This is a genomic window from Paraburkholderia nodosa DSM 21604 (assembly GCF_000519185.1).
Taxonomy (GTDB): Bacteria; Pseudomonadota; Gammaproteobacteria; order Burkholderiales; family Burkholderiaceae; genus Paraburkholderia; species Paraburkholderia nodosa.
In genome coordinates this window covers 1-54,826 of record NZ_JAFA01000022.1, presented here as the reverse complement: position 1 = coordinate 54,826, position 54,826 = coordinate 1, and the positions used below count along the sequence as shown (strand labels likewise).

59 protein-coding genes, 5 pseudogenes and 2 riboswitches (1 of these 66 cut by a window edge) are annotated in these 54,826 nt (G+C 60.9%); of the genes and pseudogenes, 40 read left to right on the top strand and 24 right to left on the bottom strand.

Going from position 1 to position 54,826, the window contains the following annotated elements; genetic code table 11:
• The 6 genes and pseudogenes from A3CW_RS0127630 to A3CW_RS52550 all read left to right on the top strand — a co-directional run.
• Positions 1–345: the 3' portion of an Lrp/AsnC family transcriptional regulator gene (locus tag A3CW_RS0127630; RefSeq protein WP_028206447.1), read on the top strand. Its footprint begins 153 nt before the window's first position; 345 of the gene's 498 nt are visible here — the last part of the coding sequence; its start codon lies off the left edge, out of view; the stop codon is at positions 343–345.
• Between the two features lie 176 nt (positions 346–521).
• A pseudogene (locus A3CW_RS47835) lies at positions 522–1,601 on the top strand (tartrate dehydrogenase).
• A gap of 56 nt (positions 1,602–1,657) precedes the next feature.
• The gene (locus tag A3CW_RS0127620) at positions 1,658–3,130 is read left to right on the top strand and encodes an NAD-dependent succinate-semialdehyde dehydrogenase (RefSeq protein WP_028206446.1); all 1,473 of its coding nucleotides are present in this window, start codon (positions 1,658–1,660) and stop codon (positions 3,128–3,130) included.
• Positions 3,127–4,101: pseudogene (locus A3CW_RS47830) on the top strand (M14 family metallopeptidase). The gene A3CW_RS0127620 and the pseudogene A3CW_RS47830 overlap by 4 nt, the downstream one beginning before the upstream one ends.
• A gap of 36 nt (positions 4,102–4,137) precedes the next feature.
• The gene (locus A3CW_RS0127610; protein WP_028206445.1) at positions 4,138–4,482 is read left to right on the top strand and encodes a cupin domain-containing protein; all 345 of its coding nucleotides are present in this window, start codon (positions 4,138–4,140) and stop codon (positions 4,480–4,482) included.
• A gap of 133 nt (positions 4,483–4,615) precedes the next feature.
• Positions 4,616–5,071 carry a hypothetical protein gene (locus A3CW_RS52550; protein ID WP_154678052.1) on the top strand — a complete coding sequence of 152 codons (456 nt, stop codon included), beginning with the start codon at positions 4,616–4,618 and terminating at the stop codon, positions 5,069–5,071.
• A 512-nt stretch (positions 5,072–5,583) separates the two neighbouring features.
• On the opposite strand, the gene A3CW_RS0127600 is transcribed toward A3CW_RS52550, so the two are convergent.
• The 5 genes from A3CW_RS0127600 to bufA1 form a co-directional block, all read right to left on the bottom strand.
• On the bottom strand, positions 5,584–6,318 hold the full coding sequence (locus tag A3CW_RS0127600; RefSeq protein ID WP_028206443.1) for an IS6 family transposase: 735 nt from the start codon (positions 6,316–6,318) through the stop codon (positions 5,584–5,586).
• A 109-nt stretch (positions 6,319–6,427) separates the two neighbouring features.
• On the bottom strand, positions 6,428–6,922 hold the full coding sequence (locus tag A3CW_RS0127595) for a DoxX family protein (RefSeq protein ID WP_028206442.1): 495 nt from the start codon (positions 6,920–6,922) through the stop codon (positions 6,428–6,430).
• Complete coding sequence (locus A3CW_RS0127590) at positions 6,919–7,743, bottom strand: HvfC/BufC family peptide modification chaperone (protein WP_028206441.1); 825 nt, start codon at positions 7,741–7,743, stop codon at positions 6,919–6,921. Before A3CW_RS0127590 ends, A3CW_RS0127595 begins: the two co-directional genes overlap by 4 nt.
• Positions 7,715–8,605 (bottom strand): MNIO family bufferin maturase, encoded by an 891-nt coding sequence (bufB, locus tag A3CW_RS0127585; RefSeq protein WP_028206440.1) that lies wholly within the window; start codon positions 8,603–8,605, stop codon positions 7,715–7,717. Before bufB ends, A3CW_RS0127590 begins: the two co-directional genes overlap by 29 nt.
• Positions 8,606–8,619: 14 nt before the next feature.
• Positions 8,620–8,931, bottom strand: coding sequence for a BufA1 family periplasmic bufferin-type metallophore (bufA1, locus tag A3CW_RS0127580; protein WP_028206439.1), 312 nt, complete (start codon positions 8,929–8,931; stop codon positions 8,620–8,622).
• A gap of 163 nt (positions 8,932–9,094) precedes the next feature.
• Between bufA1 and A3CW_RS47825 the strand changes: the two genes are divergently transcribed.
• Both A3CW_RS47825 and A3CW_RS0127570 read left to right on the top strand, forming a co-directional pair.
• Positions 9,095–9,718, top strand: a complete 624-nt coding sequence (locus tag A3CW_RS47825; RefSeq protein WP_051481761.1) for a sigma-70 family RNA polymerase sigma factor — start codon at positions 9,095–9,097, stop codon at positions 9,716–9,718.
• A complete protein-coding gene (locus A3CW_RS0127570) occupies positions 9,715–10,374 on the top strand; it encodes an NrsF family protein (protein ID WP_028206437.1) in 660 nt (219 codons plus the stop codon). The genes A3CW_RS47825 and A3CW_RS0127570 overlap by 4 nt, the downstream gene beginning before the upstream one ends.
• Before the next feature lie 192 nt (positions 10,375–10,566).
• Here the strand turns inward: A3CW_RS0127570 and A3CW_RS47820 are convergent, their stop codons facing one another.
• A complete protein-coding gene (locus A3CW_RS47820) occupies positions 10,567–11,154 on the bottom strand; it encodes a TMEM165/GDT1 family protein (protein WP_035514139.1) in 588 nt (195 codons plus the stop codon).
• A gap of 10 nt (positions 11,155–11,164) precedes the next feature.
• Positions 11,165–11,348: riboswitch (yybP-ykoY riboswitch) on the bottom strand.
• Positions 11,349–11,442: 94 nt separating this feature from the next.
• Here A3CW_RS47820 and A3CW_RS0127560 point away from each other — a divergent pair.
• Genes A3CW_RS0127560 through A3CW_RS51275 form a run of 3 tightly spaced genes read left to right on the top strand, consistent with a single transcriptional unit; the run spans position 11,443 to position 13,216 of the window.
• The gene (locus A3CW_RS0127560) at positions 11,443–11,715 is read left to right on the top strand and encodes a metal/formaldehyde-sensitive transcriptional repressor (RefSeq protein WP_028206436.1); all 273 of its coding nucleotides are present in this window, start codon (positions 11,443–11,445) and stop codon (positions 11,713–11,715) included.
• 7 nt (positions 11,716–11,722) lie between these two features.
• Positions 11,723–13,012: a CDF family Co(II)/Ni(II) efflux transporter DmeF gene (dmeF, locus tag A3CW_RS0127555; protein WP_028206435.1), complete on the top strand. Its 1,290-nt coding sequence runs from the start codon at positions 11,723–11,725 to the stop codon at positions 13,010–13,012.
• A gap of 3 nt (positions 13,013–13,015) precedes the next feature.
• Complete coding sequence (locus A3CW_RS51275; protein ID WP_081771839.1) at positions 13,016–13,216, top strand: DUF1289 domain-containing protein; 201 nt, start codon at positions 13,016–13,018, stop codon at positions 13,214–13,216.
• Between the two features lie 233 nt (positions 13,217–13,449).
• On the opposite strand, the gene merR is transcribed toward A3CW_RS51275, so the two are convergent.
• Complete coding sequence (merR, locus tag A3CW_RS0127550; protein ID WP_028206434.1) at positions 13,450–13,848, bottom strand: Hg(II)-responsive transcriptional regulator; 399 nt, start codon at positions 13,846–13,848, stop codon at positions 13,450–13,452.
• A gap of 75 nt (positions 13,849–13,923) precedes the next feature.
• On the opposite strand from merR, the gene A3CW_RS0127545 reads away from it, so the two are divergent.
• The 6 genes from A3CW_RS0127545 (at position 13,924) to A3CW_RS47815 (ending at position 17,994) form a co-directional block, all read left to right on the top strand.
• The gene (locus A3CW_RS0127545; RefSeq protein ID WP_035514137.1) at positions 13,924–14,271 is read left to right on the top strand and encodes a mercuric transporter MerT family protein; all 348 of its coding nucleotides are present in this window, start codon (positions 13,924–13,926) and stop codon (positions 14,269–14,271) included.
• A gap of 12 nt (positions 14,272–14,283) precedes the next feature.
• Entirely contained in the window at positions 14,284–14,559 is a 276-nt protein-coding gene (gene merP, locus A3CW_RS0127540) for a mercury resistance system periplasmic binding protein MerP (protein WP_028206432.1), read from the top strand.
• A gap of 7 nt (positions 14,560–14,566) precedes the next feature.
• Positions 14,567–14,788 carry a GDCCVxC domain-containing (seleno)protein gene (locus tag A3CW_RS53970; protein ID WP_081771838.1) on the top strand — a complete coding sequence of 74 codons (222 nt, stop codon included), beginning with the start codon at positions 14,567–14,569 and terminating at the stop codon, positions 14,786–14,788.
• 278 nt (positions 14,789–15,066) lie between these two features.
• Positions 15,067–15,837 (top strand): hypothetical protein, encoded by a 771-nt coding sequence (locus tag A3CW_RS52545; protein WP_154678051.1) that lies wholly within the window; start codon positions 15,067–15,069, stop codon positions 15,835–15,837.
• Between the two features lie 695 nt (positions 15,838–16,532).
• Positions 16,533–17,330: an anti-sigma factor family protein gene (locus tag A3CW_RS0127530; protein WP_028206431.1), complete on the top strand. Its 798-nt coding sequence runs from the start codon at positions 16,533–16,535 to the stop codon at positions 17,328–17,330.
• 43 nt (positions 17,331–17,373) lie between these two features.
• Positions 17,374–17,994, top strand: a complete 621-nt coding sequence (locus A3CW_RS47815) for a YceI family protein (RefSeq protein ID WP_035514135.1) — start codon at positions 17,374–17,376, stop codon at positions 17,992–17,994.
• Positions 17,995–18,120: 126 nt separating this feature from the next.
• Here the strand turns inward: A3CW_RS47815 and A3CW_RS0127520 are convergent, their stop codons facing one another.
• The gene (locus A3CW_RS0127520; protein ID WP_028206430.1) at positions 18,121–18,681 is read right to left on the bottom strand and encodes a cytochrome b; all 561 of its coding nucleotides are present in this window, start codon (positions 18,679–18,681) and stop codon (positions 18,121–18,123) included.
• Positions 18,682–19,306: 625 nt separating this feature from the next.
• Here A3CW_RS0127520 and A3CW_RS0127515 point away from each other — a divergent pair.
• Positions 19,307–19,723 carry a plastocyanin/azurin family copper-binding protein gene (locus A3CW_RS0127515; protein WP_028206429.1) on the top strand — a complete coding sequence of 139 codons (417 nt, stop codon included), beginning with the start codon at positions 19,307–19,309 and terminating at the stop codon, positions 19,721–19,723.
• Between the two features lie 772 nt (positions 19,724–20,495).
• Here the strand turns inward: A3CW_RS0127515 and A3CW_RS47810 are convergent.
• Both A3CW_RS47810 and A3CW_RS0127500 read right to left on the bottom strand, forming a co-directional pair.
• Positions 20,496–21,995: a sensor histidine kinase gene (locus A3CW_RS47810; RefSeq protein ID WP_035514133.1), complete on the bottom strand. Its 1,500-nt coding sequence runs from the start codon at positions 21,993–21,995 to the stop codon at positions 20,496–20,498.
• Entirely contained in the window at positions 21,992–22,753 is a 762-nt protein-coding gene (locus tag A3CW_RS0127500) for a response regulator transcription factor (RefSeq protein WP_028206428.1), read from the bottom strand. Before A3CW_RS0127500 ends, A3CW_RS47810 begins: the two co-directional genes overlap by 4 nt.
• Positions 22,754–22,959: 206 nt before the next feature.
• Between A3CW_RS0127500 and msrB the strand changes: the two genes are divergently transcribed.
• From msrB to msrA, 3 genes are read left to right on the top strand one after another with little or no spacing between them, the layout of a single operon-like run.
• The gene (gene msrB / locus A3CW_RS0127495; RefSeq protein WP_028206427.1) at positions 22,960–23,496 is read left to right on the top strand and encodes a peptide-methionine (R)-S-oxide reductase MsrB; all 537 of its coding nucleotides are present in this window, start codon (positions 22,960–22,962) and stop codon (positions 23,494–23,496) included.
• A 37-nt stretch (positions 23,497–23,533) separates the two neighbouring features.
• Positions 23,534–25,387, top strand: a complete 1,854-nt coding sequence (locus tag A3CW_RS0127490) for a cytochrome c biogenesis protein DipZ (RefSeq protein WP_028206426.1) — start codon at positions 23,534–23,536, stop codon at positions 25,385–25,387.
• A 56-nt stretch (positions 25,388–25,443) separates the two neighbouring features.
• Positions 25,444–26,193 (top strand): peptide-methionine (S)-S-oxide reductase MsrA, encoded by a 750-nt coding sequence (gene msrA, locus A3CW_RS0127485; protein ID WP_035514173.1) that lies wholly within the window; start codon positions 25,444–25,446, stop codon positions 26,191–26,193.
• Positions 26,194–26,693: 500 nt separating this feature from the next.
• Here the strand turns inward: msrA and A3CW_RS0127480 are convergent, their stop codons facing one another.
• Positions 26,694–27,680 carry a zinc-dependent alcohol dehydrogenase family protein gene (locus tag A3CW_RS0127480; RefSeq protein WP_028206424.1) on the bottom strand — a complete coding sequence of 329 codons (987 nt, stop codon included), beginning with the start codon at positions 27,678–27,680 and terminating at the stop codon, positions 26,694–26,696.
• A gap of 100 nt (positions 27,681–27,780) precedes the next feature.
• Here A3CW_RS0127480 and A3CW_RS0127475 point away from each other — a divergent pair, with 100 nt between their 5' ends.
• Both A3CW_RS0127475 and A3CW_RS51265 read left to right on the top strand, forming a co-directional pair.
• A complete protein-coding gene (locus A3CW_RS0127475) occupies positions 27,781–28,650 on the top strand; it encodes a LysR family transcriptional regulator (protein WP_028206423.1) in 870 nt (289 codons plus the stop codon).
• A gap of 160 nt (positions 28,651–28,810) precedes the next feature.
• On the top strand, positions 28,811–28,954 hold the full coding sequence (locus tag A3CW_RS51265; protein ID WP_245623757.1) for a hypothetical protein: 144 nt from the start codon (positions 28,811–28,813) through the stop codon (positions 28,952–28,954).
• Between the two features lie 343 nt (positions 28,955–29,297).
• Here the strand turns inward: A3CW_RS51265 and A3CW_RS0127465 are convergent, their stop codons facing one another.
• Entirely contained in the window at positions 29,298–30,704 is a 1,407-nt protein-coding gene (locus A3CW_RS0127465; protein WP_028206422.1) for an IS1182 family transposase, read from the bottom strand.
• A 162-nt stretch (positions 30,705–30,866) separates the two neighbouring features.
• On the opposite strand from A3CW_RS0127465, the gene A3CW_RS0127460 reads away from it, so the two are divergent.
• From A3CW_RS0127460 to A3CW_RS0127420, 10 genes are all read left to right on the top strand, one after another.
• Positions 30,867–31,241 carry a hypothetical protein gene (locus tag A3CW_RS0127460; protein ID WP_028206421.1) on the top strand — a complete coding sequence of 125 codons (375 nt, stop codon included), beginning with the start codon at positions 30,867–30,869 and terminating at the stop codon, positions 31,239–31,241.
• A gap of 278 nt (positions 31,242–31,519) precedes the next feature.
• Positions 31,520–31,777 carry a hypothetical protein gene (locus tag A3CW_RS0127455; protein ID WP_154678050.1) on the top strand — a complete coding sequence of 86 codons (258 nt, stop codon included), beginning with the start codon at positions 31,520–31,522 and terminating at the stop codon, positions 31,775–31,777.
• Between the two features lie 187 nt (positions 31,778–31,964).
• Entirely contained in the window at positions 31,965–32,261 is a 297-nt protein-coding gene (locus tag A3CW_RS47805; protein WP_051481753.1) for a YrhB domain-containing protein, read from the top strand.
• A gap of 384 nt (positions 32,262–32,645) precedes the next feature.
• Positions 32,646–33,209, top strand: a complete 564-nt coding sequence (locus tag A3CW_RS0127445) for a DUF6630 family protein (RefSeq protein WP_051481752.1) — start codon at positions 32,646–32,648, stop codon at positions 33,207–33,209.
• Between the two features lie 208 nt (positions 33,210–33,417).
• Entirely contained in the window at positions 33,418–33,957 is a 540-nt protein-coding gene (locus A3CW_RS0127440; RefSeq protein ID WP_035514131.1) for a hypothetical protein, read from the top strand.
• Between the two features lie 213 nt (positions 33,958–34,170).
• Positions 34,171–34,545 carry a hypothetical protein gene (locus A3CW_RS0127435; RefSeq protein ID WP_028206417.1) on the top strand — a complete coding sequence of 125 codons (375 nt, stop codon included), beginning with the start codon at positions 34,171–34,173 and terminating at the stop codon, positions 34,543–34,545.
• Positions 34,546–34,765: 220 nt separating this feature from the next.
• Positions 34,766–35,383, top strand: coding sequence for a HEAT repeat domain-containing protein (locus A3CW_RS0127430; protein ID WP_028206416.1), 618 nt, complete (start codon positions 34,766–34,768; stop codon positions 35,381–35,383).
• Between the two features lie 1,273 nt (positions 35,384–36,656).
• Positions 36,657–37,340 (top strand): TauD/TfdA dioxygenase family protein, encoded by a 684-nt coding sequence (locus A3CW_RS54585; protein WP_407669772.1) that lies wholly within the window; start codon positions 36,657–36,659, stop codon positions 37,338–37,340.
• On the top strand, positions 37,333–38,277 hold the full coding sequence (locus tag A3CW_RS0127425; protein WP_028206415.1) for a hypothetical protein: 945 nt from the start codon (positions 37,333–37,335) through the stop codon (positions 38,275–38,277). Before A3CW_RS54585 ends, A3CW_RS0127425 begins: the two co-directional genes overlap by 8 nt.
• A 321-nt stretch (positions 38,278–38,598) precedes the next feature.
• The gene (locus tag A3CW_RS0127420) at positions 38,599–39,225 is read left to right on the top strand and encodes a tyrosine-type recombinase/integrase (protein ID WP_028206414.1); all 627 of its coding nucleotides are present in this window, start codon (positions 38,599–38,601) and stop codon (positions 39,223–39,225) included.
• A 159-nt stretch (positions 39,226–39,384) separates the two neighbouring features.
• On the opposite strand, the gene A3CW_RS0127415 is transcribed toward A3CW_RS0127420, so the two are convergent.
• From A3CW_RS0127415 to A3CW_RS0127405, 3 genes are all read right to left on the bottom strand, one after another.
• On the bottom strand, positions 39,385–40,248 hold the full coding sequence (locus A3CW_RS0127415) for a class I SAM-dependent methyltransferase (protein ID WP_028206413.1): 864 nt from the start codon (positions 40,246–40,248) through the stop codon (positions 39,385–39,387).
• A gap of 138 nt (positions 40,249–40,386) precedes the next feature.
• Complete coding sequence (locus A3CW_RS0127410; protein ID WP_211254089.1) at positions 40,387–41,172, bottom strand: SDR family NAD(P)-dependent oxidoreductase; 786 nt, start codon at positions 41,170–41,172, stop codon at positions 40,387–40,389.
• A 174-nt stretch (positions 41,173–41,346) separates the two neighbouring features.
• Positions 41,347–42,240, bottom strand: coding sequence for an NAD(P)/FAD-dependent oxidoreductase (locus A3CW_RS0127405; protein ID WP_028206411.1), 894 nt, complete (start codon positions 42,238–42,240; stop codon positions 41,347–41,349).
• A gap of 180 nt (positions 42,241–42,420) precedes the next feature.
• Between A3CW_RS0127405 and A3CW_RS0127400 the strand changes: the two genes are divergently transcribed.
• Complete coding sequence (locus A3CW_RS0127400; RefSeq protein WP_028206410.1) at positions 42,421–43,053, top strand: TetR/AcrR family transcriptional regulator; 633 nt, start codon at positions 42,421–42,423, stop codon at positions 43,051–43,053.
• Positions 43,041–43,162 (top strand): annotated as a pseudogene (locus tag A3CW_RS52540) (IS5/IS1182 family transposase); the annotation flags it as partial. The gene A3CW_RS0127400 and the pseudogene A3CW_RS52540, both read left to right, overlap by 13 nt.
• Positions 43,163–43,563: 401 nt before the next feature.
• On the opposite strand, the gene A3CW_RS47800 reads toward A3CW_RS52540, so the two are convergent.
• A complete protein-coding gene (locus tag A3CW_RS47800; protein WP_035514127.1) occupies positions 43,564–44,151 on the bottom strand; it encodes a TMEM165/GDT1 family protein in 588 nt (195 codons plus the stop codon).
• Positions 44,152–44,169: 18 nt separating this feature from the next.
• Positions 44,170–44,345: riboswitch (yybP-ykoY riboswitch) on the bottom strand.
• A gap of 101 nt (positions 44,346–44,446) precedes the next feature.
• Between A3CW_RS47800 and A3CW_RS0127390 the strand changes: the two genes are divergently transcribed.
• From A3CW_RS0127390 to A3CW_RS51260, 3 genes are read left to right on the top strand one after another with little or no spacing between them, the layout of a single operon-like run.
• Positions 44,447–44,722 (top strand): metal/formaldehyde-sensitive transcriptional repressor, encoded by a 276-nt coding sequence (locus A3CW_RS0127390; RefSeq protein WP_028206409.1) that lies wholly within the window; start codon positions 44,447–44,449, stop codon positions 44,720–44,722.
• A gap of 7 nt (positions 44,723–44,729) precedes the next feature.
• A complete protein-coding gene (gene dmeF / locus A3CW_RS0127385; RefSeq protein ID WP_028206408.1) occupies positions 44,730–46,025 on the top strand; it encodes a CDF family Co(II)/Ni(II) efflux transporter DmeF in 1,296 nt (431 codons plus the stop codon).
• Positions 46,026–46,028: 3 nt separating this feature from the next.
• Positions 46,029–46,229 carry a DUF1289 domain-containing protein gene (locus tag A3CW_RS51260; protein WP_081771837.1) on the top strand — a complete coding sequence of 67 codons (201 nt, stop codon included), beginning with the start codon at positions 46,029–46,031 and terminating at the stop codon, positions 46,227–46,229.
• A gap of 12 nt (positions 46,230–46,241) precedes the next feature.
• Here the strand turns inward: A3CW_RS51260 and A3CW_RS0127380 are convergent, their stop codons facing one another.
• From A3CW_RS0127380 to A3CW_RS0127360, 6 genes and pseudogenes are all read right to left on the bottom strand, one after another.
• Positions 46,242–47,285 carry a YncE family protein gene (locus A3CW_RS0127380; protein ID WP_028206407.1) on the bottom strand — a complete coding sequence of 348 codons (1,044 nt, stop codon included), beginning with the start codon at positions 47,283–47,285 and terminating at the stop codon, positions 46,242–46,244.
• Positions 47,282–48,523, bottom strand: a complete 1,242-nt coding sequence (locus A3CW_RS0127375; protein WP_028206406.1) for an MFS transporter — start codon at positions 48,521–48,523, stop codon at positions 47,282–47,284. Before A3CW_RS0127375 ends, A3CW_RS0127380 begins: the two co-directional genes overlap by 4 nt.
• A 60-nt stretch (positions 48,524–48,583) precedes the next feature.
• Complete coding sequence (locus A3CW_RS53965) at positions 48,584–48,787, bottom strand: Fe-Mn family superoxide dismutase (RefSeq protein WP_245623756.1); 204 nt, start codon at positions 48,785–48,787, stop codon at positions 48,584–48,586.
• A 211-nt stretch (positions 48,788–48,998) separates the two neighbouring features.
• Positions 48,999–49,238 (bottom strand): annotated as a pseudogene (locus A3CW_RS53960) (superoxide dismutase); the annotation flags it as partial.
• 103 nt (positions 49,239–49,341) lie between these two features.
• Positions 49,342–50,526 (bottom strand): chromate transporter, encoded by a 1,185-nt coding sequence (locus A3CW_RS0127365; protein ID WP_028206405.1) that lies wholly within the window; start codon positions 50,524–50,526, stop codon positions 49,342–49,344.
• A complete protein-coding gene (locus tag A3CW_RS0127360; protein WP_028206404.1) occupies positions 50,523–51,503 on the bottom strand; it encodes a chromate resistance protein ChrB domain-containing protein in 981 nt (326 codons plus the stop codon). The genes A3CW_RS0127365 and A3CW_RS0127360 overlap by 4 nt, the downstream gene beginning before the upstream one ends.
• A 250-nt stretch (positions 51,504–51,753) precedes the next feature.
• On the opposite strand from A3CW_RS0127360, the gene A3CW_RS53955 reads away from it, so the two are divergent.
• The gene (locus tag A3CW_RS53955) at positions 51,754–52,080 is read left to right on the top strand and encodes a COG4315 family predicted lipoprotein (RefSeq protein ID WP_245623755.1); all 327 of its coding nucleotides are present in this window, start codon (positions 51,754–51,756) and stop codon (positions 52,078–52,080) included.
• On the opposite strand, the gene A3CW_RS0127355 is transcribed toward A3CW_RS53955, so the two are convergent.
• Positions 52,066–53,220 (bottom strand): NHL repeat-containing protein, encoded by a 1,155-nt coding sequence (locus A3CW_RS0127355; RefSeq protein ID WP_028206403.1) that lies wholly within the window; start codon positions 53,218–53,220, stop codon positions 52,066–52,068. The two genes, A3CW_RS53955 and A3CW_RS0127355, sit on opposite strands and share 15 nt — an antisense overlap.
• Positions 53,221–53,477: 257 nt before the next feature.
• Positions 53,478–54,221, bottom strand: a complete 744-nt coding sequence (locus tag A3CW_RS47790) for a c-type cytochrome (protein WP_081771848.1) — start codon at positions 54,219–54,221, stop codon at positions 53,478–53,480.
• Positions 54,222–54,672: 451 nt separating this feature from the next.
• Here A3CW_RS47790 and A3CW_RS52530 point away from each other — a divergent pair.
• Positions 54,673–54,826 (top strand): annotated as a pseudogene (locus tag A3CW_RS52530) (IS5/IS1182 family transposase); the annotation flags it as partial.

Here is a 54,826-nt window from a genome sequence, read left to right as displayed (position 1 = left end):
TATATCGTCGGATATGGCGCGCAGATTCAACTGGAGAAGCTCGGCGATCTCCAGATCGTGTTCACCGAAGTCACACTCGCCGACCATCGCCGGGAGGATTTCACCAGGTTCGTCAACGCAGTCAAGGATGTCGACGAGATCATCGAATGTCACCTGGCGAGCGGCGGTTATGATTATCTGCTGAAGTTCGTCACGCGCAGCGTTAGCCACTATCAAAGCATCATTGAGGGACTTCTCGAGCGCGATTTGGGTATCGAGAAATACTTCAGCTACCTCATTATCAAGACGCCGTTCGTGAAGACGCACTACCCGCTCGAAACGCTCTTCTCGCAGAACCATCGTTAGAACACGCCGGTCGTCAACAGGTCGTTGGCGACCGTCTTGTTCCGGTTCGGCTACCGTCCGCCCTCAATCTGCTGATGCTTCGCCCGTCGGGAAGCGGGGCCTTTCAACCGCGCGCCGCAACCAACTCCATTACAAAAACCCATTCATCCCCGAACATTCTGCACGAAGAGATGCATATGACCCGCACCCATCGCATCGCAGTGATTCCTGGCGACGGCATCGGCAAGGAAGTGATGCCCGAGGCGCTGCGTGTGCTCGACGCCGTCAGCAGGCGCTTTGGCATTGGCTTCGACTATCAGCACATCGAGTGGGCGAGCTGCGACTACTACGCGCAGCACGGCCAGATGATGCCCGACGACTGGAAGGCGCAGCTTTCCGGCGTCGATGCCATCCTATTCGGCGCTGTTGGCTGGCCGGCCACCGTGCCCGATCACATTTCGCTGTGGGACTCGCTGCTCAAGTTTCGCCGCGAGTTCGACCAGCACATCAACCTGCGTCCCGCGCGACTCTTCGAAGGCGTGGCGTCGCCACTCGCGGGCCGCAAGGGGGGCGACATTGACTTCATGATCGTGCGTGAAAACACCGAGGGTGAATATTCGTCGGTGGGCGGCATGATGTTTGAAGGCACCGAACGCGAAGGCGTGGTGCAGCAGTCGATCTTCACGCGCAAGGGCGCAGAGCGGGTGCTGAAGTTTGCCTTCGATCTCGCGCAGCGCCGCGAGAGGAAAGTCACCGTGGCGACGAAAAGCAACGGCATCTCGATCAGCATGCCGTGGTGGGACGCGCGCGCTGCCGAAATGGCCGCGCGCTATCCCGACGTGACGTGGGACAAGCAGCACATCGACATCCTGTGCGCCCGTTTCGTACTCAATCCAGAGCGCTTCGACGTGGTGGTCGGGAGCAACCTGTTCGGCGACATCCTCTCCGATCTTGGCCCGGCCTGCACGGGCACGATCGGCATTGCGCCGTCAGCCAACCTGAACCCGGATTGCACGTTCCCGTCGCTCTTCGAACCGGTGCATGGATCCGCGCCGGACATCGCGGGCAACGGCATCGCCAATCCGATTTGAGCGATCTGGTCGGCGGCAATGATGCTCGATTTCCTCGGCAACGGTCAGGGTAAGGAACGCGAAGCGCACGATGCGATGCTTTCGGCGATCGAAGCCGTGCTCAAGGAAGGTCCGCACACGGGCGACCTGGGCGGCAAGGCCAAGACCGCTGAAGTGGGCACTGCGATCGCGCACTGTCTCGGTTAATGGATGCGCGGCACGGTGTCAGCCGCGCCCGCACGAAAGTTAAAAGGAGTCTCTTCATGACAAAGCGATACGAATTGAGCGAACTGATCCGCGGCGACAATTTCATCGATGGCGAATGGGTCGCAGCCGTCGCGGGCAAGCGCTTCGATGTCACGAATCCGGCGACCGGTGAAGTCATCAGGGAGGTCGCTGACAGCGATACTGCGGACGCACGTGCCGCCACCGATGCCGCCGCTCGCGCATTCCCCGCTTGGCGAGATGCGCTGGCGAGGGATCGCGCGGCCGTGCTGCATCGCTGGCATGCGCTGATGGTGGAGAACGCCGACGCGCTCGGCCGCCTGATCTCGCTCGAACAGGGCAAGCCATTCGCCGAAGGACGCGGCGAGGTGATGTACGGCGCGTCGTACGTCGCGTGGTTCGCCGACGAAGCGACGCGCATCTACGGCGACCTCATTCCCCAGCAGCAGCGCGGCAAACGCATGAGCGCGATCAAGGAGCCGGTGGGTATTGTCGCCGCGATCACGCCGTGGAATTTTCCGCTAGCAATGATCGCGCGCAAGATCGCGCCTGCGCTTGCTGCGGGCTGCACGGTCGTCGCCAAGCCAGCCGAGGACACGCCGCTTACCGCCCTTGCGCTCGCGATGCTCGCGGATGAAGCAGGCGTCCCGCCGGGTGTGCTCAACCTGATTTCGGCATCGCGCGACAACGCGATGCCCGCCGTCGCCGACTGGCTCGCCGACAACCGCGTGCGCAAGGTCACCTTCACAGGTTCGACGCCCGTCGGTAAGTATCTGGCGCGTGCGTCGGCGGATACGTTGAAGAAGCTCTCGCTGGAACTGGGCGGCAATGCGCCCTTCATCGTGTTCGATGACGCCGATCTTGAGGCGGCCGTGACCGGCTTGCTCGCCGCGAAGTTCCGTAACGGCGGACAGACCTGCGTGAGCCCGAACCGCGTATACGTCCACTCGGGTGTGTATGAGCGTTTTGCAGACCTGTTGGCGACGCGCGTTGCCGCGCTTAAGGTCGCGCCAGCGAGCGATCCCGCCGCACAGATCGGCCCGATGATCAACGAGCGCGCCATCGACAAGATCACGCGGCACGTCGACGACGCCGTGAGCCGCGGCGCGCGCGTGCTGACAGGCGGCAAGCGCCTGGCCGAGCTTGGCCCGAACTACTATGCGCCGACCGTGCTCGCGGACGCGACGCCCGACATGCACATGAGCTGCGACGAAACCTTTGGCCCCGTCGTGCCGCTGTTCCGCTTCGACGATGAAGCCGAAGCGATCGGCGCCGCCAACGACACCCTTTTCGGTCTGGCGTCGTATTTCTATAGCCAGGACGTGCGCCGCATAGACCGCGTCGCGCGGCAACTCGAAGCGGGCATCGTTGGCATCAACGAAGGCATACTTGCGAGCGAGGCAGCGCCGTTCGGCGGCGTGAAGGAATCGGGCTATGGCCGGGAAGGGTCGAAATACGGCCTGGATGATTACCTGTCGATCAAATACCTGTGCCAGGGCGGCCTCGAATGAACGCGCACACCTATCCGGTCGAACTCGTGTTTCCGGACATCTCCGTGCACGAGTGCAGCGACACAGGCGTTCCATACGTGCACACCTTTGATTCGGGCGTCGCGGGTCCGCACGTGATGATCAACGCGCTCACTCACGGCAACGAAGTGTGTGGCGCGATCGTCGTGGATGCATTGCTGCGCGCGGAGCTGCGTCCTAAGCGCGGCAAATTGACGCTCGCGTTCGCGAACGTCGAGGCGTATGCGCGTTTCGATCCGACGCATCCCGACGCGGCGCGCTTCGTCCATCAGGACTTCAACCGCGTATGGACCGCTCAAACGCTCGATGACGCATCACGCGAATCGAGTGAACTGCGCCGCGCGCGCGATGAGGCCCATCGTCGATACCGTCGATCTGCTGCTCGATCTGCATTCGATGCATGAGAAGAGCAAGCCATTGATCGTCGCGGGACCGCTCGACAAAGGCATCGCGCTTTCGGAAAAACTCCGCACGCCCGCCACGGTAATCTGCGACGAGGGCCATCCCGAAGGCCGCCGCATGCGCGACTACGAGGGCTTCGGTGATCCACATAGCGCAAAGAACGCGCTGCTGATCGAATGCGGACAGCATTGGGAAACGGGCGCCGTGGCCGTCGCGCGCGATGTGACGGCGCGCTTTCTGTTGTTGTCGGGTGTCGTCACGAAGGGGACCTGCCGCAAGGCTGGCTCATGCCGCTGCCTGACGAAATGCTGATCGTGCGCGTGACAGAGCCCGTTGTCGCGAAGAGCCTCAACTTTCGCTTCTCCGGTAACTACACGGGGCTCGAAGTATTCCCCGAGGCCGGTAGCGTGATCGGCTGGTCGGACGGCGAGGCTGTGCGCACGCCGTATCCCGACTGCATGCTCGTGATGCCGTCGCTCAGGCAGTTGCGCGCGGGTGTGACCATCGTTCGGCTCGGCCGGATAGAACATCGGCTGACAGGGCCTCAATAGCTTTTTTTCCATCCCACTCATCGACGGATACGCAACATGAAAGTCCAGCAGATCAAACAAGGCATCGCATTACAGGGACTGGAAGACTGGGGTACGGCCGGTCTTCCCGGCACGCCCGAGGTCAGAGTATCAGGGATACAAAAGATAATTCCGGGCTGCGAAGGGATCGACGCGGGCATCTTCGAATGCACGCCTGGCACCTATCGGCGCTCTGTGGAGCAGGCAGAGGTGATGCACTTTCTTGGCGGCCGTGGCCAATTTACGCCCGACGGCGAAGACACGATCCATTTTTCCGGCGGCGACACGCTGTTCTTTGAGGCTCACACCGAAGGCACGTGGGAAGTCGAAGAAACAATGCGAAAGGTCTACGTTATATTCTAACGATCCGATGCTCGGCCCTCGCTACGCAGATGTCCAGCGTAGCGAGACAGATCAGATCTCATACATCTGCGATATCTTCGCCTGAACGCGTGCCCAGTCGCAGATATGCACTAACCGATACCTTCGATTTAACATGGCATCACGTGTCCGAAAAGTTCCACAGACGGTGACAGGCAGGCTCTCCAACGCGACGCTTACCGATCTGTCGCTTCGCAATCATCTGAGTCTCAATGCCCTGAGTTCCGAGAACGGCGCCGCATTCCACTTAGGGACTATCGTTCGAACGATGTTCGCGTCCTTCTATTTATTTGACGCCGGCTTCGGCGACGGGGATCTGTCCGTATACACCGACGCTGACACGAGCCTCGGCGAGCTGGCAACTTCGCGAAGCCTCGAGTCTAGTTACAGGCTCGAACCGCATGCAGTTCAAGCTACGGCAAGACTGCTTGAACTCTACGATAGTCAGATCCAGACGGCACCACTTGATGAACTTATCTCGGCACATGCACGCGCCCATGGCAATTTTCAGGCATCTCCTGAACAACGATTGTCTATTCCCGCGCTCGTTCAAAGATGCCAGCGAGGATGACATCAACTCAGCATGGACTCCATAGTGAATTTGGAACTATCCGACACTGCACAGTCTTCAGCACCAGCCCCTCTTGGCGACGTCCTTGAGGTTAGGAGCGATGCGGTTGCCCATCACGTCGCTCTTTCTTTCCGCGCGTCGTTTCTGGCCGTGCTCCATGGAACTAGCCTAGCAAGAAACCTGGGAAAACAGTCGCTTTATCGTTTGCGTCCACGCGTGACGTAGCCGTTCGTTCCTATCACCGGTTGCTCCGTGGTCTGAATAGTGCCTATGAATGATGTTGGCAATGTCCGAAAGATAATCGAAGGTTGGGACATCGCCCGAGTCTAAGACCATAGAGCGAAGACACGAGTCGCTTGGTCGCCGCATGGCGGATAAAGAGGATCGGCAGACTGAGCGCTGTCCGGAGGCGGATTCACCCTGCGGCTGGCAGCGCCCTACGGCACGATCGCTCCAGACGGCGTTGTCAACTTGCCATGCGTGAGACAAAACGCTGGAGGTGTGACGATGATTTAGAAACCAGTCGACGGATCTTGGGCGAGGTCGGTGAATTCGCGCCAGGCAACGAACCTTGCTGCAAGCTGCTTGCGATAAAGTGAAGCGCGCAGCAGATGCAGCTTGATCGCGAAGTGTTGCCGGAACAGTCCGAAGCTCGACAGGAAGGCCTGCGTGCGTTTCGGATCGCGAAAACCGCGCATGCGACGCTCGCGTTCACGTGTCGGCTGGTGGCTGTTTTCAGCCCTGTTGTTCAGTCGGGCTGCCGCTTTGACAAACACGTGCTTTACGCTCGCCAGCTCTGGAATCTCAGCTTTGGCGGCCGGATAGCTGCGCAGTTGATCGGTAATGATCTTGCGCGGCACCGGGTTCGAGCGCAGCACACGCTTGAAGAAGCGCTTGGCCGCGGCCTTATCGCGCCGCTTTTGCAGCAGGACGTCGAGTTCGGCGCCGTGCTCGTCCACTGCGCGCCATAGCAGGTAAGGCTCGCCGCGCAACGTCACGAACATCTCGTCAAGGTGCCATGTGCCGCCTGGCTTGCGACGCGCCGCTTGCACCCGACGAGCAAAGGCGGCGCCAAACTTATCGCACCAGCATCGGATCGTCTCGTAGGTCACGGTCACGCCGCGTTCAAAGAGCAGTTCTTCGATGTCACGCAAGCTCAATTGATATCGGTAGTACCAGCGCACGGCGCAACTGATGACACTGGCTGGAGAACGGTGCCCGCGATACAGCGATTTCGATCTCTTCATCGCCTCATCTTATGCGAGACGGCCAGCAACCTGACAACGCCGTCCCGCATTGCGGGCAGGTCAACACGGAGACGAGAACGACGTCACGGTGACAGTCCTCCTGTCGAAATCAGCGCTCATCGCGCTGAGGCCGGACGCCTTCCGGCGAAGCATCGCGCCACCGTCGCTCACGGATCAGGTGGTCGAGCGACAGAGCTCCGGCGCCCCGGCACAACAGGATGAGCAGCATGGCGGCCCACTGGATGTGCGTCGGCCACGCCTGCGGGTACACGAAGATCTCGATCACGGAGGTCATCCCGAGCAGGACCAATGCGGCGGGCCTGACGCCCAGGCCGAGCACCAGCAACACCGGCATGCTCAGTTCTATCGATACGGTAATGTGCGCAGCCACATCCGGCGGCAACACCGGCAGCCTGTATTCGTCGCGAAACAGTTCGAGCGCCGCATCCCAGTTCGCGAGCTTGGTCATGGCCGAGTTCCAGAATATTGTGGCAACCGCGAGGCGCAGCGGAATGGCCAGCAGCCAGTAAGGCACGCGTTCCAGCAACCGAACTGCGCATTGAAATACGCTACGGCCCTCTGCAGGGTTGGAGACGCGAGTCATGTCGATAATCCCCGTTCGATGCGAATGCAGCCAGCAATCTGCGAAGTCTGGGCGAAGCATCCGCGCGCCAGGTATGCGCCGATAAGTCCAAAGCCATCCGCTTCCGGCGCGCATGCCAGCGCCGCTCCGAAGGCCTCGCCTGCAAAAAGCGCCTTGCTGATGCGCCACTCTCCGGCGCTCAAGCGCAGGGTATCGACGCCTTCATCGACGCGTTGCACGAGCAGATGCACAGGGTCGTCCGCGAGCTCGATCGCGCGCAGCGCCGCGTCGTCCTGCTGGAGCACAGCGCACCAGATGGTGTCGGCGGGCGAATCGCAGCGCAACAACCGCGTGGCCGGATGAGGCGACAATCGCAGCGAGCCGAGCGCATCTTCGTCGAGCTGCGCCAGGCGCGCCGGATCGAGCGGCGCGACTTCGGGTGCGTGCAGCACGCTGTTCACCTGCCATTCGAGCCGCGCAACGTCGATCACATACGGCACCGATGAGAGATGGGGCATCTGCGCGAGGAAGGCCGGGAATTCCGCGCCGTATTCGTCGAGCCATGCGCTGCGCGGCGGCGCGGCGCGCACGAACAGGCGCACCGCGCCCTCGAGGAAGTCCGCGCCGACCAGACGCTGCACGGCGGGAAAGGCAAGCCGCAGCGCATTGACCAGCACACCTTCCGCTGTGTTCCGGTAGATGTTCAGGCGTGCCTGCGGATCGAGACCGTCGGCCAGCACGACGGCCGCTGCGTGTTCATCGGCGCTTTCGTTGGGAACTTCGAGCAGGCTGCGGCGCATGGCCTGTTGAAGGTCAGCCAGCGATGGCGTGCGCATGTTCATGGCGAATCGCCTCCAGTGCTGATTGCGCCGCAGCGGCTTCCTCGATGAGAACGTCGAGCGGCGGCACGTCGGTGTCCCATTCGATTAGCGTCGGCGTGGGTCCGAAGCGTTGCAACGCTGCCGCATAGAGCGCCCACACCTGCGGCGCGACACGCGAGCCGTGATCGTCGATGCGCAGGACCCGGCCGCCCGTGAGTTGCCTGACGCTGTGGCCGGCAAGATGGATTTCGCCGATGGCCGCCGGCGGCAGCGCGTCGAGATACGTGAGCGGATTCCAGCCGTGATTGCACGCGCTCACGTAGATGTTGTTCACGTCGCACAGGAGTCCGCAGCCCGTGCGTTGCGCGAGGCTCGCGAGGAACTCCCACTCCGGTATCGTCGAATGCGCGAAACGAAGATAGGTGGACGGGTTCTCCACGAGAATGCGCTGCCCAAGCGCCGTTTGCATCCGGTCGACGTTCCGGCACACGACGTCGAGCGCTTCTTCGGTCATCGGCAACGGCAGCAGGTCGGCGAGGTACGTTCCGCCCGCCATGCTCCACGCAAGATGCTCGGAGACGAGGCCGGGCTCTACGCGCGCGACGACCTTGCTCACGCGTGCGAGATGCGTGGCGTCGAGCCCGTTGGCGGTGCCAAGCGAGAGGCCCACGCCGTGCAGGGACACCGGATAGTCGCGGCGTATGGCATCCAGACAGCGCGTCGCAGGACCGCCGCCCATGTAGTTTTCAGTGTGCACCTCGAACCACGCCACGGCGGGACATTCGTCGAGCACGGTTCGATGATGGCGAAAACGCAGTCCCACGCCGGCCCTCGAGGGAATCGTGCCGGCCGGCGCGCGTGTGCGGGCGACGGTTGCGCTCATGGCCGCAGCGCCCCTCAACCTGCCTTGATATGGCCGCCCGCGATCTTGCTGCAATCGCCTGCCGGCAACAGCACGAACGACTTCGGGTCGCGCGCCTGTGTGGCCTGGCCGGCGCACGAGTGCGCCCCTTCGGCGCAGTCGTTCTTCGACACCGCGTTGACGCCGTAGCACTTTTCGAGGTGGTTCTGTGCCATTCTGGCCATGTTGTCCTTCACGACCTGCGGCGGATTGCCCATACCCTGCGCCTGTGCTGGCAACGCCTGCATTGCGAGCGCCATGCCGACCGCGGCGGACAGCGACGAGATGGTCAAAGCGGACTTGCTCATAGTATCTTCTCCGAGGGTAGGGATCGCGAAGCTGCGATCTCCCTGTGAGATTCGGTCCGGCGCGGCCAAAGGTTACGTCGTGTGCCAATTATTTCTTCGGTTCGATTGCCCTCTTCCACTGACTGCAACGATGTCCGACTATCGACACCGCAGCGCCGCGCGCATGCAGCCCGAACGATCCACGCCGGCTGGCGAGGAGCCGCGCGGCACCACCGTGGATCACGCAACCCGGCCTGACGGTACGCCCGACTGGTCCGTATTGATGGCGCGCGCGCAGCAGGGCGATCGCGACGCGTATCGCCGTCTGCTGCAAAGCATGACGCCGTATCTGCGCAGCCTCGCAAGCCGCCATGGGGTCCGTCCCGACGCGGTCGAGGACGTCGTGCAGGACGTCCTCGCCACGGTCCATCTCGTGCGCCATACCTACGACCCCAGGCGCCCGATTGGCCCCTGGCTGCTGACCATCGCCATGCGCCGCATCGTCGATACGCTGCGCCACGATGGGCGCCAGGCCGCCCGCGAAGTGCCACTGGACGATGAACATGAAACCTTGGCCGACCCCACGGCGAATCTGATGGAAGAAACCACGGATGCGCGCGTGCTGCGCGAGACGATCGAGCGCTTGCCGTCCGGGCAGCGCGACGCAATCCGCATGCTCAAACTCGAGGAAATGTCATTGAAAGAGGCGGCTGTGGCGAGTGGAATGACTGTTGCCGCGCTGAAGGTCGCGGTGCATCGCGGGCTGAAAGGCCTGCGCAAGCTCCTGACGCAGGGAGACCGGAAATGAGCCCGACCTCCGATCTGATCGAGTCATTGGTGGCCGATGCCAAGCCGGTGCGCCCGCTGCGTGCGCCCGCCGTGCGGGCCGCCGGCTGGCTCGTGTTCGCCGCGCTCGTGCTCATGCTGGTCGGCGTGGCGCACGGCGTGCGGCCCGACCTCACGGCGAAGCTCCAGCAGCCGGTGTTCGTGACGAGCGTGGCCGCAGCGGCGTTGACGGGGATTCTCGCGGCCGTCGGGTCGTTCATCGCCAGCGTGCCGGGAAGAACGCTGCGCTGGTTGCTGTTGCCGCTGCCCGCGATGGCGGCCTGGGTATCGACGATCGGCTACGGATGCCTGACGAACTGGATCGAAATTGGCCCGAACGGCATGTCACTGGGGGAAACCGCGCGCTGTTTCGCGACGCTCGGTCTCACGGGCATTCCGCTCTCGCTCGCCCTCCTGATCATGCTGCGCCACGTGGCGCGCCTCGCGCCCGCTCCCGTGACGATGACAGGCAGCCTGGCCGTTGCGGCGCTCACGGCTGTAGCGCTCTCGATGTTTCATCCGCTCGACGCGACGGTCATGATCCTCGTCTGGAATTTCGGCGTCGCGACGATACTGTTGCCGATCAGCGCGCGGTACTCACAACGACTGTTCGCGTGGGTGATATCGCCTGTCCGATGAAAGTAGTGGTGGACGTTGTTGTACCGGGCGCACGCGGGCCGTGCCGATATTCGAATGGCGATTCGTTCATCAACGTGAAACACGTATGGATGAGGTAGCCTCCCCGGTGCCGAACATGCGTGCGCCATTGCAGACATCCAGCTTGACTCGCGGTGAGCTATGAGCTGAGGCCAGTCCACGTGCCCCGACGGATTAGAACATCGGATGAGCGTCCGGATACAGCGCTGTTCTGAGTGCAAAACCTCCCAGGACGACAAAAATAATGGCCGCCACGGCGTGTACCGCCTTCGTCGGCAGGCGATCGGCAAACTTGTGCCCGAGGTAAATGACCGGAACGTTGGCGAGCATCATACCCAGCGTCGTCCCGGCAACGACTCCAAGGAACTCGTGAAAGCGGGCGGCCAGGGCAACCGTGACAACCTGCGTCTTGTCGCCCATTTCCGCGAGAAAGAAGGTCACCACGGTTGTACCGAACACACCCATGTGCCCCTTCGTGACGGCATCCGTTTCGTCAAGCTTGTCAGGGATGAGAATCCAGATGGCCATCAGCGCGAACGACGCGACAACGGCCCAGTTCATGACATGCGGATTGACGACGTTTGCGAGCCACGCGCCCAGCGCACCCGAAAATCCGTGATTGACCAACGTCGCCACGAAGACGCCAAGCATGATCGGAATGGGCTTGCGATAACGGGCCGCGAGAACGAGTGACAGCAGCTGGGTCTTGTCGCCAATTTCGGCAAGGGCGACCACGCTGGTCGATACGAGGAACGATTCCATGGGGTTTGTTGTTACCGGGCCGCGAAGTCAACACGCGATGACACACACCCCTGCGACCCGGCCAGGTAGGGATGCACGTCATCGGTCTTGCCAGGCTTACGCTGCGCACGCCATGTCGCCATCAAGCCGACAAGTATGTTGACGTGCGCCTCCGAACATTGCGTCCAGAGCGGCTACTCCCCGAAGAGTGCCGCGATTATAAAGGTGCATCGTCCGATCGCACAAGCGTTTTGGTATACCCCCCTACCCTATTTTTGCTAGACTACACCCCGAAATGGGAGAACAGCCATGAGTCACACGATCCGCGAGAAGCAGAAGCTACTCAACCGCATTCGCCGAATCAAGGGGCAGGTGGAAGCCATTGAAAGGGCATTGGAGGAAGAGCGCGGCTGCATGGAGGTGCTGCAACAGGTTACGAGCTGTCGTGGCGCCATGAACGACCTGCTCGCCGTCGTGCTCGAGGACCACATTCGCACCCATCTGGTCGACGCAGAACCGGCTGACGAGCATGGCAGCGGGACCGAACAATTGATCGAAGTAGTCCACAGCTACTTCAAGTGAGAGAAGTATGGGCAAGTTCGAGGACGCCGCCTTCGGGGCGGGCCATGACCATATCTTCCTGGGCGCTGCCCACAAGGAAAACGAGCGCAGAACCTGGATGGTGATCGCGCTGTGCAGCGCCATGATGGTGGCCGAGATTGTCGGCGGCAGCCTTTTCGGGTCGCTCGCGCTCGTTGCCGATGGCCTGCACATGTCGACCCACGCCGGTGCGATGCTGATTGCCGCGCTGGCGTACACCTATGCGCGAAAGCATGCGAGCGACACCCGCTTCGTCTTTGGCACCGGCAAGCTGGGCGACCTCGCGGGCTTTACCAGCGCTATCGTGCTCGCGATGATTGCGCTGCTGATTGGATACGAGGCCGTTTCGCGCTTTCTCTCGCCCGTGCCCATCCACTTCGGCCAGGCGATCCCCATCGCCGTCCTCGGCCTGCTGGTGAATCTCGCAAGCGTCTGGCTGCTCAGCGGAAACCATCACGGCCACAGTCATGGACACGCGCACAGCCACGGCCACGGGCATGGACATGAAGACGAACACGGTCATGAGGAAGAGGCGCATCGCATCTTCAGTAATGCGGGCGTTTTCGCCGTGTCGGTTTTCGAAGATGGTGTGCCGCCCGTTTTCCGCAGTACGCCTGAAACCGCCTCTTCGAAGCTGACTACCGATGCGGTATCAATCACAACGATTCGCCCCGACGGTTCCCACCAGACCTTCACGTTCGCAGACCGTGGGAGCTATCTGGAGTCGAAAGATGACATTCCCGAGCCACATGCATTCAGGGCCATTGTCAGTCTGACCGATGGCGAACATTCAATTGAGTTCGAAGAAGACGATCACAGTCACGACGACGCAGATGCTGCGGCAAATCGCGATCACAACATCCGCTCGGCCTACATCCATGTGATTGCGGACGCCGCGGTTTCCGTGCTGGCGATCATCGGCCTCCTGCTGGCCCGCGCGTTCGGTTGGGTCTGGATGGATCCGCTCGCCGGCGTGATCGGCGCCCTAGTAATTGCGAACTGGTCGTGGGGCTTGATGCGCGATACGGGCGGCATTCTGCTCGACATGAATCTGGACAAGCGCATGGCCGAGAACGTTCGTCATCTCATTGAAGACAACGGTGCCGACGTGCTTGACCTCCATGTCTGGCGCGTCGGTCCCGGGCACATGAGTGCGGTGGTGTCGGTCGTCACCAGTGAAACACAACGCAGCCCGAGCTTCTATCACGCGGCCCTCAAACGCTTTAAGGGGCTGTCCCACGTGACGGTCGAAGTGAATCCGGTCAGCGCCGCGGCCTGAGGAATGGCGGTCAAATCACCCTGCATCGATGTCTGCGCGTTCGATGGCAAGACTGGACTTTGCATCGGCTGCTTTCGGACGCTCGACGAAATCCGCGACTGGAAGAAGATGACGGACCACCGACGTCATCAGATCCGCAATGAGCGTTCCCGGCGACAGGCGAAGGTGGTCCGTGAGGCGCCAAAAGCTTCGTCGGAAGACTGAAGCAATCGCGCGTCCCAACTGTTTGATCGCGTTCGACCGACAAAGTCATCAAGACGCGTTCAACGTATCACCGTCGACGTGAACGGGGGGCCGGGGACTAATGGGACAGCCAACCGACTTAGGCCGATAGGAGGGTCGGCCGGTAATCGCGAATATCTCAAGCTTCAGGTACTGACGATTCCCGGCCATAGCAAGCCGTCGTGTCACCAGCCGCCATTTGCTCGGCGCGCCACTCAGTCGCGTTCCAATACATCGATGATCGGGCACGGCCTGGCAGTGTCCCCCACATCGCATTGATGGACCAGTTCCCCTAGCACCTGGTGCATGGCCGTCAGGTCAGCCATCTTCCGCTCGATCAGATCCCGCTTGCGGGCTGCCAAGGTCCGCGTTTCCGCGCAGCCGCATACCGAGTCCAACGTCAACAGCGTGCCCACCTCGTCCAGCGTGAAACCCAGCGCCTGCGCTCGCCGGATGAAACGCACCCGTTTGGCCTGGTCCGGCGCATAGCGCCGATGCCCGCCCGATGGCTTGGGCGGCTCATCAAGCAGGCCGCGCCGCTGATAGTAGCGGATCGTTTCGATGTTCACCCCAGCCGCTTTCGCCAGCTTGCCGATGGTCAGTGCCGCGTCCATCAGATTCCCCTTGATTCCGTACCTGAGTACAGGATTTAGAGTGACAGTCGTGCGAAAAGGTTCAAGGAGAAGGCGATGGTGCAACTCACCGGCAAAGTGTCCTTGGTAGCGGGTATCCTGGCCGCCGTAGGCGCGTCGGTGTGCTGTGTCGGGCCGCTCATACTGCTCGCCCTTGGGATCGGCGGCGCATGGGTAGGCAGCCTGACGGCGATGGAGCCTTACCGGCCGTTTTTCATCGGGTTGACGCTGCTGTTTCTCGGCCTGGCCTTCCGCAGGCTTTACCTGATGCCGAAGGTTTGCACTCCAGGCACGCCCTGCTCCGATCCGCGCACGATCCGCCGGCAGCGACTCACCTTCTGGATCGTCGCGGCCCTGTTGCTCGCCCTGCTGGCCGTGCCGCGGATGGCCCCGTTGTTCTACTGAGAGGAGTTCGCCATGCGCATATTGCTCGTTACTCTACTGGCCTCCCTGCCGTTGGCAGCGCTGGCTGCCACACCAAAGACTGTCACGCTGGCCGTACAAAATATGACCTGCGCGCTGTGCCCCATCACGGTCAAGAAATCGCTGGAGAAGGTGACCGGTGTAAGCGCCGTGCAGGTTGATTTCGACAGGAAGACGGCCACCGTCACGTATGACCCGGACAAGGCCCAGCCGAAGACGCTTACCGAGGCCACGACGAACGCGGGCTATCCGTCCACTGTACGGAAGTGATGCCACCATGCCCGTGATCCTCAAATCCGTGCTGATCTGCCCGCACTGCGCACACGCCCAGCAAGAGAGCATGCCGACGGATGCCTGCCAGTTCTACTACGAGTGTCCGGCGTGTCACACACTGCTGCGCCCGAAACCTGGCGACTGCTGTGTGTTCTGCTCATTCGGCTCGGTACCGTGTCCCCCGATCCAGCAACAACGCGCGTGCTGCGAGCGTCCGGCTTCGTAGCAGGAGCAGTTGACCGGACGGCGCTTTGCTGGAAATCGCGCACGACCCTGGCAAGCACCCCATCATTAGCGCCCAGACCGCGAGCGAGTGGTCTGGGCGGAGTAGCGCAGCCGATCCAACGGCCGGCGCGCCCCGCTTGCCGACGCGGGTTGTGGCCGAGGCCTTCCGACCATGTCCCGCACCCGCCCGTGGAGAACAACGCTACCCACACGCTGCCGGCGGAATAAACCGTCCGCTCCATACGTTTATCTTTCGAAGGAGCACCGGCAGGTGACATCATGTGCAACGTACTTCGACTTGGACCGGCGCTACTCGCCGGTCTGGTCTGCTCCGCCCCCGTGGCAGCCCAGACTTATGAAGGGCAGCCGATCGACAGTTCCACGTGCCGCGACGTGACAGGTCAAACTGAAATAGACGGCATCATTCAGCCGTACACCGGGCGGGCCTGTCGGCAGCCTGACGGCAACTGGGTGTTCGTGAACGGCTATGGCCCGTCGTGGGTCATGCCGGACTACGCGTACAACTATGAGCCCTGGTACTTTGGGCCGCCGGTCTTTTTGAGTGGGGGATTCGTTTTCTTTGATGATTTTCACCGCCACCACCATCACCACCATTTCGACCACGATCACTTCGGCCATCTTTTCGAGCGCGATTTCGACCGCGATCGCTTCGACCACCGTCCGAATCGCATCGTAACCATGCCGTCCACTGTCCCGCCCGCTCAGCCGCCGCATCGCCTGCCCATGCCGCCCGCCCCCGCTCCAGCACCGCACGTGGTAGTGATGCCGCCGAAGGCTCCTGCACAGGCACCGCACATAGCAGTGACGCGGCCAGGCGTCCCCGCTCAAGCGCCGCATGTGGCGGCCATGCCGCCGAGTGCCCCCGCACAATCACCGCACATGGCAGTGATGCAGCCACGCGCCCCCGCACAAGCGGGGCACACGTGGACAGGCGGATATGGCGGGGTCGGCGAAGGCGGGCATGCCTCGGGTGGCGGAGGTGGTCACTTCACTGGACGCGGCTTTGGCGGCGGCACGCACGGCCATTGATCGAGTCGGAGAAAATCGCACCGAAGCCAACGATTGGGGGCAAGTGAAATCGGTGGGCACGAGCCGGCTGCACCGCAACCCCAATCGATTCAGACAATTGTGCGTTCCGAACAACGATCACGGCATATTTGCGACTTCGTGAACTTCGGGTTTTGAAAACGCAGTCACCCGGCGGCCCGCGTTCGATGAAATCGCCCGCACCCAGATCATGGCGGCCCCCACCTTCTAGCCGGAAGTGCGCCACTGTGTGTCTCCACTATACGTCCGACAGCATTCCGTCGATCTTGTGGTCGTCTTCTATGCTCACTGCGATATTTCTCGACGAACCGCAAGTCCGCTAAGCCGCGCCGCAAGGATTAGTTGATTACTTGACGTTGCCCACATGCAGCATGCGCTTTTCCGCTGCCTCGCGCTCGCGACGAAATCAGCTGGCGAGAAATCTTGCCTTCAAGGACCTCGGAATAAAGGGCATATGTGGAACGTTTTTCCGTTGTCCTTAGTACGTAAGGAAGCCGGGATGAAATCCGGACAGATTCTCTGCCTGCGGGCATGGACATCCTGGCACCCAGGTTCGGCGCGGCCTGCCTGTTGGCACGGTGATGTCGCGTCTCTTGCCGGCGCATGGTCACATACGCCAACTATTCGCAGGGCGCAACTCGACAGCCCCGCGTCGTTGACAGCATTGGGCTAGCCCGATGAGCGACGATCTCGATCCCACTGCAGCGTCAGGCTTTAGCGTGGCGGCGCTACGCGCATTCTCGGCATTCGTCGACGACGAGTTGACGGAAGCTGAACGCCTGACGCTGGGAGCCCGGTTGACCGTGGACCGGCGTGCTGCGAACCTCGTCGCCCGCTATCGCGCGCAGCGGGCCGCCTTGCGTGTGCTGTTCGCGGATCCTGGCGCGCAAGCGAGCGTGTCGTGCGTTGTGCTGCACACGCGCGTGAACCGGTGGCATCGCACAGCGTTCGCCATAAGCGCGCTCGCCGCCGGAGCCACACTCGCAGGGCTCGCCGGCGTAATTTCATCGCCTGTTGCGCCGCCATCGGCGCAGACGGCATTCGCCGAGCAGGCCGACGTCGCTTACGTGGTCTACGCGCCGGAGCGGCGCCATCCGGTCGAGGTGACTGCCGCGCGCGAAGGGGCGCTCGTCGACTGGCTCTCGAAGCGCCTGAATCGTCCGCTCTCCGTGCCGTCGCTAAGGGATTACGGCTATGCACTGCTGGGCGGACGGCTGCTGCCGGGCGCAGACGGACCAGCCGCGCAATTCATGTACGAGAACGGGGCCGGCGCGCGGCTTACGCTTTACGTGAGCCCAGCCTCGCAACGCGAAACGGCGATCCGCGTCCTGCGGGAAGGCGATCGCCGCACGTTCAGCTGGGCAAACGACCAGATCGGCTACGCGCTCTCCGGGCAGATGGCGGAGGGTCAATTGCGCAAGATCGCTGTCGACGTTTGCAGCGAGCTTGGCGGGCATCCCGAACCGTGGAGGTAGATGCGTGCCCGATCGGAGCCCCATCCGTCGACGAGGCGCGGCCATGCGTCGTCTCAAACCACGCGCTACCGTGATCGCGACGTTCGCCTGCGCTGCCTGCGCAGTTGTTGGGGTCAGTGCCGAACCGATCGACACGTCTGCGCCGCAGGCACTGTATCGGCTCGATCCAGGCCGTTCAGGTGTGACGTTCGATGTCGCGAACGTCTGGCACTCAAACCTCACGATGCGCTTCAGCCGCATAGGTGCCCAGCTCGAGGGATTCCAGGGTTTTACCGCAGGCCGCGTCGTGGTGACGATCGACGCGACAAGCCTCGAATCGAACACACCATTTGTCGCCGGATTCGTGGAAGGCGGCGACATGCTCGACGTGGCGCATTTTCCGGCCATTCGCTTCGTCAGCACCAGCTTCGCCCGAACCGGTACAGTTACCGGCCTCTTGACGGGCGATCTGACGGTCCGCACGACGACGCGTCCGGTCACGCTCGCTGTCGCGTTCGACGAAGACCCGCGCGATCCGCCGGGCGCCCGCCGAACGCTGGCTTTTTCCGCGGAAGGCCACTTTAGCCGGGCGGCGTTCGGGCTGTCGAAGTGGTCGCACGCTGTCGGGGACGAGGTGCACTTGAGGATCCAGGCCAAATTTGTTCAGGAACGCGCCCATCCGTGAACTCTCGCGCTGCCGTTTCACGCGAGGAGACCCGTCGTGATCAAGCCCTTTCTGGACATCGCTGCCGCCGTGAACACGCTCAGCACGTATCGGTAGATCGATGGCTACATCGAACGAGCCATCATGTCATTTGAGGAAAGGCAGCATGCGCGAAAGCAGGCGGTCGCGGTCGAGCCACTGATGCTTGACGGCCGCGGCGACATGTACGGCAACGAGTGCGAACAGCCCGTAGTTGAGCGCGATGTGAACCGTCTTGAACACCACCTTCAGCGCCGGATCGGGCCCGATGATGCGCGGCAGCGGGATCAAGCCCAGATAGACGACCGGCACGTTGGCAGCCAGGGTGTAGAGATAGCCGGTAACCGGGATCGCGATCATCAGCACGTAGAGCAGCAGGTGCACGACATGCGCCGCGCTGCGCTGCCAGGCGCTCATGCCGGCAGGCAGGGGGGGCGCCGCATGGCTCGCGCGCCAGAGCATGCGCAGCACGGCGAGCGCGAACACGGTTACGCCGATCCACTTGTGCCAGGAGAAGTAACGCAGCTTGTCGGGCGTGATACCCGGGATGCGGACCATCACCCAACCTAGCGAGAAGCCGCAAGCGATCAGTNCCGCGATCAGCCAGTGAAAGACGATCGCCGTGCACGTGTACGAGACGGGGGTGGCTGACGTACGCCGGGATGACATGGGGAAAAGACGCAAGGCGAACCCTCAGGAACAGACTCCAATCAGTAACCCGGCCGGCCCGCAAATCCCCTCGCGCGACCATGGCTGCGCCCGTGACCTGAATCGCCTCCGACAGGAGCGAGAGTTATGCGTGTCCATTAACTGATCACATCCTTGCGCCACGAAGACCAGGCTTTCGACACGAAGTTAACGAATTCTTCGGTTATGTTATTCCGTCGATAGCTTCTCGTGCCTGGAGAACGAGAGGTGGTGGAGCGCACGGCGAGCGCTTGCGCAGCGATCCGGGACATCGACAGGTTCTTGTCGCGTGATCGAATCCCGTGATATCGCGCCACCATGACGGTATGTCGACGACACGTCAGGTTCGTGCGCGCGTTTCCACGAATATCGGCGCCATGCATCGCGTGGATCCGGCACCAGGTCGTCGACGCCTCTCGCTGCCCAGATACACGCCTGCGGGCTCCTGGAATATGCCTCCCACCCCGCGCGTTTGCTGCACATATCGCACGCCGCAGAAAGCGTTCATGCCATCGCACAGGCAGGGGCCATTGCGTGCGCAACGAATTGCATGCGGTAATCGCTCGACGCCAGGCAGACGTGATATGCCGATGCAAAGGAGGCCGCCATGACTGCCACTTACAGAATCAACTTCCTCGCCAGTGTGATCGCACTCGGGATGACGTCGAATCCAAGCTGGGCGGAGCAAACCGTCAACGCGACATTGCTATCGAACTCGATCCAGCTCGGGACGCACAATGTGAAGACGGGTCGCATCACGCTTGAAGTCAGGAATGCTGCGGACAACAACATGGAACACGAACTCGTCGTGCTCAAGACGGATCTCGCGGACGATGCACTTCCCGTCAGCAAGGGACTGGTGCTGGAACGCAAGCTGAAAAAGATCGGCGAAGTCGAAGACATCGCGCCGGGCAAGAGCAAGCGCGTGTCGTTCAAGCTGGCCCCCGGGCACTACGCGCTGATCTGCAACAAGCCGGGACACTATGCAGCGGGGATGCACACGGCGCTTGTCGTGGCGCCGTAGATCGCCTGGCGAGCCAGATCGTTCTCCTCACCGGCCACATTCTCGCGCCGGATTCGGCAGGGTCGACATCCACGACATTGACCGCGTAGAGCAGATTCTTGGCGAGGTAATCGTCGAGGCAGACAGGACGGGAGATGGAATATCCCGGATTCGCCGATCAGCGAACTCACGACCGTGGTGAACGAGTACGATCGCCAGCTCCGGAAAATTGAGCCCGGAGAGGAGCTGTTTCTCGACTATGCACTCGAGATCCCACCGAAGGCGCAATGCGAAGCGCTCAGCGAATACGCCTGCCATTGCGGAACACAACGCTGCCGTGGGACGATGCTCGGTCCTCTGTGAGCACCTCACAAAGCAAGCCGATGGTGGCGCTGCTCGACGATAGCCAGAGTTGCGAAAGAACGGGCGATCACCTCATTGACGGTCGCAACGTTACCGCGCAGAAGAGACTACTGCTGAACCATGACTCCCAACCGCGGGCTGATACTGGGCCTCCTGCTGCTTGCGGCGCTGCTCTGCTTTCTTGTGACGTTACTCGTTGACGTTGAGATCTGAATGCGGTCCGTCAATACCTGGCGCGGTTCGAGCGTTCACGAAATCGGCTGTCACGGAAGGTGCGAGGCGATCCGCCCCCTTGGGACTCAGACCCGTCGTGCTACCGTTCCGCCAGGGTTCTCTCCCGAATACAATCGTCTGCGACGCGCCAGCTTGATGCGACGCCCGTCGCATTTGGCGATGTTTCGAGTGACGCAAGCCCGCATTTGCGGCGCGATCACCCCTTGAGTGCCTCCCTCGCCGGAGCGGCGTCCAGCTTGAAACTGAATGTAGCGCCGCGCCGCTCGCGCTCGACCAGTTCGATGCGGCTTCCGTGCAGTTGCAGCATCCGTTGCACGATCAACAGTCCCAGCCCACCCTGGCGACGCACGTCACCCGAACTGAACGCACGCCGGAACAGGCTCGCGCGGAGCTCGGGCGCAATACCCGGCCCGGTGTCGCTGACCACGACACCGATCTGGTCGCCCGCGCGGGCAAGCTCGACGCTGACCTCGCCGCCGTCCGGCGTATGCCGGATTGCGTTGTCGAGCAGATTGGTCAGCACCCGCTCGATCATGCCCAGGTCGGCGCAGACCGCCGGCAAATGTGCAGGGATATTGGCCTGCAAGCGGATATGCCGGGCCTGCGCAGCAAGCTCGAACTTCTGGAACACGTCCTGTACGACGTCAGCGAGGGCAAACGCTTCAAGTGTGAGTTGTATGTTCTCATGCTCCAGGCGCGCGAGCTCAAACAGCGATTGCGCGAGCTTCCCTACTTTTGCGCTTTGTGCGAGCGCGATCGCGAGATAGCGACGGCGCTCCGTGCCCTCCAGGAGGTTGTCTTTCAAGGACAACGTCTCGAGATAGCCGTGCAGCGAGGTCAATGGCGTGCGCAGATCGTGGGAGATGTTCGCGAAAATCTCGCGGCGCTCCTGGTCCTGCTTTTTGAGTTCGCGCCATTGCACGCCAATACGGTCTGCCATCTGGCCAAATGTGCGTTCAAGGATGGCAATCTCATCGCGGGTTCCGGTGTGTGTCGCCGGGCGACTGAGTGCAAGCGACGCTGGTTCCGAACCTTCCCGAATCGAGGCATTGAATCGGCTCACAGTGTCGGTCAGGCGTCGCAAGGGGCGCGTGATCAGGCCAAATGCGATCAGACCAGAAATCAAACCGAGCGACGCAACCACCGCCATCAATCCGAGCGTAGCGCGCAGCACCGTGCTTTCAGCGAGTCGCGATGCCAGTGCGTCACGCGCTTCGCCAATCAGGACAACGTAGATATAGCCGGCCGCACGCCCGTCGGCACCGGGGACCATTGCGGCGCTGAACACCTTGCGGGCATCCATGCTACGTGGGTCGTCACCCAGAATCGGCAGTGGTTCGTTGGCCAGAAAACGCCGCACCGGCTGCAGGTCGACCTGCATGCGCCGGATATGTCCGGGTGGTGCATCATCGCCCGTGATGCGTCCGTTCGCGTCGAGCAGATAGACTTCGACGCTCGGATTGACAGCCATCAGTTGGCCGAAAAGTGTACGCAGCGCCGCTGGTTTGGGTCCGTCCGCACCCATCAGCGCTGCGTTGCGGCCGATATGGGATGCCAGGTCTTGGGAGAGCGCCTGGATGACCTCCTCATCATGCAGTTCCGTCGCCCGTATCTGCAACCATGCCGACGCCCCGCAGCACGTGAGCAACAACACCGAAAACACGATGGACACTCGCTGCGTCAGCGACAGTTTCACGACGCCCCTCCTTGCACCTCGTCGCGCGGCGCAGTTTTGCCAGGGGCTGCGGGCGCCATCGGGTCGAACCTGTAGCCGCGTCCCCATACGGTCAGTATGCGCACGGGCTGCGCGGGGTCGGCCTCGATCTTGCTCCGCAAGCGGTTGATGTGCGTGTTGACCGTGTGCTCGTAGCCCTCGTGCTGGTAACCCCAGACGGCATTGAGCAACTCCATGCGCGAGAACACCTTGCCGGGATGGCGCGCGAAGTGATACAGCAGATCGAATTCGCGTGGCGTCAGCTCGATGCGCTTGCCGTCGACGTGCGCTTCGCGGGTGACCGGATCGATCGAAAAACTGCCGAGCATCAGCGTGCCACCCTCGATTCGCAAATCTTTCGCCATCGCGTCGACCCGACGCAGCAGGGCCTTCACGCGCGCGACGAGTTCAAGGACCGAAAAGGGCTTCGCGAGGTAATCGTCGGCGCCGAGTTCGAGTCCCAGAATGCGGTGAACTTCGCTTGAGCGCGCGCTGGTGATGATGATCGGTGTATAGCGCGTCATCGCTCGCGCGCGCCGGCAGATTTCGAGGCCATCGACGCCGGGCAGCATCAGGTCGAGAATCAAGGCATCCCAGCCGCCCTGCTCCAGCAGTCGCAGTCCTTCTGCGCCGTCGGCGCTATGGACGACCTCGTAGTGCTCGTCGCGCAGATGCAGCATGAGCACGTTGGCAATATCCGCATCGTCCTCGACGATTAGCACGCGTTTGGTCTGATCCATTTATCACTCAGGCATAGGGCGCATCGCGCCCCGGATTGGAGGGCCGAATGTGCGGAATATTGTGCAGAAAATTCCGCCACAGAGTTATCACAATTAATTTTACTTTTCGTGAGGACTTCGGTATCGGCCACTGCCTAAGCTTCATGTAACGGGTGCGCACCGCCCCGATCGCGTCGGGTGGCGTTGCACTGCACAAGGAGAGCACGATGGATATCCGTAGGCGGCTCCTGTTGTCCGGCGGCGGCGCGCTCGCCGTCATGTGCTCGCTCAAACAGTGGCGCGTGAAAGCGGCCCAGCCGCTCGGCGACACGGCGACGGCCAGTAATCCGGCGCCCAGCCCGGCCGAACATTTCGCCGTGATCCACACCGAGGATGAATGGCGCAGGCTCCTTACTCCCGCCCAGTATGAAGTGCTCAGGAATGCGGGGACGGAGCGTCCGTTCACGAGCCCGCTCAACAGCGAACACCGACCGGGCACGTTTGCCTGCGCGGGCTGCACGACGAATCTGTTCGCTTCGAATACGAAATTCGACAGCGGCACGGGCTGGCCCAGCTTTTATGCTCCGCTCGCGCACGCGGTGGCCGAGCATGAAGATCGCTCGTTCGGCACGGTCCGCACCGAAGTGCACTGCCAACGTTGCGGCGGCCACCTTGGCCACGTCTTCGACGATGGCCCAAAGCCAACCGGCCTGCGCTATTGCATGAACGGCGTTGCCATGACCTTCAAGCCCGGCGCGGCCTGAACACCTCAAACGCGAATTGCCCTTGCCCGAGACCATCATGCTACTCATCGTCCTGGCGTATCTCGGCGGCGTACTCACCATCCTGAGTCCCTGCATCCTGCCGGTGCTGCCCTTCGTCTTCGCGCGCGCAGATCAGCCCTTCATCCGCTCCGGCTTGCCGCTGCTCGGCGGCATGGCTGCCACCTTCGCGGCTGTTGCCACCCTCGCGGCCGTCGGCGGCGGCTGGGCCGCACAGGCCAACCAGTATGGTCGCTGGCTCGCGATCGTACTGCTCGCTGTGTTCGGCCTCACGCTCCTGATGCCACGTGTCGCCGAGCGCATGATGCAGCCTCTGGTGCGCGCCGGCAACCGGCTGTCCAACGCGGCGCAGCACGACGGCGCGCCGGGAATCGGCTCATCGTTCCTGCTCGGCATTGCCACGGGACTACTGTGGGCGCCTTGCGCCGGCCCGATTCTCGGCCTCGTCCTGACCGGCGCGGCGCTGCAGGGCGCCAGCATCGGCACGACGCTGCTGTTGCTGGCCTATGCGGCGGGGGCGGCGACTTCGCTTGCCGTCGCGCTGCTGCTGGGCGGTCGCGTCTTCGCGGCGATGAAGCGCTCGCTGGGCGCGGGCGAATGGATCCGGCGCGGCATTGGCGTGGCGATGCTTGCCGGTGTCGCCGCCGTTGCGCTGGGGCTGGACACGGGCGTCCTCACACGCGTTTCAACGGTGGCGACGGGCGGTCTGGAGCAGCATCTCGTCGATACGTTCGCACCCTCCCGCCACGGAGCCATGGTGACGACCGGCTCCGCCAATCCCGCGAAATTCGCGAACGAGCCCGAAAACAACACGGATGCCGCGAGCACGATGTCGGCGAATAGCAGCGCCATGATGCGCACCTCCGACGCAATGCGGGCGGCGTCAACACCCACGCTGCCGGTGCTCGGTCAGTTGCCGACGCTCGCGGGCGCCGTGCAATGGCTGAACTCGCCGCCACTCACGGCTCAATCGCTGCGCGGCGAGGTCGTGATCGTCGACTTCTGGACGTATTCGTGCATCAACTGCCTGCGCTCACTCCCCTACGTCAAGGCGTGGGCCAGCAAATACCGGGACAAGGGGCTCGTCGTGATTGGCGTGCATGCGCCCGAGTTCGCTTTCGAACGCAACATCGACAATGTGCGCAAGGCCGTCCACGATCTCCGCGTCGACTATCCCGTCGCGATCGACAACGAATACGCGATCTGGCGCGCGTTCGACAACCAGTACTGGCCTGCCCACTATTTTGCTGATGCCAAAGGGCAGATTCGCTACGAGCATTTCGGTGAAGGCGAATATGACCGGTCCGAACGCGTTATTCAGCAACTGCTCGTGGAGGCTGGCCATCCCGAAGCTGCGAATGTCCCGCTCGGCCTGGGCGGCACGACAGAGCATGGCGTCCAACTGGAGGCCGACAACGCCGACATGCGCTCCCCCGAAACCTATATCGGCTTCGAGCGCGCCCAGGGATTCGCTTCGCCGGGCGGCGTCGCACAAGATAGTGCCCGCGACTATCGCGCGCCATTCAAGCCTGCGCTGAATCATTGGGGACTCGCCGGCGAATGGCGCGTCGGCGCCGAACACGCGACGCTGGACGGCGCGCGCGGCGAAATCGTCTACCGCTTCCATGCACGGGATCTGCATCTGGTTCTAGGGCCCGCCCCCGACGGCAAGCCGGTGCGCTTTCGCGTGACGATAGACGACAAAGCGCCGGGCCAGGCGCACGGCAGCGACGTGGCGCCGGACGGCACTGGCATGGTGACGGGACAGCGTCTCTATCAACTCGTACGGCAGCCCGGCGACGTGGCCGATCACACCTTCGCCATTCAGTTTCTCGATCCGGGCGTACAGGCCTTCGCATTTACTTTTGGTTAACCCCACGCGCCGGGCACGCTGCGCCCTGCAAGGATGACATCGTGAATCCGTTTTTCATGAAGCCAGAAACTACATCGATTCGCAAACCCGCTCTGCCAGGCAGAATCGCCCGCTTCGGCGCTCTGGCGATCGTCATGGGCGCCGTCGCGCTATGGCAGCGCACCGCGCACTCCGATGAGCGCGCGGTGTCCGTTCCAGCGCCTCTGCAGGACGAGCATGCGACCAATATCCATGCGGAAACTGCCGTCGTTGCAGGAGGCTGCTTCTGGGGCGTCCAAGGTGTGTTCGAGCATGTGCGCGGCGTCACACAGGTGGCGTCCGGTTATGCCGGCGGCACAGCCGATACGGCCGAATATGAACGGGTGAGCGAAGGCGATACCGGCCACGCGGAATCGGTGCGGATTACCTTCGATCCCACCGTGATCAGCTACGGCAAAATCCTGCAGATCTTCTTCTCGGTCGCGCACAATCCGACTGAACTCGACTATCAGGGTCCCGACCACGGCACGCAGTACCGTTCAGCGGTGTTTCCGATGAACCCGCAACAGCGCAACGTGGCGCAGGCCTATATCGCGCAGTTGCAGGGCGCTCATGTGTTCGCGGGGCCGATTGTGACGCGCGTCGAGACCTTCAAGGGCTTCTACCCTGCTGAGAACTACCATCAGAACTATCTCGCCCTACATCCCGATTATCCCTATATCGCGATCAACGACATGCCGAAGGTTGAGGCACTGAAAAGCTTTTTCCCTGCGCTGTATCGGACTCAGCCTGTCCTGTTTCAGCCCACAGTCAGTATCAAACAGTAGTCGTCCTGTGAAATTGATCGATTCTGGCGTGTCGCCAGGCTGAACGCTGCCGAACTCTGCAGGTCCGGGCAGGACTTCAGGTTACTCGCGCAAACAGGCCACGACCGGGCCCCCGTTAATGTGGTGACAGCTAATACTGCGTACGTAAGATGGTCCGCTGCGCTACCCGTCTCCTCCGGGGCGACGGGCTGCCCCTCGGCAACAGCAAAGGCTGCTCTATTCTGACGACGGTCATCCAGGTTGGAGCGACTGAAGACCCGTTTCGGGTCGCTTTGTGCCCTCTGCATGAGAGGCGGCACCCGAGGTAATCGAGGCGCTCGGTCGTCGCTTGGCGACCAGTTATAGCCGTTCGCTCGAGCGCTGACATGGACACTCGAACGTCAAGTTCAATCGGATAGCGGCCCTTTTGTGCTGCACAGATTGAAGGCCGCCTGCACTCATCGGCAACTTCAATGCTGCCGGGCATCGGCGGCGAGCAAGGCTCCTTCGCCAATTGCATCTCACGCGACGTCCACCACGATTTTTCCGCGTGCGGTGGCGTCCGTTATGGCATCGTAAGCGAGTTCCGCGGATTCCAGATCGAACCGGCGAGGATCGAGATTCGGTGCGAGCGTGCCGGCTTCCGCCAGCCGCGTGGCTTCGCGCAGCATCGCTCCGTGGTGCGCGCGATGCGCGCCCGTTAGAAGCGGATAGAGGGTGAACACCCCTGAGTATGTCGCTTCGCGAAACGACAGCGGAGCGAGCGCATGCGTACCCCAACCCAGTGCGCTGACCACGTGACCGAAATGCTTGACCGCAATGAGCGAAGCATCGAGCGATGGGCCGCCCACGGTGTCGACCACCAGGTCGAAGCCTGCGCCTCGCGTCAAGGATGCGACGTATTGCTCGACAGACTGCGCGCGGTAATCGATCGGAGTAGCGCCCAGGCGCGCGACCAGATCGTGGTCGCGCGAACTCGCAGTCGCGAAAACCTGGGCGCCGAGCGCACGCGCCAGCTGTACCGAGATGTGCCCGACACCGCCTGCGCCTCCCTGAACCAGCACGGTTTGCCCTGCTTGCAAATGGGCCCGGTCGACAATACCGGAATACGACGTGATAAACGCGAGGGGGAGTGCCGCGGCTTCGCGCATCGAGAGATTGGCCGGCTTGATCGCGAGCAGGTCGGCGTCGACTGCTGCATATTGGGCCAGCGAGCCCTGAATCCCGCCGACGCCGCCCGTCATCCCGTACACCTCGTCGCCGACCTTGAACGCGGAGACGCCGGGGCCAACGGCATCGACTACGCCGGCCATATCGATGCCCAACACCAGCGGCAGCGGATGCTTTGCATGCGCTGCGCTTCCGGCGCGTATCTTGGTGTCGAGCGGATTGAGGCCGCTTGCCGCAATGCGCACCCGCACCTGGCCATGCGCAGGCTGAGGCATCGAAATTTCCGTCAATTCGAGCGGGCCATTGTAGCGATTGAGGACGAGCGCCTGCATGTTCATGATCATCTCCTTTCCAGTGGAACTAACTAGTTGATGGGTTCATAATCGGCCATGCTAAAAGACATGTAAATCAACGTTATTGCACGAAATCCAAACAAAAATGAATGAGATCGGACTGGAATGGAGCGACGTCCGGATTTTTTTGGCGATTGCCCGTTGCGGCACGCTGGGGGCGGCTGCGAAGCGCGTTGGACAGACCCAGCCGACCATGGGCCGCAGGTTGCGCGCGCTGGAGGAAACTCTCGGACACACGCTGTTTCAGCGCACCAGCGATGGTTTCGTCCTGACGGATGAAGGCGCGGCCGCGCTGGCCTATGCCGAGAGAATGGAGGAGGAGGCGCTTGGCTTCACGCGCGCCCTGACCGGCAAGGAGACGCAGCTGACCGGGTTGCTGCGGGTCACGTCGTCGGACTGGTTCGGCATACACGTACTTACGCCAGTGTTCGCGCGCTTTCTGGCGAAACACCCGGCTATCTCGCTGGAGCTTGTCACCGATTCGCGCCTCTACAATCTCGCGCGGCGCGAAGCGGATCTGGCGTTCCGGATCACGCCCTTTGACGAACCTGACGTCATCCAGCGCAAATTAATGCACCTTGACTACGCGTTGTATGGACATGTCGATCTGGTCCCGCCGCCGCGCGGGCAGGGGGATGGCATCAGGCTGATCAGCATGGACAGCGCGTTCGGCTCGCTGCCCGACGTCGAGTGGGTCAAGCGCATGCTGCCCAAGGCGAAGATCATGTTCGGCAGCAACAATCGTGGCGTCCAGGCGCGCATGTGTGCTGAAGGAGGTGGCTTCGCCGTGCTGCCTTGCCCGCTTGGCGATGCGACGCCGGGACTTGGTCGGATCGATCTGGGCGAAGCGCCGCCGGGACGCGATGTCTGGCTTGGCTACCACCGTGATCTGCGCCGCGTCGCGCGACTGCGCGCCCTTCTGGATGCGACCATCGAGGCGCTAGCGAGCGTTTGAGTGAGCGTTTGAGGACCCCGCGGCCTCCCCACGCTGCAACTAGCCACATCACCTCGCTGTTTGGCCACGTTACGGCGATTGCGCCGCACGAAGCGCCGACAGATCGAAGAAGAAGTTCCGGTTGTCGGCCATGCGTAGGGTTCGTCGCAAAGCCGTGCAAATGAAGCACGACCACCCCGGGGATTCGAAGAAGCTCGCGGCCGCGATGATCAGTCTCGTCGATGCGCACCCTCCGCCATTGTGCATTCCGCTCGGTACTGACACGCTGGCCGCAATCGCTGCGAAAAATGCCTATGTGACGTAGAAAACGAAGGCATGGAGGAGTTGTCGGCATCGACTGACTTCGCTGCCTGAGCGAAGGAGAGCGGTGGCTCGGCCTTCGCAGAGCCGCTGTCCGCGTGAATGGCCGTCGTAGCGCGGAAGTCGTCGTTTGGTACACGGCGGTGCGAAGGGCCACAGTCGCTTTATGCCATTTGCATCGCACGCGTGCCCGAGACGATCATCGCGTTCGGTCATCGGGCGCTGAACGGCCGATTCTGTTGAAAAACTCGTCTTTGACCTGAATTTTTGGTGGCTCGAGTTCGCAACGCTCGAGCGCGGGAGTTGCAACGGAGCTTTCGGGAGAGGATCGGTCGCCCCGATGCCCCTCAAGCGTTCATACTCGCCGCGTTCTGACTCATTGGCGTCAACCACTTCGCCATTCGCCGTAGATTCTGCGCTGTTGCGGCCAACAGAAATTCGTCGTGCGCACCGCTGGGTCCGCGCAATCGCAATCGATCAAGCTTCAAGATTCGCTTCAAGTGCGCGAACAGCATTTCTATCTTCTTCCGCTGTCGGCGCGAGTGCCGATATGCAAGGGTATCGCCAATGGACCTCGCTACATCTCGCGACTCCTCATGCACGCTGCGCGCGATTTTGCGCATCGGCGTGTTTGGGCAGCACAACTGCTTCATCGAGCACGAAGCACAGGCCGGTTGACTTGATCGATAGATGATCGTGTTGGCCTTTGTGATATGTGAGCGCGGATCTTTGAACTGTCGCCGGTCACTTCGCAGAGCTTGACCTTGCGGACATCGATACTCGTTCGCTTGCTCGTTCCATTGGAATTCGCTGTTGGGAATGGTCCCATCGTTGCGAGCGTAGCGTTCCCAGACCGGAACATGTGGCTCGATGGCCTTCTCCTTCACCATCCAGCCAAGCATCGCTCCCGTTCCATATGCGGTATCGCCCACCAGACGCTTTGGCTTGAGCGCGAAGCGCTGTTCGACCCGATTCACCATCGTCTTGGTGGACTCCACTTCCTGCGACCGATGTGCGGGCGTGGCTTCGACATCGACAATGATTCCTGCATGCAGGTCGATCAAGTAGTTCGTTGAGTAAGCGAAGAACGCCGGACCGCCTGGAGCGGCAGTGTAGCGTGCAGCGGGATCGGTCAGCGATATACGCTTCGGTGGCGTAGCCGAATCTGCGTCTTCAGGTGAAACTGGATTGGCTTCCTCCAACGCATCGAGATACTCGCGAACCGCACGGCTCGGTCCGTCGCCTTTGCGCCAGTCAATGACTTCTTCTCCGGACACGCCACGTGCGCGGTTCGCATCGGCTTTAACCACGCTGGCGTCCACGGCGAATCCTTCGCCTTCAACCAGTCCTTCGCACATGCAGCGACGTAAAACGGATTCAAAGACGTGCCGCAAAGCGTCGCTGTCGCGGAAGCGCCCATGCCGGTTCTTGGAGAACGTCGAGTGATTTGGCACTGAGTCTTCAAGTCCGAGCCGACAGAACCAGCGATATGCGAGGTTGAGATGAACCTCTTCGCAAAGACGACGCTCCGAACGGATACCGAAGCAGTAACCTACGATTAGCATGCGTATCATGAGCTGGGGATCTACGGAAGGACGCCCCGTATGACTGTAGTGAGGCGCCAAATGCTCGCGTAAGCCGTGGAGCTCAAAGTACCGATCAATGCCGCGCAACAGATGCGTTTGCGGGACGTGATCGTCAAGGTTGAAGGAGTAGAAGAGTTTGTCTTGCCCGCCACCTTGACGACCCATCATAGCGATGCGCTCCTATCACTCGATGAATCAAGGATAGGCAACCCGCCCGAATTCTGCGGTGTTTTTCAACAGAATCGGCCATCAGCAGACACTCGATCCAATTGGCCAGATCGTTGACAATACGGTATTGAACACTAACAGCAATGTCTGGAGAAAATATCTATGGGCTACGACGTTCACATCACCCGTAAGGCAAATTGGTTCGATGATGGCGGATCCGGGATCAATATTGACGAGTGGAAGGCTGTCGTTCTGTCCGACCCAGATATGCGTCTCGATGGATATGCGAGTGCGATTGTTGGCGGCGGTAGAGCCCTACGGGTAGATAGCGACGGGTTGTCCGTCTGGACTGCCTACGAAGGAAACGGTGTAGGTGGAAACATGGCGTGGTTTGATTTTCGGCAAGGCAATATAGTCGTCAAGAACCCCGACGGTGCGATTCTCGGCAAGATGTGGCAGTTGGCACAGCGGCTTAAAGCGAAGGTGCAAGGCGACGAGTGCGAAGTTTACGGCGAAGATGGCAGCGTTATAGGGTAGCTGACTGGTATGGATTTTACCTTTCGTCCTAAATGGAAAGAAGAACTGGTTTGCGTCTGCCACCTTGGTGAATTCATTCTTGAGATGCCGATGGGAATTCCCTCCGTCTACCTTCCCACACAGGCAGTTTGGCGAAATCTAGCCCCGATGTGGGCACACCCATATTGGAGTTCGGTTCACGTCCAGTTGAGGGATTGGTGTGCGTGCCATGGCTTTTCACTGCACGTGGATGATTCGGCGAATATTTTCTCGAAATGACGTTCGCTTTGTGGATTTTGATGAAGAACGCCGAATTGCTGCTTAAGATCGACAAGGCCTTGTCAGCCATCGAACCCATGCTGACTTCAACGTGGCCGAACGTTCAGAGCATTCACCGCCAACTGGTATGGTGCCGCGCTCAAATCGCCGGTGAGCCGTCGGAGCCTAAACAGGGACCGCTCACGATGGGGCTGATTGCGACCCGGGAATTTGACATGTGGGGAGACAAGCCAGAGCTTGCAGCCCTGATCAACCAAATACAACGCGTCGTCGAGTGAGGTGAATGACTGCTTTGGGCGCTCGCGACGGACCGCTTGGGGTCGGTTATGCCAGTTGCATGATGGCGTGGGCCGTGGGCGAGCGGCGTGCCTGGTCGTGGGGCGCAGTGCGGCCACAAGCCGCCACTCGACTTCAGTATCTGAATTGGTGACAATCGGTTCGTACATACAACCACACTAACGTCCAATGGAACTGACAGCCGAGCAAGCAAAGGAAGTTGCCCAACGTGCCATCACCAAGGCAGGTTGGGAAGGCTGTGACGCGGTTGTTGTCGACGAATACACCCAAGAGTTTGACGTCGGCTGGGTTTTCTACTACCAATCAGCTCGTTTTCTCGAAACGGGAGAATTTGGATTCTCGCTGGTCGGAAACGCTCCCATCTTTGTTAGTCGCGCGGGTGGCTATTCCGCCTTCATCAGCTACCTCAGACCCATTGTCGAATCCATCGAAGCCTTCCGCATCTGCGGAAATGCAAACGCGTAGTCGACAATGGCAAATTCGGCACGAATTCTTGAGTGCCCGCTTTGGGTGCGAGTGAAGGGCTGCTTGGGGTCGCTTTATGCGTTTTGCATGAGTCGCGTCCAAGACGATCATCGTGCTCGGTCGCGGGGCGCAGTGCGGCCGCTTGCGGACATTCGACACCAGGGTGCTAGATCGTTCACAATCTGACACGAAATCCGGCCGTGAAGAACCCATCAAGGAACGGGCAATCACCATTCGCCTCCCCGTGGGTCACTCTATGCGTCGAGGAGACTCAACTCCTCCTCGAAATTGCCGATATGCAATATGGAGCCAAAGCGTATGTTTCGAATTTTCGGTCGGTGGTTCAGGCGCAGTAGTGTAGAACGTTCGCAAGTAACTCCAGCAGTGCCCGAACCCAAGCTCTCCGACGCAGAAATTCTGCGTGATCACTTCTCACCGTCGCAACACGCTGTGTCGGCGCTTATGGATCTCGTGCAGCTTATCTCGACGCCACTTGAGGCCGCCACGCGGGAACGAGTCGTCGCCTGTGTGCGCGATGCAGAGCCGGGCGAGGACGCATCCACTATGCTGGACTGGGCACTCACGCGTCACTTCGGCGAAACAGAAACAATCGATCCCTCCGACTGGTGTCTATGCATATCCGTTGACTGGCGCGCATCTGACGAGATCGAGTGGCAGGCGAATCGGTTGCTGCATACGCTTGGCATTGCGGATCGATGGACTTGCCCTAGTGGCAACCTGACAGTCCCTGATGCATTGCTCGCCTTCGGCGCGTGGTTGGCTCAAAAGGGCTACACACTGCTGCACCTAGACACAGGATCGGATGGGTACATAGCTTTCGTGATCAGGCGAGACGACCTCGATGAGGCGCTGAGACTCGCGACGACTGCAGGTGCCGTCGTTGAGACCGGCGATATGTTCAGAGCTTCTACACTTGGTCGCGCGTAGCACCCAACACAAAGGACTGCGTCAGCAATTTGTGTATCCAAGTTTCTCGCGTCGGGCGGGTACTTCGCGTAGATCCGTGCCTTGATGGACTGACGCCGAAGCCGTCATCGGACGAAGCCGGCCAGGAGCAGTCGCTCGACGTCGGGGCTGGATTCGCTGACAATCGCCCCGCGACGGCGACCCGCTGATCGGCAAACGAGAACGGAAGATGCAAATAGACACGCAATATGGTTCGCTCAGAATTGTGAATGAGGCGACATACTCATTCGGGTCACAAGACAATGTGCGTGCGTACCCGCTCGAAGCACGTCTTACAAACGACTCGCTTACGTCGATCCATGGTGTCGAGCTAAACAGCCGCGGCATTATGGTCGTTGGTGCCGGTGGCGGATGCTCTGCAGTGCATGAGCGTTCGGCTTTGGTGATTCATGACAAGCTTTACTTGGCTGTCGGTGATCATCTAGCGTGCCTGTCGTTGGAGTTTCCATATCGGATAATCTGGTCAACTCGTGTCGATACCGCGACGTGCTTTGGTGTCTACTGGGACAGCGAGCGGGCTGCGCTCATTTCGCATGGAGAACTGGAGATTGCACGCCTCTCACTGCATGGCGATCTGGTCTGGCAGGCATCCGGCGCCGACATATTTTCCGAAGGCTTTCGCTTGCTACCCGACTATATCGAGGCGGTAGATTTCAATCAGACCATCTATCGATTTGACTACGTGACCGGCGAAGCGATTTTTCGCTAGCGCTTCGGACGGCTCAACGGCCGCTTTTGGGAAGATCTAACGTCCGTTTCGGGTCGGTTATGCCTGTTGCATGAGACGTGGGCCCCGGGGGCGAGGGGCGTGCCAGGTCGTGGGACGCAGCGGCCAGGAGCGGCCGTTCGACAGACGAGCGTGGATCGCCGACAATTGCCCCGCCTTCCTTAATCGACCAATTGCCCCGTCGGAGTGCCCAATATGAGCTGGGACGTCTCGCTGTACAAATTCTCTCAGCGTTATCGCCATATCCAAGAGATTTCCGGTGACGAGCAGCCACATCAACTAGGGACTCGTTCCGAAGTTCAAGCGGCTGTGTCGGATACTTTTCCGGGCACGAACTGGAATGATCCTGCCTACGGCATTTATGACGGCGAGTTCGGTTCGATCGAATTTAACGTCGGGAAAGACGACTCAGTGCGAAGTCTGGCACTTCACGTACGGGCGAGCACAGTCATCGTTGGCGGAATCCTCCAGCTCTGCGAACGCCTTGGCTGTCAGGCTATCGACCTTTCGGACAGCAGCTTGCTCGATCAGTCTGAGCACCCTGCCGCCGGCTTAGAGAAATGGCGCTAGTATCGCGACCAAGTCATTCGAGAATCTCGAGGCTAAGGACTGTGGTGGGCTGTCCTCGCGTCGTGGAACGTCGGGATGGCATCATCGGTCAGGCTACGTCCAGTATCGGTCACTCGGACCACGCGCGTAGTCGTCGAAAATTTGGCGGGTTCGGAGTCGGCCATGTTCGTTCAGTCGACCGCTTACGTAGATTTACGATTCTTTTTCATGGGGTGAGCTGATGCGGCAGGAGCTGGTCGAGCTAATACAACGGATGACACGTCGCAACGACGTGACCAGCTCGGACAATTCAACCTCCTGGCAGGCGCATCGTGAAGCAGAACTGCTTGCCGACGAGACGTTGGTTGATGAACTCATTGCATACCTGGATGAGAAGCCAACAAAGGACCACCGGTCAGCGGCTTACTTCATCATCGGCAAGATTGGAAAAAACTGCGTCAGCGAAGAGTGCGCGCTGCACCTGATCGAATACACGTCAAAAGAGACGGATAAATATGCACTGGCAATTCTCCTCGAACAGCTTGCTGATATCCCGAAGCCAGAAAGCGTCGATGTCAGGGCGTTGTTTCCCCTTCTTAAGGACGAGCGCTGGCTTGTGAGACGCGCGGCAATACAGTCTCTAAAACGCTGCCAGAGAGCGGAGGCTGAAGACAAGTTGCTGGAGATTCTCACAACTACCGCAGATCCTATTGACGCTATTTACTGTCAGGCCACGCTTAATCAGATTGGTACGCGCAAGTCTTTGCCGGCTCTTGCTCGAAGCCTGAAGTCTCGAAAACGCGATGTGAAAGCTTCAGCCTACGCGGCGATAGAAGCCATTAAGGCACGTGACTGCTAGCCCGCCAAGAACATTGCCGAGGGAACCACGTGAGGCCGACGCTAGTGCTCAACGTCCGTTTCGCGGCGATGCGACCGTCTCTTCATGGTCGTATGCCGCTTGCATGAAAGGCCGCGCCCGCGGCGAGCGCCACCCTTGGTCGTCGGGCACTAGCCAGCCAGAAGCGGTCGTTCGACATACCGACGCGAAGAGTCGACAATTGAGTTTGATATGACGACGCAGGGGTTTACATCCGGCCAACAGCGCAACCGGCCATCACAGGTTCCGGCTGTGGATTTCCTGTGCCCATGGAATGATTCTGCGCAGCCCGAGTGTAATGACCAACATTAGAGATACGGACAGTGTGGACTGAAAGAGCCGATTCGAAAGGTGCGCGCTGCTTCCAAGCCGCTGTCACGTGCCTGATCGCTGCGGCGTGGACCTATGGAGCGGTGAACGCCTATCTGACATCGCGAGCGTTCGAGAATGACTCGGCAGTTGTCGAGGGCCGCGTCCTACGGTTGGAGCCAGGCTCAAACGGTAATCTGAGTCCTCTCGTCGAGTATTCATACGGCGGCCGACAGTACGAACGACTAATCCGAGACAAGGACGGTCGCTACAATCGCGACGCGTTGTTGAGCCTCAAGCTGCAAGTCCGACTAGTAAAATCATCACCAGCCACCGCAATCGTCACTCGTTGGGAACGCCCTCCGATGGTTTGGCCATTGGCGCTGGGAGCCTTCATTTTATTAAATGTCGCTTTAGGGCTGACCGTAGCCATATGGCGGCTGGGGCAGTTAAGCCCGACGACATGCAAGTGACACTCGCCATAGCCACACACGTTGAACGGCCGCCTTGGGGAAGTGCGAAGGACCGCTCCGGGTCGACTACGGAAGTTCGGAGCGGCGGTAGGATGAACGAGCAGCGTTGGGCGACGAACTTCCGAGTGCGGCCACAACCCGCCGTTCACATGCATCGTCGATCGGACGTTCAGGAGTCGGCTTTGCCTCGTAACCGGCCGTCCGATTGTCAAAGACGAATGCTCCTTCATCGATAGCAGACGCTCGGATGTCGCCGCTCGTAGTGCCGCTTTCAGGTCGCTCTTCAGCCATCCACTGCGGCGTGACCACGAATGTCAGCTCTCACTGCGATGGGTGCATACTCTCGACCCGCTTCTGCCGGTCGAGCCATAGCAGTTCCAAGGGCAGACAGCCTTGATGAATCGAGTTGCAGGTACTCGGGTCTGAAGCAAGGCGACATACAATGATCGCTTCCCTGTTTCTCGCCAATTATCGTGACCGCTCTCCGCGCCGCAGACAAGAGAATCCTTGCCGAGCAAGGATGGCTGTTCCTTAACGATCCAGCTTGGGCTGGAGACATAAACGGCGTTGCGGAACTGCTCGGGACGCCGGTCTCAGGCCCGGGGACGCCGGTCGTCCAATCGCTGCGACCGAGAACCGAGGCAGCCGCGCGGCCGAATACTACGAGTTCTCTCTACGGACGGGGTGAATTCCCGTTGCATACCGATATGGCACATTGGCCGTTACCGCCGCGCTATCTGGTTATGCGGGCATCGGTGGTCGCGGGGTCGGTGCCCACCTTGCTAGTTGATAGTCGCAAGCTGGAACTTGACGCAACTACGCGCGACGAGTGGGCACGCGCGCTGTGGCGGGTTTCCCGTGTACGTGAGCCTTATCTTTGCTCAATGTTCTTCCAGCACGGCCGCAAGTCCGGCATACGTTGGGACGTTTGCACCATGTCGCCGCGGGGCCAACTTGCCCTTAAAGTTGCTGCAGAGGCGGAAGCAAGTCTTGGCAGCCTGCTGGCGCAACAGCCTATTACGATAAACTGGCGTTCGACTGACGAAATATTGATCTTGGACAACTGGCGAGTGCTGCACGCGAGGCCGGCAGTCAGCCCGTCAGCGAGCGACAGAACAATTCAACGAGTAATGGTGGGGGCATCGAACTATGAGTAATGCAAATCCGCAGTCGCTTTGGACGCACGATCTATTGTGGAGTAAAGCACGCGCGTATGTAGACAAGGCTCTTGAAGCGCCACGGGAAGACGACCTGTTTCCTTTCTGGGCATCGCTCGCCCTAGAGTTTTTGGGTCGGTCGGCCCTTGCGTATGTCCATCCTGCACTTCTGGCTGAAGCCTCTGACCCGGACGGTCGGAACCTGCTTTACGCATTCGGTCTTGAACCCAAAGTGAAAAACTTTGTCCCGAAATCGATACCGACATCAGAAGTGCTGTTGCGGTGCGAACAGATCGTCCCGAACTTCACCAAAGACCTCGAATCGTTTTGCAAAGGCTTGGCCAATAAGCGAAATGAGGAGTTGCATAGCGGCGGATTACCCTTTTCAAAACTTGCCAATCACACCTGGCTCCCCCGCTTCTATGAAGCAGCGAACGCGTTGTTAGCTTTCCAGAAAAAGAAACTCGAAGATTTTGTAGGCAAAGATGAAGCAAACGCAGCAGCGAAGATGCTCGCAGCGGTTGTCGACGAAGCGGCAAAGAATGTGCAAAAGCTGGTCAATGCACACATGGAAGTCTGGAAAAACAAAGACCAGAGCGAAAAAGATGAGCTGGCAAAAGCCGCGAAGATTGCCGCTAATCCCGCTTTTGGCCACGTGATCGACTGCCCATCCTGCGGTTCAAAGGCGCTTCTGATGGGAGAGGAAATCCGACAGCAGCCGCCCGTGCTGGAAAACGATGAAATGGTAGTCAGGAGTTTGATGTTGCCAACTGAGCTCGTCTGTAAAGCGTGCGCGCTCACAGTCAAGGGCCACAACCAATTATATGCTGCGGGCTTTGGCAGCCAGTTTACAAAAACCCTCACTTACGACCCCGTCGATTACTACGCCGAAGAACCAGACGATGAAGACCGCTACGAGGAGTTCAATAACGAGTAGCCGAGCGTTCAGGGACGTACAGTAAGGCCAAAAGCTGACTCGATGGCGAACTGAAGCGTAGCCCTCGGCGAAGTAGCAGCACGCTGCGAGTCATATTGAAGTGCCCTGTTCCACTGCGCTTCGCAGCAAGGCAGCCCCAAAAAGAGAAGCAAACACGCCCATGGACGCGCCGACCGACACGACTGCGCGAACGGCCGTTTTACCTTGGAAGCCGCCGCTAAGGGTACGCGGAATCGAAGGACGGCTGAGGGTCGGGTAGCGACCACTGCTTCCACTGCGAGACGGCACACTGGATCTCCCTTCAACCGGAAGGAGATCATCATGGAAACGCAGAATGGTCGCGCAGGCAACGGTGTGCCGTGGAACAAGGGCAAACTCACCGGCCAGAAGCCGCCGTTGAAGCTTCCGGAAATCTGGGCGATTCGCACCCGGCTCCAGATGTCTTCGAACATTCGCGAGCTGGCTATGTTCAATCTCGCAATTGATAGCAAACTTCGGGCATGCGAACTGACGCGGCTGCAAGTGCGAGATGTCTGCCAGGGCGCCCACGTCGGATCGCGGGCAATGGTAATGCAGCAAAAGACCCAACGACCGGTTCAGTTCGAGATCACGGAGCAGACTCGTCAGAGCCTTGAGGCATGGATTCGGGCGCGGGGATTGAAGTCTACCGACTATCTATTCCCAAGCCGATTGCATGCGTCGCCGCATCTGTCGACACGACAATATGCTCGAGTGGTTCATCGGTGGATTGCATCGATCGGACTCGACGATTCGGCGTACGGCACCCACACCATGCGCCGCACCAAGGCTTCGTTGATCTACCGGCGAACGAAGAACCTTCGGGCTGTGCAGCTACTGCTCGGACATGCCAAGCTGGAAAGTACAGTGCGCTACCTCGGCATTGAAGTCGACGATGCCCTCGAGATGGCGGAGCAGACCGAGGTCTGACGGCGAGATGGCCGGCGAGCGGACGCTTGCCGGCCAATAAGGGCCCTTCGTGCCGACTCTACGAACGTCGGCTCGCCTCCTCAGAACGGCCCCTGACTATCTGAGCGGCCAAAGACGCCCCGCTCCACCGAGCGGAGGCGTCTCCCCTGTTAATCCCTGTCAGCTTGCCGGATTGCGTGCCATGACGATCCACGCTGCGCCGTTGATCATCACCGACCGTTCGCCGGGGAGGCCCGCGAAGGCGGCACGAACCGCGGCCGAGGCGCGCGCGCGGATGTCGTCAGGCTTATCAGCGAGCGAGCGCGACAGCGGGCCGACCTCGAGCGTCATCTTCACCGCGTCGTCGATCGCAGCGTCCCGCGTCCCGCCCTCGCCGAACGGGACGGAAGCATCGAAGGGCGCGATAGCGATATCGGTGAAGCCGGCCGCCGTCAGGATGCGTGCCACGCGACCCCGGTCGCCGAACGAGAATGGGCCGGGCGCTTCGGGATCGGGCAGCGCGCTCGGCGGGACGATGCCCTTGAGTGCGCCCATCGGCAGGCGCACCCAATCGTTCTCGGCCGCGCCGCGCCAGCAGACGAAAGCGACCCGCCCGCCCGGCCGCAGCGCGCGTCGCAAATGGACGAACGCCGCTGTCGGATCGTCGAAGAACATCACCCCGAAGCGCGAGAACAGGACGTCGAACGCGCCCTCGGGCAGCTCCGCGCTGCTGGCGTCGGCCACCTGGAACAGGACCGGCGTATCCTGTGGTGCAAGCGCGCGCGCCCGGCCGATCAGCGGTTCGGATATGTCCACGCCCAGCACCTGCCCCCCCGCGCCGACGCGGGCGGCCAGAGCCAGACTCGACGCGCCCGCGCCGCAGCCGACGTCCAGCACGCGCTCACCCGTCATGGGCGAGGCGGCTTCTATCGCGGCCTGGCCGAACACCGCCACCATGGCGTCAAGCCGGGTCTGGTTGGCGACCCAGCGCTCCCCGCTTTGACCATTCCAGTCGCCGACCTGATAGGCATTTTGGTCTGCCATGTCATCTCCTCGTTCCGATTCGTTCTCAACTAGCTCCCCTCTGTTCTAGGCAAAGGGCAGCCGAACCGATGCCAAAGCGCGCATCGCAGTCAGAGCCCCCGCTTGTTCGAGGAACCCCACACGCCAGCGCTCCAGGCGTTAAGCGTCCACTATTCTTTTCAACGTGGCCCTTTGTATTGATCGCGGCGTCAGACGATTTGAAAAGGCTGCCATCTTGTTCGACAGGCCGGCGACCACCATAGCCTTTCCTTGCAACAACGCCCGAACACCGCTCACGGCGACCGGACGAGGTTTCATGGTGAGGAGGCGCAGCAAGGCCGACGTGGTTGCGCCGGCTGCCTCATCGAAGCCCGTCGCAGTGTGCCCCGGGCAGAGAGTGGTAACAACCACGCCATGCGGGCGCAGTTCGTCGTGCACGGCCTCGCCAAGCGCGAGTACATATGCCTTGGTTGCTGCGTAGGCCGCGTAGCTGGGAACCGCTTGGAAGGCCATGAGGCTAGCGACGAGAAGGATGTGTCCAGATCGCCGCTTGGCCATATCGCGGCCGAAGAGATAGGTCAGCTCCGTGAGCGTCGTGATGTTGAGCTGGATCATGTTCGCGGTGCGCTCGATCGGCGTTTCCAATAAGTCGCCGTGCAAGCCGTATCCGGCATTGTTCAACAAGATGTCGACGGTCACCGACCTCGCGTCGAGACTGCATTTCAAGCGGCTGGCCGCGTCCGGCGAGGCAAGATCGATCGCCTCGACCAGCACATGCACCCCGTATTTGCGGCGGAGATCGCGGGCAAGCTTTTCCATCGACTCCTGCCGTCGGGCCGCCAATACGAGATTGACTTTCTGCGCAGCCAGTAGATCTGCGAATTCAAGGCCGAGGCCACTCGACGCCCCGGTGATCAGAGCCCATTTTCCAGCGAAGCTGTTCATTGGTTCTTTCGACATTGTTCTCTTCCTCAACTATTTGATCAGCGAATGGGGCTCAGCCACATTCTCAATCGGAGCACCCGCCTATCCTTTCGATCGGCGACGCTTTCGCGAACCTGTTCGGCCGCCGCATCCAGAAGCGCGTAGTCGATCTCCCCCGGGATGGAATCTGTGCTCTCAAACCACCATCGACTGCTGGGCGAAGATGCCCGCCATCGCGCCCTGCGATGATGCCTGGGTGACCGAGGGCAAGAAGGGTGTGGCGAGGTCGCCAGCGGCGTAGATTCCGGGCATGCTGGTTTGGCGGCGCTCGTCGACCTTGAGGACGATGCCGGTGGGCGTATCGACCGTGGCGAGACCCAGCGATTCATGCAGGCTTGCAGCTGGCTTATTGCGCGGCTGGGCGAACAGGACGTCGACCGCGACGTTGCGGCGGGTATCGAGATTGACGGTGGTGATATGGCCGTTCTGGTGGGCGATCTCGACGATCCGGCCATCGACGAGAGGTATGTTGCGGCGCGCCAGATCGGCCTGGATATCGGGCGCAATGTCATGACCATCGGTGAAGATAGTCAACCTGTCAGTCCAATCGCGGAACAGCCTGGCAGACTGGTACGACTGCGGGCTGGACCAAACGAGGCCCCAATGCTGGCCGGCGACTTCAAAGCCGTCGCAATAGGGGCAGGGCACGATGGACGTGCCCCAGCTTTCGGCAAAGCCCGGAACATCAGGCATCTGGTCGGCGACGCCATAGCTCAGGATCAGGCGGCGCGCGCTTAGGCTTTCGTGATCGTCAGTGACGACGCAGAAGTCGTCGATGGCGCCAGACACGCTCTCGGCCCGGGCATTGACCAGGCTGATCGTTGGATAGCGCGCCAGCTGCTGCCGCGCCTCGACGAGGATGTCCAGCGGCGGCTTGTGATCGTGGCCGAGCAAGCCGTGCGAGTGGCCGGCAAAGCGGTTGCGCGGCCGGCCGGTATCGAGAACGGTGACCTTGCGGCGGGCACGGCCGAGCTGCAGGGCGGCGGCGAGGCCGGCAAAGCTGCCTCCGATGATGATGGCGTCATCCATGCTGATGGGCTCCGTGTTGTGGATGGAGGGGTGGGCTGGGCGTGGTGTGCAATATCGTCCGGCGTCCAAATGAGGTTTCCCCGGGCCGCCGGCGATATCGCCTACCCTTGGCTTGCACATTTCGATACTGCGTGGTATCGTAATTCACTAATTTGAATACTGTCAAGTACCGGAATTGTCGTGACCGAAAATAGCCAGGGCCGGCGCGGCCGGCCCGCCAACGAGGCGCTTCGCCAAACGATCGTCGACGCTGCCTGCGAACTCTTTGTGGAATTGGGTTTTCAAGCGACGACCATGGATAAGGTCGCCCAGCGCGCGAAGATATCCAAGCTCAGCATCTATCGGCACTTCGAGAACAAGGAGGCGCTGTTCAGCGCGGCCATGGTGGCCCGCTGCGATCAATTTGCACCGCAGGCCCTTTCTGAAGGCGTCGACGGTTCGGCCGAAGATCAGCTCATGGCGGTGGGATCATCCCTGCTTCGCACGCTGTTGAGCCCGGACGTCCGCACTGTCGAAGCCATGGTTTTGGCCGACAAGACGAATCAAAAGGCGTTAAGCAAGCTCCATTACGAAGCCGGGCCCGCCCATGTCATCGCCCAAATCGAGGCCGTGTTGCGTCAGTTGCACGCGAAAGCGATTCTGAACGTACCCGATGCTCTCCGGGGCGCCCGCTTGTTTGCAGCGCTTTTCAAAGGCTCCGATCTGCTGCTTATCGCACGCTTCGACGAGGCGAGAGCAAAGGACGACAACGAAATCGAATCCTATTGCCGGTCGGCCGTCGCCATGTTCATCGCCGCGCACGGTGGCATCTAAAGGTGCGCTATCGCGGCCAATGAAGAACACGCAGCAACTGCATACGATGTGCGCCCCGAGCAACCTATGGATGATGCGTGGACAACTGACGCGTGAGGCCATTGCGTGAGCGCAAAAAGCCGTCCGCGCGGGCAGGCAATCGACGCCTTCTTTGTGCCGAACGTCGCGCTGCATTCGAGCCAGGTGCCGCACCGCTTGCACCGCATCGGCTCTATGTTGATGGCTCAGTGCTGCAAAACGAGTTCTGAATACCATCCCTAGGCGTCGCGGAGCACTTACGACCAAGCTTTGACGCACGCGATGACTTCTGTCGATTCCAAAGCAGACCATGACAGTGCGTTGGCGATTGGCTCCTAGGGGTCGACTTCGCCCCCCCATCGGGCGGGCAAGTCGGCCATATCCTGGCATCCGCTTAGGTCAGTGATGAGCCATTCAAAAGACCGCTTGTCCTTTGAAAGCGGTCACTGACCCGTCATTTTGCGCCTCAGGCCGATCACATGCTTCGGTAGGTCAGAACATCGGGTGAGCGTCCGGATACAGCGCTGTTCTGAGTGCAAAACCTCCCAGGACGACAAAAATAATGGCCGCCACGGCGTGTACCGCCTTCGTCGGCAGGCGATCGGCAAACTTGTGCCCGAGGTAAATGACCGGAACGTTGGCGAGCATCATACCCAGCGTCGTCCCGGCAACGACTCCAAGGAACTCGTGAAAGCGGGCGGCCAGGGCAACCGTGACAACCTGCGTCTTGTCGCCCATTTCCGCGAGAAAGAACGTCACTACCGTCGTGCCGAACACGCCCATGTGCCCCTTCGTAACGGCATCGGCCTCGTCAAGCTTGTCAGGAATCAGAATCCAGATGGCCATCAGCGCGAACGACGCGACAACGGCCCAGTTCATGACATGGGGATTAATGACGTTTGCGAGCCACGCTCCCAGCGCACCCGAAAATCCGTGATTGACCAGCGTCGCCACGAAGACACCGAGCACGATCGGAATGGGCTTGCGATAACGCGCCGCAAGAACGAGGGAGAGCAGTTGGGTCTTGTCGCCAATTTCGGCAAGAGCGACCACGCTGGTCGATACGAGGAAGGATTCCATGGGGTTTGTTGTTACCGGGCCGCGCAGTCAACACGCGATGACACACACCCCCGCGACCCGGCCAGGTAGGGATGCACGTCATCGGTCTTGCCAGGCTTGCGCTGCACACGCCATGTCGCCAGTTAGCGGACAAGTATGTTGACGTGCGCCTCCAGACATCGCGCCTGGAGCGGCTACTCCCCGAAGAGTGCCGCGATTATAAAAGCATCGCGCCGTGTCCTGCAAGGATATTTTAGTATACCCCTCCACCCTATTTTGTTAATATACCCCCCTACGCTATAACTGGAGGCGGAGCATGAGCCATACGATTCGCGAAAAACAGAAACTGCTCAACCGGGTACGCCGCATCAAGGGACAGGTCGAGGCCATCGAGCGTGCGCTCGAGGAAGAGCGCGGTTGCATGGACGTGCTGCAGCTCATTACGAGTAGCCGTGGCGCGATGAACGGCCTGCTCGCGGTGGTTCTTGAAGACCATATCCGTACGCACCTCGTCGACGCAGAGCCGCACGACGACGAGAACGGCAGCGGCACGGAGCAACTGATCGAAGTAGTGCACAGCTACTTCAAGTGAGAGAAACATGAGTCAATTCGAGAACGCCGCTTTCGGGGCGGGACACGATCACATCTTTCTGGGCGCAGCCCACGAAGAGAACGAGCGCAGAACCTGGATGGTGATCGCGCTGTGCAGCGCGATGATGGTGGCTGAAATTGTCGGCGGCAGTCTTTTTGGCTCGCTCGCACTCGTCGCCGATGGACTCCACATGTCGACGCACGCCGGCGCAATGCTGATCGCTGCTTTGGCGTATACCTACGCACGCCGGCACGCGGCCGACCCGCGCTTCGTATTCGGGACCGGCAAGCTCGGAGACCTCGCAGGCTTTACCAGCGCCATCGTGCTCGCGATGATTGCGCTGCTGATCGGGTACGAGGCCGTTTCGCGCTTTCTCTCGCCGGTGCCGATCCACTTCGGCCAGGCGATCCCCATCGCGGTGCTTGGCCTGTTGGTCAATCTGGCGAGCGTCTGGCTGCTAAGCGGCGATCATCACGGGCACAGCCACGGACATAGTCACGGGCACGCTCATGGCCACGCGCATGGGCATGAAGACGACCACGGCCACGAAGAAGAGGTGCAACGCATCTTCGGTAGCGCCGGCGTCTTTGCCGTTTCGATCTTCGAAGATGGCGTGCCGCCCGTCTTCCGTATCAAGCCAGAAATGGCTGCTTCGAATCTTGGCGCCGATGTTGTTTCAGTGACGACAATCCGCCCCGATGGCGCGCAGCAAACCTTCGCATTTATCGATCGCGGCGGCTATCTCGAGTCGAAGGACGACATTCCCGAGCCGCATGCCTTCAAGGCCGTCGTCCGCCTGCCTGATGGCGAGCATTCAATCGAGTTCGAAGAACATGAGCACGACCACGTCGACGCGCAGGCTGCCGCGAATCGCGACCACAACATCCGCTCAGCCTACATTCACGTGATTGCAGACGCTGCAGTTTCCGTGCTGGCCATCATCGGCCTGTTGCTGGCCCGCGCGTTTGGCTGGGTCTGGATGGACCCGCTTGCAGGCATAGTTGGCGCGCTTGTCATCGCAAACTGGTCGTGGGGTCTCATGCGCGATACGGGTGGCATCCTGCTCGACATGAACACGGACCGCTGCATGGCCGAGAACGTCCGCCACGTCATCGAAGACAACGGCGACACCGTGCTTGACCTGCATGTGTGGCGCGTAGGCCCAGGGCACATGAGCGCCGTCGTTTCGGTCGCCACAGGTGAAGCACAGCGCAACCCGGGTTTCTATCACGCGGCGCTAAAGCGGTTCAAGGGACTGTCGCATGTGACGGTCGAAGTGAATCCCAACCGGGCCGTAGCCTGAGCCATGGCAGTCAAATCTCCCTGCATCGACCTATGCGCGTTCGATGGCAAGACCGGACTCTGCACTGGCTGCTACCGGACGCGTGAGGAAGCCCGCGGCTGGAAAAAAATGACGGACCACAGGCGTCATCAGATCCTCAATGAAAAATCCCGGCGGCAGGCAAAGCTGGGACGTGAAGCGCCGCAAGCGTCGAAACAGGACTGACCAGGCGCGCCCCTATCGCGGTGCCATGATCCGCAGGACGGGATGCCCGCCGACGTCCTTCAGCGGAAAGTACGCCCGGTGCGTCGCCGCATCGAGACTGACAACGTGTGCATTCGGTCCCACGCGCCCGTCGCCAATCTTCGACACACGGGACGCGTCGACGCTGAACATCGACACGACGCCTGCCTCGCCAGCCACGAAGACCGTGTGCAATGCGGGATCGAACGCCAGGACATCCGGCTCGCCGCCGGTATCGAACGCCGAGACAACCTTCATCGTGTGCATGTCGAGTACCAGCAGGCGATCGTTGTCCTCACAGGCTATCAGCGCGAGGTGCAATTCCGGGACAATCAGCAGTCCGTGATTGCCTTTCGCGCCCGGCAGATCGGTACGGGAAACAATCGTGTTGGTAGTTGGATCAATCTCCACCAACTGGCGTCGCGTCTGCACGTTGACGAAGATGTGTCGCGAAACCGGATCGTATTGCGAATTGCCCACTTCCCCGTCGAGTGGAATTGTCGCAATTCGACGGTTGCCCGGAACATCGATCACCGTCTCCGTTTCTCCGGTCTCATCTGAAACGAACAGTCTGTGTGCATCGGGCGCGTACGCCATGCCGTCCGGATAGATGCCGCCGGGCGCCCGAGCGATGATTTTCAGCGTGCGCTCATCGATCGCGACAACCTCGTTTGTGCCGGTTGCCGACGCATATACGCGCGACAGTTCGGGCACGACCAGCAGGCCATGCACTGATGAGATGCCGGGTATGCGTGCGACGACGCGGGACGCGACTGTGTCGAGAACCAGGACTTCACTGTCCCCCAGGTGCGCGATGAACAGCAGGTGCCGGCTAGGGTCATAGCTTTCATAGTCGAAGCGTGACGATCGACCAGGCAGCGGAACGTCCTCCACCTGCTTCAGTGGCAGATTGCCGGTTACTGCATCATCCGCTCCATGTGCAACACAACTGGCAACGCTACCGGCCACAGTCACGATTGCGAAAAGCACGCCGACGAGCGGCGCCCCGAAGCGATGGTTTGCGCGTTGACATTTCACGATGATCCTCCGTCCGGCCGGATATGACGGAAAGCGGCGAGCACCGCGAGATCGTAGGCAATCTTGAGTGTGCCGCAAGCGATCAGCGGCGCGCCGAGCCATCCCGCTCCGAGCAAGCCACCAGCGATCGTCGGCGCGACCGCCGCCGCGAGACTTCGCGGCACCGCCGTAAAGCTCGCAGCCGCCGGTCGTTCGGGCGGTGTCACCACCGCCATTACATAGGCACTCCGGGTCGGCACATCGAGCTGCGACAGCGCACTGCGCGCGAGCAACAGCACCAGGGTTAGCGGCAACGATGGCGCGAAGGCGGCGGCGATGAGGCACACACTCGACGGAATGTGAGTGAACACCATGGTGTTGAGCAGGCCGATCCTTCGCGCGATCGGTGCGGCGGCCAGTTGTGAGCCTGCACTGAGCAGCCCCGACCAGAAAAAGAACTGTCCTGCTGACGCGAGCGAAAGGCCAAAGCGCTGGATCAGCCACAGCGTCAGCAGCGAGTTCACGAGCAGTCCGCCTGCAAACGCGTCCACGCTGAACAGCAACGCGAGACGTGTGACGATCGCGCGCGACGGGCCGAGCGGCGCCCGGGCAGTTGCCGCGTGCGCCTTCCGCTTTGGCAGCCGGAGATACAGCAGGAAGACGACGAAGCCCGTTATTGCGTAGACGATGAACATCGCGCGCATGGCGAAGAGCGCGGAAACGCCAGCATGCGCCGCAAGCCAGTCCGGGAGCCCGGCGAGCAGCGCGCCGAGTGCCGCCGAGAGCCCGCCCACGAGGCTGTAGCGCGCGAAGAGCGCAGTTCGGGTGTCGCCCTTCGCTGATTCCGCAAGGCGCGCGTGCTCGAGCGGTAAAAAGAGGCTGACGTCATCCGAACTCGGGTTGAGAGTGCCGACAAACGCCACCACGAGCAGCGGCCATAGTGACGACAGGAAACCAAACGCCAGACCGGTTGCCGCCATCAGGGCTGCAGCGAAGAGCAGCAGTGCACGCTGCGGGTAACGGCTACCCAGCAGGCCGACAACAATCGTCGCAGCGGCCGAGCCGAGCAGTGTGGCGGTGCCGATCAGGCCAACCGTGAGTTTCCCGAAACCAAGCGACAGAAGATAGGCTGGCAGCAGCACGGCGACAAAGCCGTCGCAGATTCCGCGCAGACTCCGCGCGGCGAGCAGCAGCCACGCGCTTCGGTCCACGCCCGCAGGCGGGAGCAGGATCGACAGTGCCGCCCTGGCCGGAGTCATCGCAATACCCTGTTTTTCGCCTCGACGTTACGCCACACGCTTGCTTCCCGCACGCGGGCATCAGGCTGAGGCGCGTGACGGCATCGCCGCCTGTAGTCTCATTGCAGCGTTATCCCAGTTGATGATGCTCAATAGCTGGTTGACATACTCGTTGCGGCGGTTCTGATACTTCAGGTAGTAGGCATGCTCGAAAACATCGAGGACCAGGATCGGCTGGATGCCCCAGGCCGTGAGTTTCTGGTGGTTCTCGCACTGGAGGATCATGAGCTTTCCCGTCGCCGGGAGGTATCCGACGATGCCCCACTTCCGTAGCAATGGTCGCTGCAATGAGCTGCGCCTTGAACTTCTCGTACGAGCCAAAGTTGCTCTCGATCACTTTTGCCAGATCACCCTTCGGCTCACCACCCTTGCCCGAAATGCTTGTCCAGTAAATCGTGTGCAGGATGTGGCTGGACAGCTGATAGGCCAGTTCCTTGGAATGGAACTTCACCAGCGCGAAGTCGCCGGTCTCGCGTGCCCTGGCGAGCCCCTCCTCTGCCTTGTTCGCTGCTGCGGCGGCGGGCTTGTGATGGAAGTTGTAGTGGAGTTCCACCGTGCGGGCATCAATGACCGGCTCGAGCGCATCAAAGGCAAACGGCAGTGGTGAGGCAGCATACTTGCCGTCCGCATTGACGAGTCTGTCGACATAGCCCGGTACGCTGGCCGCCCGGACCATTTGCACCTGAGCCAGCATCATGCCTGCACCGACAGCGGCAGAATCGTGCAGAAAGGTACGTCGCGATTTCATGTGCAATCCTCGCAGTTATCCCGCACGGTGGTTACCAGGCGTGCAGATGGAGAAGCGGATAGAGGGCAAGGCCAATCAGAGCGGCTGCGACGACGATCACGGGCTCTGGAAGTTTCCTGAAGCGCCACAGCAGCAGCACGGCTGCGAGTGCGATCAGCGCGGTTGGCCAGTCGATGACCGAACGCCTGGCAATGACGACGACCGAACCGGTAATTGCCCCTACGGCAGCAGCGGTAATGCCATCGACAAACGCCTTCACAGCAGGCAGCCGCCCATACTTCTTGAAGTACGGTGCGGGCAACACAGTGAACAGGTAACACGGCAGAAAGGTGCCGAGCGCGGCGACGCAGGCACCGGCCAGTCCCGCAACCAGATAGCCGATGAAACCTACGGTGATGACGACCGGCCCCGGCGTAATCATCGCGACGGCCACTGCATCGACGAACTGTTTGTCGTTGAGCCAGTGGTGCTCGGTCACGACGCCGCCGTAGAGAAACGGCACGATCGCCAGACCCGAGCCGAACACGAACGCACCCGCCTTCGTGAAGAAAAGACCAATCTGGCCGAGCAACGGGAGATCCAGTCCGCTGAAGACACCAGCAAGTGCAGGCGCCTGGGTCACTGCTAACGCGTTGAGCCCGCCTTTACCCAGCCATCGAGGCGGCGACCGGCGCAGCCAGTTGACGACGCCGCCCGTGATGAAGAGCCACGCGATTTCGGACTCTGTGGCAACCGTCACTACCGCGAGGCTCAGGTAGATGATCCAGAGCAGCCGGTCTGAGCCGAGCGTCTTTGTTGTCAGCTTGTACGCGCTCATCGCGATGATGCCGACTACCGCCGCACCTACGCCATAGAAAACCGCCTGCATCCACGACAGCCCACCGAAATGCGCGTAGGCCCAGCCTAGCGCGACGACCATCAGGAACGAAGGCAGCACGAAGGCGAGCCCCGCGACCGTCGCACCCAGAAGACGGTAGTGCACAAAGCCGAGATAGATGCCGAGCTGCGCGGCAAGCGGGCCGGGCATCATCTGCGCGAGTGCCAGCCCTTCGCGGTAGTCCGCGTCCGTAATCCAGCCGCGCTGCTCGACCAGATCGCGGCGCATGTAGCCGACGAGCGCTACCGGTCCACCGAACCCGACCGTACCGAGCTTCAGCATATAGAGCGCCATCTGGCCAAGCGTGTAGCCGGGCACGTGTGCGGTCGTCGTGCTCATGGACGCCGTCCCGTGTCGCCGCCTTTTTCGCTGGCCACGAAATGCGTGTACATCGAGTCGAGCACCGGGCTCATCGCGGCGAGTAGCTGGTCGTCGTCTGGTGCACGCTCCCGGGTGCCGGCCATAATTGCTTCGAACCCGATGGCTTCCGGCACGCTCGCACCGCCCACGTCGAGCGCGTGAACCATCGCGCCGAGCCGCAGAAGCGCCGGGTCCGAGTCCAGGCCGAAGCTCGCCAGCAGCACTTCGAACGTGACGCGTTCTCCCACATGGGTAAAGCTGGCGCCGTCGAAATCGAAGCCGAGCGCGTCGGCGGGACAGGCGTCGGGCGACGTCAGCCAGATGAAGCGGGCGTCGCGGTCGATGAAACGACGAATCACCCATGCGCTCGCCACCCGGTCGACCCACATGCGCCTGCGGGTCGCCCAGGTCCGCCCCTGATAGTCCTCAACGGATAACGAGCGGATTGCGCGGTTTGCCGCATGCGGCTCGCCAGGCGACAAAACCGTGTCGACGTGCGACACAAAATCCTGCCAGGCGGCTTCGGCACGCGTGGCCGTTTCGCCCGGGAAGAAGTCGATTCCGACGACTGTTTCGTAATCCTTGCGCAAGCGCCGCAACACCTTTGTCAACTCGGCGGCGGACTGGCCCGAAACTGTCTTGCGGGCATCGGCTAGCGTGCGGATGAGGCTGTCGTATTCGTCGGCGCGATCAAACAGCGCGCGAAATTCCGCTTCCTGCGACGCGTCCAGGCTGGGCGCACGCAGCAGGTGAGCCGTGCCGCCGCTCTCGCCAATCGCAACCGAAAGCTCGCGCAGCATCCGCTCGCGCTCTTCCGTGTACGGCAACAGATAGATGCCGTCGCGCAGCACGGCGCACCCCCTCGCCTTGAGTGCGCGCCAGAAGCGCATGCGTGCGGTCGCGTTTTCGGTGGGCAGCGTCAGTACGAGAACTGACCAGGTCGACAATGTTTCCATGTAGACTATGCTACTTGTACGTAGCGCTATCTACAAGTCAACTTTTGAGCATCCCGCGCGACCTGATTACGTGCGGCAACCATGGGTGCCTGGTTGCCCCACTGCCGCGTTCGGTGCACGGGTACAAAGGATGGTGGCCCTATCGGATCCGCCACAAGCTGATCGCCAGCAAGGGCCGACGCAGTCCGAAACACACGTGCCGCACGAGCGTCGACTGGTGGCTCCTCACGGTCAGTGACGGCGAGCATCAATGGACCTGCAAGGGCCGTCCCTTTTTCGCTTCGCGCAGGACAAACAACCTGTTCAGATGAACGGCGACGGATTCAAGGGAATGTGGCATTCCGTGAAGCCGCGAAGGCCGCACGAAAATGTTCCCGGTAGCCCCGCCCCGACGCATTGGGCTAGCGTCACGCGGTCAGCTGAGGCGCAGCGCCCGACCGCGCGTGCCAGGCGTGAGTGCGTGAGGTGGATAACTATCCCGCCCAAACCGGAGTTCGCGCTCATGCACACATTCGTCGCGCGGAGTGAGCAACGATGGCTTGGGCGGGCGTTCTGTGTTTGCTTAGTGATTGTCTGACCGCAATGTCCAGACCGTCGCCGAATTTGTGGTGTCGTCGACCGCGGCAAATTGCAGGTGGTGCTTGCTATCAAAGCCGAATGCAAGACCGAACGCCGAGCCCTGCGCAGGGTCGACGGACATTTGCGCAACGAATTCTCCGTTAACGGTGAACTCGACGATCTCACTCGGTTGCTGCGGGTCGGGATTGACTGCGTCGCCGTTCGCAGTAACGAGATGTCCGTTCGGTGCCAGTGCCAGTGCAAGCGGCCCGTGGAGGTGTTTGTTGTCCTGGTAAATCATCCGGCCGACCCCACCACTATGATTCGCGGCGGCAGCGCCGTAGACAGCGAACACCGCATTGTCACCTGTCGAAGCGACGTAGAGTACGTCATGTTGCGCGTCGTATGCGAGCCCGGTCGGACCGACAACAAGTGCAGCTGGATCGCTGCGGTGCATGTAGCCAGACGCAATGATGGTCGAGCTTGGCAGCACCTGCACGCCGTTCGCGCTGATCGCGAGATCGATCCGCGCGACCGTTCCATTCAACACATCCGAGACGAAGACTCTGGCGAATTGCCCCGCGTCGATCACGGCGAGATCCCATGGACCATCGAGTAGGTTAGGATCTTTCAGTTCCTTGACAAGGCCGCCCTGCGGATTGATGACGAGCAGCGAGCCTGGCGCGACGATGGTCTTGCCATCCGTAGTCGGTACATTACCCACCAGCACGAAGCCGCTTCTTAGAACTGCAAGTGCCGTTGTGAGGCCGAGGTTGTGTCCTTCGAAGAAGGTCACGGGATTGCTGTTAGGTACGAGCTTGACGATTGTCGTGCCAGTGCCCTGCAGATTCGACTGCGCATTGAAATTCGATACCACCACATCGCCGGGTTGGAGTGTGCTCCAGGACGGCACGCCAACCGGAACGAACGCGATACCGTACGGATTGAGATCACCGTTGGCTGGAACCGTCGATGCGTTCACGGACTGTGGTGGCAGAATCGCCTCCTGCGCACCGGCCCAGGCAGTTCCCAACGATAACGCCAGGAGACCGGTTCCACACACTGTACGACGCACAAAGCGGATTACGGGTGCTACTCTCGCCAGCCCGATGAAGCCAGTGTATGAACTGAATGCAGACAACGATCGCGAAGCTTCCATTTGACACCTCCAACTCGCGCAAACGACCTGAGCCGCCAGGACGAGTCGCGCAGCCACGGCGCTGCATTGCATCGCGCGACCCACATCCTGCGTAAACGAACGGGTACCTCGATTATTCCCGACGGGTTGTGTCGTCTGTGTGATGCTTAAAGCCGTGCTATCTCAATTGCGCCGCCTGGCTTTGCGATGGGCTTCGAACCGGACGATGTGATCGCACTGGAATAACGCCATGTTGTTTGCCATTCACCGTGATCGTGTCATTCGTGGGCAGATTCCGCCCCGCCGGCACCCTGATCAGCCGGTATCGCAACTGGAGCCGTCGACGATTCGAGGAAAGCCGCCACCGCGTGCATGTCCTGCTCCGTCAGGTTTACGCAGATTGCATTCATCACCTCGCCGCGCGGCCTCTGTCCCGCGTGCTGAAAGACCACCAGTTGCTTCTCTATGTAGTCTGCGTGCTGCCCAGCCAGGCGCGGAAACTCGCCTGCCCCTTCGCCATGTGCACCGTGGCAGGCGCTGCATGCCGGCACACCCTTGTCCGGTATACCGGACACGAAAATCGTCTTGCCGTGATCAACGAGTCGAGGATCTCCGAGGCCGCCCGCTGGTGGCGGACGGCTCGAAAAGTACACGGCAAGCTGTTCAATCTGCGCATCGCTGAGATGTGTGAATCCCCACATGTATCTTTTCGCGTTAGGATCGGACCGGAGATGGGCCCTGAAGTCCGTCAACTGATTGACCAGATACTCCCTCTGCTGACCGGCAAGTTTGGGAAACGTGGGCGACACGGAAACGCCGTTCACACCGTGGCAGTTCGAGCACACCTGCAATGCAATTGTCCTGCCCGCAACTGCGGGATCGTCGATCCTCCTGGAATGCTCGATGTCGTGACAACCGGCGTCGGTCAGCAATGTGGCGAGCAGGATCCATCGTGACACCCCTTTCACTTTGCCAGGATCAAGACGACATCCCCTGAATTTTCCCGGACTAAGATATGGCATGGTTTTCACAGATCCCCCTGGATGGCCAGCGACGGGAATAAAGCCATGAGCGATGCTGCTTCAGTCTGAAAGAAAGCGCGGCAAGACACGTCACCAATACGCCGCCCAGAGGTAAACAAACAGCGTGTCGTTGTCGCTCGCATTGCGCCCGAGTCCGTCGTAATTCGAACGCGCGCCAAGATACTTCGTGAAGTGTGTGTATTGCAGACCGATCCGGATATTCTGGACAGGAATCCAGAATATCTCGGGGGTCCAGCCTTGCGTCGCTGGAGAAAAATTCGCACTGCCCGGATACGCGACACTGTCGCGGCTCCCGGTCACGTTAAAGAGTCGGCCTTGAACAATCCGCGAAGGCTTATGCGGCAAGGCTCCGAGGCCGAAATAGCATTGTGGGATTTGCAGAGACCTGGCATATTGATGCCGAAATCCTGCAAATCCTGACGAGGTGCGGATGGGTCCGAAGACGCCTGTGACAGAGGGAGATTTCTTCCGGCAGCCCCTGCGTGAGCAGATCAACCTGAAACATCCGCTGGTGCGGCTGGCTGACCTGATCAACTGGAATCGGCTGGGCATGGCGATGAGCGAGAGCTTCGTGTCGCGCAAGG

Coding starts and splice junctions, on each gene's coding strand:
- A3CW_RS0127620 (WP_028206446.1), top strand. CDS start 1,658: ATGACAAAGCGATACGAATTGAGCGAACTGATCCGCGGCGACAATTTC.
- A3CW_RS0127610 (WP_028206445.1), top strand. CDS start 4,138: ATGAAAGTCCAGCAGATCAAACAAGGCATCGCATTACAGGGACTGGAA.
- A3CW_RS52550 (WP_154678052.1), top strand. CDS start 4,616: ATGGCATCACGTGTCCGAAAAGTTCCACAGACGGTGACAGGCAGGCTC.
- A3CW_RS0127600 (WP_028206443.1), bottom strand. CDS start 6,318: ATGAAGAGATCGAAATCGCTGTATCGCGGGCACCGTTCTCCAGCCAGT.
- A3CW_RS0127595 (WP_028206442.1), bottom strand. CDS start 6,922: ATGACTCGCGTCTCCAACCCTGCAGAGGGCCGTAGCGTATTTCAATGC.
- A3CW_RS0127590 (WP_028206441.1), bottom strand. CDS start 7,743: ATGAACATGCGCACGCCATCGCTGGCTGACCTTCAACAGGCCATGCGC.
- bufB (WP_028206440.1), bottom strand. CDS start 8,605: ATGAGCGCAACCGTCGCCCGCACACGCGCGCCGGCCGGCACGATTCCC.
- bufA1 (WP_028206439.1), bottom strand. CDS start 8,931: ATGAGCAAGTCCGCTTTGACCATCTCGTCGCTGTCCGCCGCGGTCGGC.
- A3CW_RS47825 (WP_051481761.1), top strand. CDS start 9,095: ATGCAGCCCGAACGATCCACGCCGGCTGGCGAGGAGCCGCGCGGCACC.
- A3CW_RS0127570 (WP_028206437.1), top strand. CDS start 9,715: ATGAGCCCGACCTCCGATCTGATCGAGTCATTGGTGGCCGATGCCAAG.
- A3CW_RS47820 (WP_035514139.1), bottom strand. CDS start 11,154: ATGGAATCGTTCCTCGTATCGACCAGCGTGGTCGCCCTTGCCGAAATT.
- A3CW_RS0127560 (WP_028206436.1), top strand. CDS start 11,443: ATGAGTCACACGATCCGCGAGAAGCAGAAGCTACTCAACCGCATTCGC.
- dmeF (WP_028206435.1), top strand. CDS start 11,723: ATGGGCAAGTTCGAGGACGCCGCCTTCGGGGCGGGCCATGACCATATC.
- A3CW_RS51275 (WP_081771839.1), top strand. CDS start 13,016: ATGGCGGTCAAATCACCCTGCATCGATGTCTGCGCGTTCGATGGCAAG.
- merR (WP_028206434.1), bottom strand. CDS start 13,848: ATGGACGCGGCACTGACCATCGGCAAGCTGGCGAAAGCGGCTGGGGTG.
- A3CW_RS0127545 (WP_035514137.1), top strand. CDS start 13,924: ATGGTGCAACTCACCGGCAAAGTGTCCTTGGTAGCGGGTATCCTGGCC.
- merP (WP_028206432.1), top strand. CDS start 14,284: ATGCGCATATTGCTCGTTACTCTACTGGCCTCCCTGCCGTTGGCAGCG.
- A3CW_RS53970 (WP_081771838.1), top strand. CDS start 14,567: ATGCCCGTGATCCTCAAATCCGTGCTGATCTGCCCGCACTGCGCACAC.
- A3CW_RS52545 (WP_154678051.1), top strand. CDS start 15,067: ATGTGCAACGTACTTCGACTTGGACCGGCGCTACTCGCCGGTCTGGTC.
- A3CW_RS0127530 (WP_028206431.1), top strand. CDS start 16,533: ATGAGCGACGATCTCGATCCCACTGCAGCGTCAGGCTTTAGCGTGGCG.
- A3CW_RS47815 (WP_035514135.1), top strand. CDS start 17,374: ATGCGTCGTCTCAAACCACGCGCTACCGTGATCGCGACGTTCGCCTGC.
- A3CW_RS0127515 (WP_028206429.1), top strand. CDS start 19,307: ATGACTGCCACTTACAGAATCAACTTCCTCGCCAGTGTGATCGCACTC.
- A3CW_RS0127500 (WP_028206428.1), bottom strand. CDS start 22,753: ATGGATCAGACCAAACGCGTGCTAATCGTCGAGGACGATGCGGATATT.
- msrB (WP_028206427.1), top strand. CDS start 22,960: ATGGATATCCGTAGGCGGCTCCTGTTGTCCGGCGGCGGCGCGCTCGCC.
- A3CW_RS0127490 (WP_028206426.1), top strand. CDS start 23,534: ATGCTACTCATCGTCCTGGCGTATCTCGGCGGCGTACTCACCATCCTG.
- msrA (WP_035514173.1), top strand. CDS start 25,444: ATGAAGCCAGAAACTACATCGATTCGCAAACCCGCTCTGCCAGGCAGA.
- A3CW_RS0127480 (WP_028206424.1), bottom strand. CDS start 27,680: ATGAACATGCAGGCGCTCGTCCTCAATCGCTACAATGGCCCGCTCGAA.
- A3CW_RS0127475 (WP_028206423.1), top strand. CDS start 27,781: ATGAATGAGATCGGACTGGAATGGAGCGACGTCCGGATTTTTTTGGCG.
- A3CW_RS51265 (WP_245623757.1), top strand. CDS start 28,811: ATGAAGCACGACCACCCCGGGGATTCGAAGAAGCTCGCGGCCGCGATG.
- A3CW_RS0127465 (WP_028206422.1), bottom strand. CDS start 30,704: ATGATGGGTCGTCAAGGTGGCGGGCAAGACAAACTCTTCTACTCCTTC.
- A3CW_RS0127460 (WP_028206421.1), top strand. CDS start 30,867: ATGGGCTACGACGTTCACATCACCCGTAAGGCAAATTGGTTCGATGAT.
- A3CW_RS0127455 (WP_154678050.1), top strand. CDS start 31,520: ATGAAGAACGCCGAATTGCTGCTTAAGATCGACAAGGCCTTGTCAGCC.
- A3CW_RS47805 (WP_051481753.1), top strand. CDS start 31,965: ATGGAACTGACAGCCGAGCAAGCAAAGGAAGTTGCCCAACGTGCCATC.
- A3CW_RS0127440 (WP_035514131.1), top strand. CDS start 33,418: ATGCAAATAGACACGCAATATGGTTCGCTCAGAATTGTGAATGAGGCG.
- A3CW_RS0127435 (WP_028206417.1), top strand. CDS start 34,171: ATGAGCTGGGACGTCTCGCTGTACAAATTCTCTCAGCGTTATCGCCAT.
- A3CW_RS0127430 (WP_028206416.1), top strand. CDS start 34,766: ATGCGGCAGGAGCTGGTCGAGCTAATACAACGGATGACACGTCGCAAC.
- A3CW_RS0127425 (WP_028206415.1), top strand. CDS start 37,333: ATGAGTAATGCAAATCCGCAGTCGCTTTGGACGCACGATCTATTGTGG.
- A3CW_RS0127420 (WP_028206414.1), top strand. CDS start 38,599: ATGGAAACGCAGAATGGTCGCGCAGGCAACGGTGTGCCGTGGAACAAG.
- A3CW_RS0127415 (WP_028206413.1), bottom strand. CDS start 40,248: ATGGCAGACCAAAATGCCTATCAGGTCGGCGACTGGAATGGTCAAAGC.
- A3CW_RS0127410 (WP_211254089.1), bottom strand. CDS start 41,172: ATGAACAGCTTCGCTGGAAAATGGGCTCTGATCACCGGGGCGTCGAGT.
- A3CW_RS0127405 (WP_028206411.1), bottom strand. CDS start 42,240: ATGGATGACGCCATCATCATCGGAGGCAGCTTTGCCGGCCTCGCCGCC.
- A3CW_RS47800 (WP_035514127.1), bottom strand. CDS start 44,151: ATGGAATCCTTCCTCGTATCGACCAGCGTGGTCGCTCTTGCCGAAATT.
- A3CW_RS0127390 (WP_028206409.1), top strand. CDS start 44,447: ATGAGCCATACGATTCGCGAAAAACAGAAACTGCTCAACCGGGTACGC.
- dmeF (WP_028206408.1), top strand. CDS start 44,730: ATGAGTCAATTCGAGAACGCCGCTTTCGGGGCGGGACACGATCACATC.
- A3CW_RS51260 (WP_081771837.1), top strand. CDS start 46,029: ATGGCAGTCAAATCTCCCTGCATCGACCTATGCGCGTTCGATGGCAAG.
- A3CW_RS0127375 (WP_028206406.1), bottom strand. CDS start 48,523: ATGACTCCGGCCAGGGCGGCACTGTCGATCCTGCTCCCGCCTGCGGGC.
- A3CW_RS53965 (WP_245623756.1), bottom strand. CDS start 48,787: ATGATCCTCCAGTGCGAGAACCACCAGAAACTCACGGCCTGGGGCATC.
- A3CW_RS0127365 (WP_028206405.1), bottom strand. CDS start 50,526: ATGAGCACGACGACCGCACACGTGCCCGGCTACACGCTTGGCCAGATG.
- A3CW_RS0127360 (WP_028206404.1), bottom strand. CDS start 51,503: ATGGAAACATTGTCGACCTGGTCAGTTCTCGTACTGACGCTGCCCACC.
- A3CW_RS53955 (WP_245623755.1), top strand. CDS start 51,754: ATGGACCTGCAAGGGCCGTCCCTTTTTCGCTTCGCGCAGGACAAACAA.
- A3CW_RS0127355 (WP_028206403.1), bottom strand. CDS start 53,220: ATGGAAGCTTCGCGATCGTTGTCTGCATTCAGTTCATACACTGGCTTC.
- A3CW_RS47790 (WP_081771848.1), bottom strand. CDS start 54,221: ATGCCATATCTTAGTCCGGGAAAATTCAGGGGATGTCGTCTTGATCCT.